Raw genomic sequence first — 57671 nt, 5'->3', positions numbered from 1 at the left:
CCGATTTCTTCGGGGAGGTGAGTCGGGAGGAGGTGAGGGCCCATGCCCCCCTCTGGCTTGAATCCTGTGGCCTGCCGTCGGCACATCTGACGGGCTGGCGCGAGGCGGGCCTGCCCCGGGACGAAGCCTTCTCGGGCTATGTGCGCCAGCGCTGCTGCCTGCACTACAAGCGCCGGGATGGGGAGCTTTGTGGCAACTGCCCGCGAAGGCAGGGTGGGGCGAGGGGTGACGAGTGCTGATGCCCGACTCTTCGTCTGCGCGGGCAACCCGTGATGAAAGCCGCCTGATCCTGGCGGCTTTTTTGTGTCCGGCTTACTGGGCCGCCATCCGGGTGCGGATGCGCTCGAACAGGCTCTGCAGGCAGGCCTGATCTTTGTCGGCGGCGCGCACGGCGCCATACATGTGGCGGCGAATGCCCTCCCCGAGAGGGCGCGCCTCAAGCAGGCCCTGGCGCACGAACTCCTCGCTGGCCCAGCGGGGCAGGGCGGCGAGCCCGAGCCCGGCGGCGGCCATCTGCAGCATGACAGAGGTGTTGTCCACCGGTTTGCAGCGGGCGGGCTCCACCCCGGCCGGTTGCAGGAAACGGCTGAACACGTCCATGCGCGCCCGCTCCACCGGATAGACCAGCAGCACCTCCGGCCGCAGATCGTCCGGTGTGATGCGCCGCTGCTGGCAGAGGGGGTGATCCGGCGCCATCACCAGGGTGAGATCGAAGGCGAACAGCGGCTCGAAGTGAAGATCCCCGCGGGCCTGCACATCCGAGGTGAGCAGCAGGTCGAGCTGGCCGCCAAGCAGGGCACTGATGGCATCGAAACCCGGCACCGACTCCACCTCCAGATCCACGCCGGGCCACTGGCGGCGAAAGTCCGGCAACAGCGGCAGCAGCCACTGGATGCAGCTGTGGCAATCGAGGGCCAGATGCAGCCTGCCCGCCTCGCCGCTGTGCAGGGCGACCAGCTGGCGCTCGGTCTGGGCCAGGGCGGGCAGCACCTGACGGGCCAGGGCCAGCAGATGCTGGCCTGCCGCCGTCAGCACCAGAGGGCGGCTTTTTCGAAGAAACAGCTCCAGATTGAGGCGGGTCTCCAGCTCCTTGAGCTGGTGGGAGAGGGCGGACTGGGTGAGGTTGAGGGTGAGTGCGGCCCCGGCCAGGGACCCTTGCTCGGCCAAGGCGCTGATGGTCTTCAGGTGTTTGAGATCGATGCCCAGATTGCTGCTCTGAGGGGGGCTGGATGGGGTGGGCGCGACCATGGCACTGCTCCTTTGTGCGTCAGTTGAGAAATTCTTGAGAGCCAGTTGAAGAGGATTCAATAGCCAAGGTCACCTTATCTTGTCATTTTGGATGTGTAAACATCTGGATGGCCAAACAATCCAGATCCTCATCAGATAAACGAGCATAAGGAATGGAACCTATGACCTTCGCACACACCCTGGGCTTTCCCCGTATCGGCGCCAAGCGCGAACTGAAATTTGCCCTCGAATCCTACTGGCGTGGCGAAACCACCCAGGCCGAGCTGGTCGCCGTGGGCAAGAGCCTGCGTGAGCGCCACTGGCAGGCCCAGCGTACCGCCGGGGTCAACCTGCTGCCGGTGGGGGATTTTGCCTGGTACGATCAGGTGCTGGGTACCAGCCTGCTGGTGGACGCCGTGCCTGCCCGTCACCGCCACGGCGACACCGACCTCGACACCCTGTTCCGGGTGGCCCGTGGCCGTGCGCCGACCGGCCCGGCGGCGGCCGCTGCCGAGATGACCAAGTGGTTCAACACCAACTACCACTACCTGGTGCCGGAATTTTACCGTGACCAGCGCTTCAAGCTGGGCTGGAGCCAGCTCTTTGACGAGGTGGAAGAGGCCAAGGCCCTGGGGCTGCCGGTCAAGGCGGTGTTGCTGGGCCCCGTCTCCTACCTCTGGCTTGGCAAGGAGAAAGAGAGCGGCTTCTCCCGCCTCGAACTGCTGGATCGCCTGCTGATCGTCTACCAGGAGATCCTGGCCAAACTGGCGGCCCAGGGGGTGGAGTGGGTACAAATCGACGAACCGGCCCTGGCGCTGGACCTGCCGGACGAGTGGCGCCTGGCCTACCTCAAGGCATATGAGCGCCTGAGCGGCCCCTGCAAGCTGCTGCTCACCACCTACTTCGGGTCCGTGGCCCATCAGCGGGACATCATCACCAGTCTGAAGGTGGACGGCCTGCACCTGGATCTGGTGGCGGCCCCCGAGCAGCTCGAGACCCTGGTCCCGCACCTGCCGGCCCAGTGGGTACTCTCGGCGGGAGTCATCAACGGCCGCAACGTCTGGCGTGCCAACCTGGCCAAGCTGGCGCCGACCCTCAAGGCCTTGAAAGAAAAGCTTGGCGAGCGCCTCTGGGTGGCCTCCTCCTGTTCCTTGCTGCACAGCCCGGTGGATTTGACCCTGGAGCACGAGCTGGATCCCCAGACTCGCAGCTGGTTCGCCTTCGCCCTGCAAAAGTGCTATGAGCTGGGGCTGCTGTCCGACTACCTGGACGGTGGCGCCCTGGACAAAATTGAGGCTTACAGCCAGCCCATCGTGGATCGGGAGTCCGACAGCCGGGTTCACAAGAAAGCGGTGCAGTCACGACTCGCCAGCCTGACCAACAGTGACTTCGATCGCCAGAGCGCCTACCCGGTGCGTGCCGACGCGCAGCGCTCGGATCTGAAACTGCCGCTCCTGCCCACCACCACCATCGGCTCCTTCCCGCAGACCTCTGAAATCCGGGTGCTGCGCCAGGATTGGCGTGCCGGGCGCATCGATGACCAGGCCTACGAGGCGGGCATCCAGGCCCAGATCAAGGACGCCATCGAGCGCCAGGAGGCCATCGGGCTCGACGTGCTGGTGCACGGTGAAGCGGAGCGCAACGACATGGTGGAGTATTTCGGGGAGCTGCTGGACGGCTTTGCCATCACCCGCTTTGGCTGGGTACAGAGCTATGGCTCCCGCTGCGTCAAGCCGCCGGTGATCACCCGTGACATCGACCGTCCGACCCCCATGACCCTTGAGTGGACGAAGTTTGCCCAGAGCCTGACCGACAAGCCGGTGAAGGGTATGCTGACCGGCCCCGTGACCATTCTCTGCTGGTCCTTCCCGCGGGAAGACGTGAGCCGCGAGCAGTCCGCCCTGCAGATTGGCCTGGCCATTCGCGACGAGGTGGCTGACCTGGAAGCCGCCGGCATCAAGATCATCCAGATCGACGAGCCGGCGATCCGCGAAGGGCTGCCCCTGCGCAAGCAGGATCACCAGGCTTACCTGGACTGGGCGGTGCGCGCCTTCCGCCTGAGCGCAAGCCCGGTGGTGGACAGCACCCAGATCCACACCCACATGTGTTACAGCGACTTCAACCTCATCATCGAGGCGGTGGCGGCACTGGACGCGGATGTGATCACCATCGAGACCAGCCGCAGCCAGATGCAGTTGCTCGAAGCGTTCGAGCGCTTCAACTACCCCAACGAGATCGGTCCGGGCGTCTACGACATCCACTCGCCGAACGTACCGAGCCAGGGCTGGATTGAAGACCTCATCCGCAAGGCTGCGCAACAAATCCCGGCAGACCGGCTCTGGGTGAACCCGGACTGCGGCCTCAAGACCCGCGGCTGGGAAGAGACCACCGCTGCCCTGAAGGTGATGGTCGATGCAACCCGGGTGCTGCGCGCCGAGCTGGCCTGAGGGCTTCCATTCACCCGGACGAGCGCCCGGTGAGTGTCACCAAGACGAGAGAGGGAAGGCGACAGCCTTCCCTCTTTTTTGCATGGCCGCTCCCTAGAGGGGGATCAGGGCGTGGCGGGGGGCGGGCTGGTAGCGGGGGGGGGAAACCGACATCGTCACCGGGTGAGGGGCGCTTGCGAGCGCCTCGGTCAGCCACTGTTGGTCGAGGGGGATGGCATTGCGATCCTCGATCACCAGATTGAGGTGCTGGGCGCCCAGGCACCCGTAGCGGACGGGGTCGGTCTGGGTAAAGAGGCCAAGACAGGGCACACCGCTGGCGGCAGCCAGGTGCAGGGGACCGGTGTCGGCGCTGACGAAGAGGGAGAGGCCGCCCGTGAAGCGGGCCAGCTCCCCCATGTTGCCAAGGGAAACGTGCACGTCCCCGAGCAGGTGCTCGGGGGCGGCGGGATCCGCGAGCTGGATCAGCAGGGCATCCGGGCTGTGACGGCGCAGATCCCCAAGCAACCGCTGCCACTGGGGCAGGGAGAGCCCCTTGCCCTTGCGAGCACCGGTGAAAAAGCCGATCAGGGGACGGCCAGGATGGGCTCGTCGCAGCGCACTCAAGGCCGGGCTTGGCCCCTGCAACAGGCTGCCAAGGGGGATGGGTTCGGCCGGATTGCCCGGTATGCCGAGCAGTTGCAGGGGCTGGTGGGCGTAGTGGCACTCACTGTCCGCAGCCCGCGGACGCTGGAAGATGAGATCCCCATGGCCATCGTCGAAGCCGCATTTCTCACGGGCCTGTACCCAGGCGGCGATGAAGTGATCCGTACTGGAGGCGAAGGGGACGTAGACCCTGTCGTAGTGCTGGCGGCGCAGACGCGAGAGTGCCGAGAGAGCGCCCGGCAGGTGTCTGCCCTGCAACCGGATCTGATGAATGCGCCGCAGGGGCAGATCGGCCAGGAAGGGGAGCAGGGTGGTGGGGCTGCACACCAGCTCCAGCTCGGCGTGGGGATGGGCGCGATGAAGCTGGTGCAGGAAGGGCAGCAGGAAGAGGTTGTTGCCGATGCGGTTGGTGCTGCGAATGACCAGGATCCGGCGGGGTGCCTGCGAAGAGGGCGGCAATGCGCTGCGACTGGCAAGCCAGCCGAGCAGGGTTCGCTCCAGTCCCGCCGTCCAGACCCGGCGTTGGCCGTCGAAGCGGCGCAGGGCATCGTTGAGGTGAGTCATACCGTTGGGCTCCAGTGTTGGGATGGTGTAGAGGGTGCCAGCGGACTCTTAAGACAATGTTAAGAAGGGAAAAAGCGTGCGGATGATGGCCATGGCGGAGCGGGGTGCTGGTGCGGGACGGGGGAAAGTGGCTAGAATTGCGCATTTGAAATAAATGTTATCGTCCGCGGGAGCACCATGCAGTTCAGGGATTTTTTGCCGGTATCGACCAATACCAGCGTCAAAGAGAGTTGTTACGGCGCCCTTGGCGCCCTCATCGGCTTGCTCGGCACCGCCTTGCTGTGCCGCTGGGGGCTGGGGCTCGAGGTGCACTGGCTCATCGCCCCCATGGGGGCCTCCGCCGTGCTGCTGTTTGCAGCGCCCGCCAGCCCCCTGGCCCAGCCCTGGTCCATCCTTGTGGGCAACGGGGTGTCGGCCCTGATGGGGGTATTGAGTGCGAGTTTGGTGCCGGACATGGCTATCGCCTCGGCCCTGGCGGTGATGCTGGCCATCGCCGCCATGTTCCTCACCCGCAGCCTGCACCCGCCCGGCGGCGCCGTGGCCCTGACCGCCGTCATCGGCGGCGAGGGGATCCGGGCGCTCGGGGTCGGCTATGTGCTGCTGCCGGTGCTGCTCAACTCCCTGTTGCTGCTGAGTCTGGGCTTGCTCTACAACCGCGCCCTGGGGCGTCGTTATCCCCATGGCGGCAAGGCGGCGCCCAATCGCCACCAGACGGCGGATCCCCAGCCGAGCGCCCGGCTCGCCACCCAGGACATCGACTTTGCCCTGGAAAAACACGGGGAACTGCTGGACATCAGCCGCCAGGATCTGCAGGAGCTGCTACAGGATGCCCAGCTTCACGCCCTGCGGGGGCGAGTGGGGACGGTGCGTTGCCAGGATGTGATGTCGCGGGATCTCGTCGTGACGACGCCACAGGCGCTCGCCATGGAAGCGTGGCATCTGCTCTCCCACCACCAGATCAAGGCGCTGCCGGTGGTGGATGAGGGGGAGAGGCTGGTCGGCATCATCACCCTGCACGACCTGATGATCGACCGGGCGGGTCGCCAGCCGAGGGCGAAGGAGACCCTTGAGCAGCAGCAGGTGGCGGATCTGATGACCCGGGAGGTACAGACGGCGCGGCGCTACCAGCCTCTCTACGACCTGGTGGAGGCCTTCTCCGACGGGGGGTTGCACCACATGCCGGTGGTGGAAGGGGAACAGCTGGTGGGCATCATCACCCAGTCCGACATGGTGGCGGCCCTGTTCACCCTGGCTTTGCAGCCGGGGCTGGCGGAGGAGGTGCCCCCTGTGAGCCATAAGAATGAGCCATAAGAAACGGGCCCCTTGCGGGGCCCGTGTCATTCAGGGTCTGGGATAGACGGTCTGCCCCATGAAGACCGTCTGCTCGACCCGAGCATCGGCGATCTGCTCCGGGGTGCCGGCCTTGACCAGGGCGAACAGGTCCCTGTCCAGCACGATGAAGTCCGCCGACTTGCCCGCCTCGATGGAGCCGGTGATGTCGCCCTGACGGACCGCCCTGGCGCCGTTGATGGTGTAGGCGGACAGCATCTCGGCAAGGGAGGTGCGCTGACTGGCCCGGAAGTCGTCGCCGCTGCCGGCCGCCTTCACTATGCCGGCGGCCATGTTCGCGAACGGGCGTGGGTCCCGGCTGTCCACCGGGGCGTCGCTGCCCGCCACCAGCACGGCGCCGGCCTGGCGCGAACGCTCGACCGGGTAGAGGGCGTCATGGAGATAGCCCATGGGGTCGTAGATGGCTTCGCTCAGGGACTGCCCTGCCTTGGTTGGCTGGATGAAGGGGCTGACCAGCATGTCGTAGGCAAGCTGGGGCGTGGTCCAGGCATAGGTGAAGGTGAGGTAGAGGCCAAGCTCGCCGAGGCGTTTCTGATCGTCCGGATGCACCACCTGCAGGTGAGCCAGGGTGTGGGGGATGCCGCTGTTCCCGTTGCTGGCGCGGGCCGCCTCCAGGGCATTGAGGGCCACCCGGGTGCTGCGATCGCCGATGCTGTGCATGTGGATGCCAAACCCGGCCCCATCCAGTGCCGTGACGTAGCGCGTCAGATCCGCCTCCTTGTAGTTGACTATGCCGTTGCTGCCCGCATCCTCGCTGTCCGCAGTGATGCTCACCTCGTCGCTGGCGGGATCCAGGGCCAGATGGGGACTGTGGTAGTTCTCCAGCATGCCGGCATTGGGCAGGAAGGGGGGGCTGGTGAAGGGATCCCCCTCCAGCACGCCGTCGAGGAAGATCTTGACCGCATCGGCCTTGATGAGGGAGTTGCCTGCGAAGGCGTCGCGTACCTGGTTCGCCTTGGCCAGGTGCCCGTCGATGTCCAGCTTGCCGCTGTAGTCATCCTGGTTGAAGCAGGTGGCTGCGGTGACGCGCATGTGCAGCAGATCCTGGTCCTGCATCTTGCGCAGCCGCTCCCGGATGAAGTCGTTGGCGCAGGCATCCTGCACCCCCGTGATGCCGCGGGACGCCATCAGTTCGGAGATGGCGGGGAGTATCTTGTCATACTGGGCCGCTGCCTGTTCCCCCTCCGCGCTCAGCACCCCGGTGTCGGGAACCGCAATGGCGCTGCGGGCCGCGTCCCGGATCACGCCGGTTACCAGATCCACATAGGGGATGAAGGCCTCGAACACGCCGCCCGGGGCCAGGGTGGTGGCATTGAAGCCGACCACATTGCCGTCTTCGTCCTGTGCAAGCGCCAGCGCCTGGGAGTTGTAGCCGCCGGCATGGCCGTCGACCCCGGCCAGCATCACGGGGTTGTTCGGCGCCGCCGCATCCAGGGCCGCCAGCAGGGTGGCATGGGTGGCGGTCGGGGTGTTGCCGTCATAGGGCGACCACTGGTTGACCACCAGCCAGTCCCCGGGGGCCGGGGCGTAGCGGGGCAGGCATTCGCCGATCTTGGCCGCGAGCTGATCCAGGTCGACGCTCTGGCCGTCCAGATCGCACATATCAAGCGCAACTGTGCCGAGCAGGTGGATGTGGTTGTCGTGCAGGCCCGGCAGCACCATCCTCCCTTGCAGATCCACCACCTGGGTCGCACCGTTCTTCAAGGCCTCGGCCCCCTCGCGGGAGCCCACGTAAGTGAACTTGCCCCCTTGCACCACCATGGCCTCGGCCTGGCTGCGTTGCCCATCCTGGGTGTGGATTTTGCCGTTGAGATAGAGGGTGTTGCCGGGCGGTGGCTCACTGCTGTCCTGCTGGCAGCCGAGCAGGCCACTTAGCAGCAGGGCGATGGCGCCCAGCCTGAGATTGGGGTGTTTGCTATCCATAGCGCGCTCTCCTTGGGTTAATTGCAGTTTTTACTGCAGATATGAGCACCTATGGTTATTGCAGCTATTCTGAAAAATGCCAGTGATTGCTGCACTTTTTTTGACTTGTGTTTACCTTGTCTCATCATGTAGTTATGACAACCAGTCGCCCCTTGGGGGGGACACCGCATCGGGGGAAGAGAATGTCACAACACGTGCTGCCGGCCGAGCTGTGCATGCGGCGCCAACCCAGGCAACTGCGCAGCCAGGAGGTGGCGAGCCGCATCGAGCAGGCCACCCTGGCCCTGTTGCAGGAGCAGGGGTTTGCGGCCCTCAACACCAACTCCATCGCCGCCCGCGCCGGGGTGGGCATCAAGTCGCTCTACCACCTCTACCCCAACAAGGAGGCCATCATCTGCCGGCTGGCCTTGGACTGGCTGGCGGCGGTGTGCGAGGCGCAGGAGGCAATCAGGCAGCAGGCCGTAGACTGGCCGCAGACCCTGCTGCTGCTGGACGAGGCGCTGGAGGCACTGGATGAACGCTTCGTCGGGTATGGGGCGCTGTGGCAGGCGATGGATCTCATCCCCGCCCTGCACGGGGTCGAGCAGGAGCACGAGGGACGCCAGATTGCGTTCTGGTCCGAGCGGCTGCGCCACTTTGGCTGCCGCTGGCCCGAGCCCGAGCTCACCACCCTGGTGCGCTACTTCTACCGGACCGCGGACGTGGCCAAGCAGTGCACCAAGGGGCAGGGGAAGGCGGGCTGCGCGCTGTGGCAACTCCATAGACGCTGGAGCGAGCAGCTGATGATGGCGGCCATTGAGGAGCCTGACCCCGCCCGGGTCTGGCAGTCGATGCCGGGGCTGGCACCGGCTGGCCCAGTTCCGGCGAAGAGGGACGAATAAAGAGAGGGAGTGCCGGGCACTCCCTCTCTTGCATCTGGCATTGCGCCCAGCGGGCTAGCCGTAGCGGGCCAGGGTGAGCCCTTCGTCGCTGATATCCGGGGTATTGCCCGAGATGAGATCGCTGAGCAACTGGCCCGATCCTGCCGCCATGGTCCAGCCCAGGGTACCGTGGCCGGTATTGAGCCAGAGCCCGGGGATGGGGCTTGGGCCCACCAGGGGCGTGCCGTCCGGCGTCATGGGGCGCAGCCCGGTCCAGAAGGTGGCCTGCTCCAGATCCCCCCCCTGGGGGAAGAGATCCCTCACCACCATGGCCAGGGTATCGTGGCGTCTGGGGTTGAGCGCCAGGTTGAAGCCCGAGAGTTCGGCCATGCCCCCCACCCGGATCCGTTCGTCGAAGCGGGTGATGGCGACCTTGTAGGTCTCGTCCAGCACGGTGCTGCGCGGGGCGCCCTCGGCATCCGTCATCGGCAGGGTGAGGGAGTACCCCTTGACCGGGTAGACGGGGAGCTCAATTCCGAGGGGGCGCAGGAAGCCGGTGCCATAACTGCCGAGGGCACAGACGATAGCGTCGGCCTGGAAGCGCTGCTCGCCGGCACGGACCGCCACGGCGCGTCCCTTCGCGATCTCGACCTCGTCGATGGCGCAGTTGAAGACGAAGCTCACCCCGAGCTTGCGGGCCTCGTCCGCCAGGGCCTGGGTGAAGCGGAAACAGTCACCGGTTTCATCTCCCGGCAGGCGCAGGCCCCCCACCACCTTGCCACGCACCCTTGCCAGGGCGGGCTCGACCTCCTCGCAGCCGTCGGCATTCAGAGACTGGTAGGGGACGCCGTACTCCTCGAGCACGGCGATGTCGCGCTGGCTGGCATCGAGCTGGGCCTGACTGCGAAACAGTTGCAGGGTGCCGAGCTGGCGCCCTTCGTAGTCGAGCGCGAGCTCGCCCCGCAACTGCTTCATGCAGTCGCGGCTGTATTCGGCCAGCCGTACCATGCGCCCCTTGTTGACCGCATAGGCCGCCGGGGTGCAGTTGGCGAACATCTTCAGCATCCAGCGCAGCTGGAAGGGGTCCGAGGTGGGCCGCACCGTGAAGGGGGCGTGCCTTTGCAGCAGCCATTTGGCGGCCTTGAGGGGAATGCCGGGGGCAGCCCAGGGGGAAGCATAACCCGGGGAGATCTGACCCGCGTTGGCATGGCTGGTTTCAAGGGCCACCCCGTCACGCCGCTCCAGCAGGGTCACCTTGTGACCGGCCTTGGCCAGATACCAGGCGCTGGTCACACCGACCACGCCACCACCGAGTACCACTATGTCCATCTTGTCTCTCCTTGACTGGGGCCTCCACCTTAATCAGCCGCCACAGGATATTCAACTGGTGTCGATGTCATTGGTGGTTATCGCTATTCACATTTTGTTAACTGGCTCTCAATGTTGTAATTTGCTCATTTTCTGGCATGAAATCCGGTCGATTCAGAGCCGTTCCAGGTGGAGCAGATGATGCTCTGCCGTCGTCAGGATGGCTTGCTGCTGTTCTGTGGTTTGGCCATCCCAGTTGGCATAGGGCAGGGCGAGGCGAGGGTTGTTGCCAAGTTTGTCCCGGTTGCGCCAGAGAAAGTGCCAATAGAGGCTGTTGAAGGGGCAGCTGTCCGGCCCGCTGCGGGCCTTCACCTGATAGTGACACCCCTTGCAGTAGTGGCCCATCCGCTCGAGATAGGCGCAGCTGCTGGCGTAGGGCTTGCTGCCCATCAGACCGCCATCGGCAAACTGGCTCATGCCGCGGGTGTTGGGCAGCTCCACCCACTCGATGGCATCCACATAGATGCCGAGATACCAGGCATCCACCTCGTCAGGGTGGATCCCCGCCAGCAGGGCGAAGTTGCCGGTCACCATCAGCCGCTGGATATGGTGGGCATAGGCGTGCTCCAGAGACTGTCGAATGGCGTGACGCACGCAGGCCATGCTGGTTTCTCCATTCCAGAAAAAACCGGGCAGGGGTCGCTCGGCCCCGAGAAAGTTGGTGCGCTGATACTCGGGCATCTTTTCCCAGTAGAGGGCGCGGACAAACTCGCGCCAGCCGAGGATCTGGCGGATGAACCCCTCCACCTGCGCCAGGGAAATGGTGGCCTGATTGGCCTGCCAGTGAGCTTGCGCAGCGCGGATCACCTCGAGGGGATGGAGCATCTTGCTGTTCATGGAAAACGACAAGCGGCTGTGGAACAGGCTCCAGCCCCGTTCGCTCAGGGCGTCCTGATAGCGGCCGAAGTGGGGCAGGCAGTGTGCAAGGAAGTGTTCAAGCAGTGCGCGGCTCTGGCGCCGGGTGACGGGCCAGGGCAGGGCGTCGGCATCGGCACTGCCAATGGTGGCGACGCCGTGGCGGGTCAGCATGGCATCGATGTCGCTCACCTCGTTGGCAAAGGTGAGGGGCGCCGGGATGGGTTGGCTCGCCGGCAATTTGGCGCGATTCTCGGCATCGAAGTTCCAGCGCCCCCCAAGGGGTTGGCCGCGCTCATCGAGCAACACACGGTACTGCTTTCGCAGGGCGCGGTAGAAGAACTCCATCCGGCTGTGGGGGTAGCGTCGCCAGCCATCGCGGGGGGTGAGAAAATGTTCGCTGTCCACCTCAGCGGTCGGGATGGCAAGGCCTGAGGCCCACTGGGTCAGCTGGCTTGCAAGGCGCCACTCGTCCGGGCTCTGCCAGGCGAAGCGCTCGGCCTGATGCGCTTCGAGCTGGGCCGCCAGCAAGCTCGGCAAATCGGGCCAGGGGGCGCTCTCATCGAGAGTCAGGTAGCAGACCCGGTGGCCCGCCTTGGTGAGGGCGGCGGCGAAGGCGCGCATGGCGGCAAAGAAGGCGAGCACCTTCTGGCGATGGTGGCGGCAGTAGTCCGTCTCCTGGCGCAGCTCCGCCATCAGGTAGCAGACAGCGGGATCCGGCGTGCGAAACCAGCTATGACCTGCGTTCAGTTGATCTCCGAGAATGAGGCGCAGCTCCATCAGGGGTGCTCCTTTCGACGACGGCAGCGTTCGCTGCAATAGCGCACTTCCTGCCAGCAGCGGGCCCACTTGCGCCGCCAGGCAAAAAGACGCTGGCAGACGGGACAGATCTTCTCGGGTAGATGGGGTTTGAGGTGCATGTGGTGGCCCTGTTGATGCCCTTGGTTTCTCTCTGCCTCCTTAACGAAGCACCATACGGTCGGGATCACCGGGGGAGCAGAAAGAGGCAGCAGGCGGTGATTGCCACTCATGAAAAAGGCCCCCGCACCTGCCGGTTCGGGGGCCCTTGTTCTCGTTGCGGTTACTGGCTGCTGAAGAGCCTGGGCTGGGGAGTGGACTGCGCCGTCAGGGTCATGCGGCCCGAGGTTTCCAGCCAGCTCTTGATCTTTCTGGCATCGGCGACCCGTTCATCCGTGGTGTTGGCGTGAAGCAGCACCATGACCACGGGCTCGTTGTTGACCCGGGTTCCCATCACCAGGCAGCGCCCCGCCTCGCGGATATAACCGGTCTTGGAGACCAGAATGGGCCAGCTTCCTTCCCGTACCAGGCGGTTGGAGTTGAGGTAGTGCAGCTGGCGCTTGCCGTTGCGTACCAGACGCTGCTCGGAGGCGGTGTACTGGCGGATCAGCGGGTAGGTGGATGCGGCGGCAGCCAGTTTGGCGAGATCGTGTGCGGTGGAGACGTTGCGGGGGTTGAGCCCGGTGCTGTCGGCGAAATGGGTGCTCCACATGCCGAGCATGCGGGCCTTGGCATTCATTGCCTCGATAAAGGCTTTGCGGCCACCCGGGTAGTGCCGTCCCAAGGCGGAGGCGGCGCGGTTTTCAGAGGACATCAGTGCGATGTGCAGCATGTCGGCGCGACTCAGGCGAGAGCCCACCGCGAGGCGCGACCCCGTGCCCTTGAGTCTGTCCACGTCATCCATGGTGACGGTGAGGGTCTCGTTGAGGCGCTGATTGCCATCCAGTACCACCAGCGCTGTCATCAGCTTGGTGATGGAGGCGATGGACATCACCCGGTTGGCGTTGCGCTCTGCCAGTGTCTCGCCGGTTTTCGGGTTGACGACCACGTAGGCATCGGATCTCAGCGGCAGGTTGCTGCGGGGTTCGAGCATGCTGTTGGTGGAAGAAGAGGTCGCAGAAAACGGGTTGGCATGGGCGCTTTCCATGCTGGCGGGAAGGAGGAAGGCGCCGAGCAGCAAGGGAAGAAAAGGACGAAGGTTCATGTTTTGACTCTACTACGACTCACAGGGACATTTGGCTAAGTTATATGACGGTAATTGACGCTTCACAACGTCTGGTGGCCGGATATTTCCATTTTATGGGCCAGCGCACCTTGAAATCCCCCGCATCGGGGCTATTGGGCCCGCAAAAGGGAGTCATAGAGGCCTGCCAGGCCATGCCAGACACGCCACCACGGGGGCGCACTATATGCTGGCGAGGGGCGGGATGACGACTCCTTTCGCACCTTTCGGCGCCTTGGGATGATGAAGGGGTCGTTAATGGCGACCATGGCGATAAAAACGGTGCCCGGCAGGGAAGATGGTCCGCTGCATTATCGCCGTTTTGCCCCGCTTCATCCTCCCATCATCCGCGCGGTCTGAATGGCCTGGATCAACGCGGTCCGGTTGATACGGGGTCGCTCTTCATCGAGCAGTTGCTGCCACAGCGCAATGGCCTGGCTGTAGCGACCATGCAGGAAGTGATCGGAGGCGAGCAGCATCAGGGCGCTCACCTCACCCTTGTCCTGCTTGAGCGCGCTACCCAACAGGCGCTGCGCCTCCGGGGTGAGCTGCTGGCCCGCCTGGTAGTAGAGCACGGTGGCCTGGGCGGCCTGGGTCGCCGCGCTGGCGCCCCCTTCTTGCAGGGCGAGGCGCTGGTAGGCGAGCAGGGCGTTGTCGTACTCGTCCCGATAGAGATAGAGCTGGCCGAGCGCCGCCCAGCCGTCGAGATCGGTGGGGTTGGCTTGCAGGCGCTGGTGCAGGGCGCCCAGCTCCTTGTCCTGCAGATCCCGCGTGCTCAATCCCGCCAGCGGATCGGGGCGCGACTGATACGCCTGCCACGCCTGATAGCGGCCGGTGCCGGCATAAATACCGGCCATCAGCGCCAGCAGCAGGCCCCCAAGCAGCATCCAGGAGCGCAGCCAGGGCAGCGGACGGGCGGTGCGGTCCTTGGCCAGCCGCTTGCGCAGGGCCTGCTCGGCAGGTGGGGTGGCGTTGGCGAGGCGGGCCAGCTCCAGCTCCCGGTAGAGGCGGCTGTGGGGGGCAAGCCCCGCCTGCTGCTCGGCCATGATCAGCCGGTTCAGCTCGGCCCTGGGGTCGTGAGCGTGCGCCCCCTCGGCTCTGTCGCCGACAAGCGGCACCTGCGCCGGTTGCCGGCGATGCAGGCTCCTGCGCAGGCGATGGAGCGCCAGCAACAGCAAGAGGGCGGGGCCGCCCCACAGCAGCGCCGTGCTGGCTTTGAAGGGGGGATCGTAGCGCACGAAATCGCCGAAGCGCTCCGTCATGCGGGCGATCACCTGCTCATCAGACTGCCCCTCGTCCACCCAGCGGTAGACCTCGAGCCGCAGATCCCGGGCGATGGGGGAGTTGGACTCCACCAGGTTCTGGTTCTGGCACTGGGGGCAGCGCAGGGCGCGGGCCAGCTCCTGAGCGCGGGTCTGCCGCTCTGGGTGGCGAAACTCATAGGTGTCGACCCCGCTGGCAAGGGCCCCGAGGCTCAAGGCCAGCAAGAGCGGCGCGATCAGGGCGTAGCAGAGACGGCTCATGGCTTGCTCTCCCGCACTTGTCTCTCTACTTCTCTCTCCACTTCTCTTTCCACTTCGGGCTGGCTGGCGGTGTTGCCGCGGGCCTTTGCAAGCAGGGGGGCAAACTGGCGTTGCCAGACTTCCCGGGTGAGCAGGCCGGTATGACGGGTCAGCAGGGTGCCGTCGCCGGCAAAGAGATAGGTCTCCGGCGTGCCGTAGACGCCGAGCTCCAGTGCCAACTTGCCGTCAGGGTCGGCCAGCACGGTGCGATAGGGGTTGCCCGCCTCGATGAGCCAGGCGCGGGCGGCATCTACCTTGTCCCGGTAGTTGAGGCCATAGAGGGGCACAGCGCTGGCCAGCTCACCCAGCAGCGGATGCTCGGCGCGGCAGTTGGGGCACCAGCTGGCCCAGACGTTGAGCACGAAGGGTTCCCCCTTGAGTGCCTCGGTGTGGATGGGGGCGCCACCAAACAGATCGTCACTCTGCCAGGCTGGCAGAGTGCGCCCTGCGACGGCCTCATCCTGGCTGTAGGGGTTGTTGCCAAGGCCGAGCCAGAGCAGGGCACCGAGCCCCAGGGTGAGCACGAGCGGCACGAACAGGCGCAGACGGGCGTTCATAAGGACTCCTGTTCAAGCCGAGGGCAGGGGGCGGTAGCTGGCGCAGGATGGTTAGCCAGCAGCGGCCGGCGGGCGAGCAGGCGCAGGGCGCCACCCGCCATCATCAACAGGCCACCGAGCCAGATCCAGCGCACCAGCGGCTTATGGTGCAGCCGCATGGCATAGGCGCCGGGCCCCATCTTTTCGCCAAGCACCACGTAGAGATCGCCGAGCATTCCCCACGCAATGCCGGGCTCGTTCATGTTCATGGTGCGCACGCTGTAGTGGCGCCGCTCTGGGATGAGCCTGGCGACCTCTTTACCGTCCTTGTGCACGCTGAGGGTGATGCGCTCGGCGGTGTAGTTGGGGCCGAGCAGCGGCTCGCTTCCCTCGTAGCGAAACTCGTAGGCGCCGAGTCGGTAGGGTTTGTCTGCGCTGAGCACGGTTCCCCCCTCCTGACTGTGGTGACTCACCTGCGCAATGCCGAGGGCGCACACCGCCACCCCGAGGTGGGCCAGCAGGCTGCCGAACCGATTGAGGGTGAGCTCGCGCAGGGCGACCGGTTGCAAGAGCGGGAGCAGCAGGCTGGCCATGAGCCAGAGGCTCAGCACGTTGGCCGCAAGCCCCAGCCAGCTTGCCCGCAGCGGCTCGGGATAGGCGAGGCTCAGCAAGGCGCCCCCCAGCAGGCCAAACAGGCATGGGAGCAGCACCTTGATGCGGCGCTGGGCAGCCAGATGCTGCCAGCGCAGGCGCGGCAGCTGGGTCATCAGCGTCATCAGGCAGAGGGCTAGCGGCACGAAGATGGTATTGAAATAGGGGGCGCCCACCGAGAGCGAACCCAGATGAAGCGACTGGAACACCATGGGGTAGAAGGTGCCGAGCAGCACGCTGGCGCAGGCCACGCAAAGCAGCAGGATGGTGGCGCCGAGCAGCCCCTCTTTTGACAGCAAGCCAAAGCGGGCATAGGGAGCGCGAATGTCCGCCCGCAGAGCAAACAGGGTGAGGGCGCAGGTCAATAGCAAACCGAGCAGCAACAAGAGGGTGAGGCCGCGGCTGGGGTCCACCGCAAAGGCGTGTACCGAGGTGAGCACCCCGGAGCGCACCACGAAGGTGCCGAGCAGGCTCAGGGCGAAGGTGAAGATGGAGAGCAGCAGCACGGCGTGGCCGTAAGCGCCGCGCTTCTCGCACACCACCAGGGCGTGCAGCAGGGCGGTACCTAGCAGCCAGGGTAAGAGGGAGGCATTTTCCACCGGATCCCAGAACCACCAGCCCCCCCAGCCGAGCTCGTAATAGGCCCACCAGGAGCCGAGCACTATACCGGCGGTGAGAAACACCCAGGAGCCGAGCGCCCAGGGGCGGCTCCAGTGGGCCACGGCGCCATCGAGCCGACCCGAGTGCAGCGCCGCCATGGCGAAGGCGAAGTTGACCGCAAAGCCGACGTAACCGAGATAGAGCAGGGGGGGGTGAATGATGAGGCCGATGTCTTGCAGCATGGGGTTGAGATCGCGCCCCTCCAGCGGCCCCGGGAACTGGCGGTCAAACGGGCTGGAGAAGATCAGGGTATAGAGGCCGAACAGCCCGACGATCAGCCCCATGATGGCCAATACCCGGGTGCGGATCAGCGGATCGACCCGCCTGGAGCAAAGAGCTACCAAAGCGCCCCACAGCCCCAGCGCAAAGACGAAGAACAGCATGGAGCCCTCGTGGCCGCCCCACACGGCCGCCAGCTTGAAGCCAAGGGGCAGGGCGCTGTTGGCGTGCTGGGCCACATAGACCAGGGTGAAGTCATCCTGGCCAAAACAGCTGGCGAGCAGCAGCAGGGCGGCCCCGAGCAGGAGCGCGACCAGGAGGGCCAGCGGTGTTGCGCAGCCCAGCAGCGGGCGTGAGGCGAGCCGCAATCCCAGCCAGGGCAGCAGCCCTTGCAGCAGGGCGAGCCCGGTCGCCAGCAACAGTGAGAGATAGCCGAGCTCCGCCAGCACACAACCTCCGTTTCAATCTTTGATGTCATTCATGTCATGCCACACACGCCGCGTCGTCTCCCTTTGGGGGAAAACATTGCCAAGCAACGGGTGTGGCATCACCAGAAATTCATTGGGCCAGCAACAAACCAGCGCCAGTCACCCGAGGGTGGCTGGCGCTGGTGATCATACCGTTATACGACAGTCATTTGACCGGCGTAGAGCACGAAGTAGCGCAGCAGCAGGATCCCCACCAGGGTCAGGCTGCAGACCAGTACCAGATAGCCGTTTTTGGCCCGCAGCGGCGCGGGGGCCAGCAGGGCCAGCAACTGGGGCAGCAGCATGCCGATGCCCACCACCCCGAGCCAGAACACCTGAGCCCAGAAGCCGCTGCCGATGGCTGCCCACATGGCTGCCTCCTTCTGGCCGCCACCGAAGTAGAGGCCGGTAAAGAAGCAGACCAGCAGCAACACCTCCACCGCCAGCACTGGCCGCTCGAAGCGGTGCACAAAGCTCACCCCCTGGCTGTGATGGTTCTCCTTGAACAGGGTAACCGCCAGCAAGATGGTGGAGGCGATGCCGGAGCTGACGCCGGAGATGAGGAACAGCACCGGCAGCACCGGGTTGTTCAAGAGCGGATAGGTCTTGAGCGCGGACAGCAGAAAGCCGGTGTAGGCCCCGAGCAGCACGGCAAGCAGCAGCAAGAGCGGCGCCAGCAGCCGCTCGATGCGGGCAAGCCAAGCGATGAGATCATCCACAAAGGCGAACTTCTCTTGCAGCAGGTGACGGCGCAAGGTCTCGATCTCGGCCCGAAACACCACCGCCAGCCAGGCGAACAGCACCGCCATGTAGACCTGGAACAGCATGACCCCCATCGACATCACGGAGTCGAACTGGTAGTGGAACATCAGCTTCCAGAAGGTCCAGGGGCGGGCCAGGTGGAAGATGAGGATCAGTAACCCCAGCACCACGCTCACCGGCGCCAGAATGGCGGTCGCCTTGATGATGCCGCTCTCGCTGCCGGCCCCCTTGCGGCGCAGCAGCACCGAGAGGGTGGTGGCCCCGGCGGAGATGCCGAGCAGAAAGAGATAGATGGCGATGGGCCAGTCCCAGACCAGTGAAGGGAAGTGAAATGCGTCATGCAACATGATCCATTCCTCCTTCTGTTACTGCGGTAGATGGCGATCGGACAAATCCCCACACGAGGGAAGGGAAGTGAAACGCCTCTTGCATGGTCATGACTTTATCTCCCCTTTGGGCACGCGGTACATCTTGGGCGAGGTGCCGAGTGCCTGCTTGTAGCGATAGGTGGTCTCCTTTACCAGCCGTTTGGCGATGGGGCTGTCCGGGTCATCCAGATTGCCGAACACCAGCGCCTTGGTGGGGCAGGATTCCACGCACGCCGGCTCCTTGCCCGCCGCCAGGTTGGTCTTGCGGCAAAAGTCGCACTTGTCGGCCACCTTGGTCACAGGGTTGATAAAGCGCACCTGATAGGGGCAAGCGGCCAGACAGTACATGCAGCCGACGCAGAGATCCGGGTTGACGTCGACGATGCCATCCTCCTTGCGAATATGGGAGGCACCGGTGGGGCAGACGTGGACGCAGGGGGCGTTGTCGCAGTGCTGGCAGGACTTGCGAAAGAAGTGGTACTCGGCATCGGGGAAGGTGCCGATGGGGCCGGAGCGGATGATCTCGAGGCGCGAGACTCCCTCTGGCACCTGATTCACCTCCCGGCAGGCATCCATGCAGGCGGTACAGCCGATGCAGGCCGTCTCGTCGTGGAGCATGCCAAAGCGTACCCCGTCGATGGTCTGGCTGTGGGCGAGGGGGGTGGCAAGGGAGCGAGTCGGCCCTGTCATCATGATGAGGGCCCCCGCGCTCATCCCCGCCATGAAGTGACGGCGAGAGCAGCTCATGGTGCCTCCTTGCTCACGCTGGCCTGCTGGCCGACCGCCTTGGCTTGATGCTGCTTGCTGTGGCAGTCGACGCAGAGCTTGATGCGGGACTTCTCCGGAATCGCCACCATGGGCTCCCTGGCCGGGTGCAGCTGGTGGCAGCTGGTGCAGGTGAGCTTGGTGGCGTGCACGTCGTGGGCCCAGAGCGCCTCGCGCAGCGGCTTGGGTTCGTGGCAGCTCATGCAGACGCTGTTCTGCTCCGCGATGGGATAACCCTCTTTGCCTTGTGGCTGGTTGAAGCTGTCGCTAAAGCGCATCACGTCCTTGACCCCTTCCCGGTGTTGCTGGGAGGGCTGACCGTGACAGTTGGTGCAGGTCACCGGCGCCAGGTTGTTGGGGTTGGTCGCCTGGCCATGCTTGCCGTGCATGCCTTCGACCTGCTCCTTGTGGCAGTCGGTACAGGCCTTGTCGGCGCTGCGCAGGAACTCAACCTCGTGCATGGCCGGCGTGGCGGCGGGCGTCGTTGCCGACTCGGCGGCCTGGCCCTGCAGGCTGGTGAGCAGCATGGCTGCCATCAGCATCAGTCGTAAGAAATCCATCGTTAAATCACCCATAGGAAGCCTCCATCCGTGGCGGGCACTAGAGTGCCCGCCCGCTCCATTACTGCGCCAGTCGTCCGGCCGCTTTGGCCTCGGCTTCCCAGGCGGGCACTGTGGTCTTGAGGAACTGGGCCTTGTCCGCGTTCATCTGCTTCATGTCCATGCCAAGGGCGGCCTGGGCCTTCTCCTTGCTGGAGATGTCGGGAATGGCTATTTCGTGGCTGATCCCCTTGGCGGCCAGCAGGCGTGCCAGCTTGGTGCGGGCGTCGGCGGCCTTGTCCAGGGCGGTTCCCAGCATGCGCAGCGCCACTTCCGGGGCGTGCATCTGCACCCCGTGGGAGGCGATGGAGAAGTCCCAGCGCCATTGGGCGTGACGGATGTCCTGCAGAATGTCCTTCATCTCGGCCTCGGTGGCGCCGGCATCCCAGGCGGCCTTGGCTTCAAAGTGGGCGTGCACCAGCTGCTTCTCGACCTTGAGCTTGATCTCGGTGACGGCATCCTTGCGCTGCTTGACCACCCCTTGCAGCATCTCCTTGCTCTGGGTGTGGCAGTTACGGCAGGTCTGATCGAAGCGATCGAAGGGGTTGCCTACCTTGTGATCGGTGTAGACCTTGCCCTGTTCGTTCTGCACCTTGGGCATGTGGCAGTCGACGCAGGCGACGTTGTTCTGGCCGTGAATGCCGGCGCGCCAGGTCTCGTACTCGGGGTGCTGGGCTTTGAGCATGGGGGTCTTGGAGAGGGCATGGGTCCAGTCGGCAAAGCCTATTTCATCGTAATACTGCTCCATCTGCTCAACTGTGGTGCCCTTGTCCCAGGGGAATTTCACCGCCTTGGTGGGGCCGCTGAAGTAGTACTCCACGTGGCACTGGCCGCACACCTGGGACTGCTGATCGAAGCGCCCCTGCTCCTTGAACGGCTTGCCGATGGCGGTCATGGCCCGGTCGGCATAGGGACGGGAGAGGTGCAGGGCAGGTTTCCCTTCCTTGAACTCTTTCGAGGCGGTGTCGTGGCAGTCGGCGCAGCCGATGGTGTTGACGATTTCCGGTCCGCCTTTTGCCCACATCCCCTTGAAGTAGCCATCCTCACCCTTCTCGTCGATGACGCGGGCCACGTCCGGGCCTTTGCAGCTCCAGCAGGCCATGGGCAGCGGACCGTCTTCGGCGGTCTTGGGGGCGCCGGTACGCAGGGTTTCCCGCACGTCGGTCAGCGCATAGAAGTGGCCGCGCGGCTTGTTGTAATCCTTGGAGAAGGGGTAGCCGGCCCAGAGCACCACCATCTGCGGATCTTCCGCCAGGGCGTCGGTGCGCTCGCGGCTCTCGCTGGTGCCTTTCCAACTGGTGAACTGATCGGCGTGATCCTTGGCGAACAGCTCGCTGCGCGCCTCGATCTTGCCCTTGGGGGCACTGTCGTCTGCCTGTGCCAGACTGCCTGTACCCAGCAGGGCGGTCAGCAGCAGGGCCGCCAGCCCTGGTCGAAATAGCTTGTCATATGAACCCACGGTCATCACTCCCAGATAAAAAGTCCATGTCGGGCCTGACCGTTCCATCTTGGTGTGGACATCTGTGCTCATCATCGACGGGCATGGCAGGCCGATCCATTGTTATGGCTGCATATAAATCGGTGTTTATGCAATTGCTCGGGGGAATAATACCAAATGGGTAAAATGGATAATCATTTATCCCCGTGAGAGTTGCGCTAGATCAATTGAGGGGGATGAAGGATGCCAGAAGTGCGATCCAGGTGGAATTATTGAACCTCATCCGAGGGTTATTTCCACCCGTTCTCTTTTGATGAAAATAGGTAAAAACGATGTTCATCATGCTGGCGAGGGGAGCAGGGCAAGAGGCTGCGGGCAGATACAGCGTATGACGGGAGAGAGTGAACCGATTTTATTGAATTTAAATTCAATTTTTGGCTTGAAAAAGGAGGGGCGATGCTTCGGTTTTCCATCCCCATGGCCCCTGTCAAGGGGCTCTGTGACAGAAGCTGTCGTAGAAATGGGTGCCAAGAGAGCCATCTATTTTTATAAAAGAGAAATTAAGGGCTTTATTCCAGCATATTTGCGGCCTGGTAGCGTGTTATTGAATTTAATAGGACGGTTGGCGGCATTTACTTTCGATATTTTCGAAAATGACGAAGGGTTATAGGGGGTGATTGACGGTAAAATAGCCGCCTGTCACGGAGACTTTCCCTTTACGCTTCATGTGCTGGGAAGTCTGTGTTTACCCGTTGGAGGATATATGGCCGAGCTGCGAATCGATAAACCGACTCTTATTGCCAAGGTGGAGGGCGCTGTGTTTGTGATGGATGCGGACGGCTCTTTGCGCCGTGCGACCCCTGGCATGCAACTGGAGCCCGGGATGCGCCTGCTCACCGAATCCGACGGACAGGTGGAGCTGGCGGAGGCGGGCAGCGAACGTCCCGAGCCCGCCCAGCCCGAGGCGGCACTGCCCGCCGGTGCCGATGCCGAGCTGGCGAGCCTCCAGGAGGCGATCCGCCAGGGGGCCGACCCAACCGAGCTGTTTGCAGAGACGGCCGCCGGTAATCCGGGCGCGGGCACCGCTGGCGGTGTGGTCGGCTCCAGCGCCGGCGGTTTCGTGGTGGTGGATCTCAACAGTGAGTACACCCTGGCCGAGGCGGGGTTTGACACCGGCCATGAGGCGCGTCAGCCGGGCGACGAGCCGCTCTATGCCGAAGATCAGGATCTGCTGGCGGCCATCACCATCACAGAGCCCCAGACCGACGACAACATCATCAATGCCGACGAGGCGACCGGCGTCATCATCCGCGGCTTTGTCGAGGATGTGGAAGTCGGCCAGACCGTCACCGTCACCCTGATAGATCAGGATGGCAACCGCCTGACCACCACCACAGTGGTGCTGCCCGGCTTCGTCTGGGAGGCAAACTTCGGCGACGTCACCGGCAAACTGGTGGACGGCCCCCTGACCATCCAGGCCGATACCCAGGACGCGGCCGGCAACCGGGCCAGCGACACCGGCCAGACCCTGCTCGACACCATCACCACCATTACCCTGGATTTGGCGGACGAGAGCGACACCGGCACCAGCCAGACCGATGATCTGACCCGCGACACCACACCGCTACTGCAAGGGAAGGGGGAGCCTGGCGCTACCGTTACCCTGACCCTGGAAGGCAAGGTGATGGCCGTGCTCACAGTGGATGGCAACGGCAACTGGCAATATCAGATCCCCGATACCCTGGCCGATGGCGCCCATGATTTTCGCGTCGATGCGGTGGACATCGCGGGCAACCGGGCCAGCGACACCCTGACGGTGACGGTGGATACCCGTGCCGCCATCGACATCGACGATCTCGATACCGGCAGCATTCTCGGCCATGACAAGGTCACCCTGAGCGGCAGTACCACGGACGTGGAGGCGGGGCAGCGGGTGACCATCACCCTGATTGGCCAGAATGGCCAGACCCTCTTCAACGGCAGTGCCCTGGTGGGCAGTGACGGCCGCTGGCAACTGGGAGGCCTGGATCTCTCCAGCATCCAGGGCCCTTACGAGGTACGCGCCGAGGTGACGGATCTGGCGGGCAACCGGGTTATTGACGGTGCTCCCCTCATCGGTCAGAGCGATACCCTGACCCTCTCCGAGGCGGATCTCGCCAAGGGGCCGGTGAGTGCCACCGGATCCCTGCACACCGGAGCCGGGCTTGATGGCAACCTGCAGGTGAGTTTTGCCGCCGATCAAGGTGCCCTCAATCAGCTTGGCTTGACCAGCCACGGGACGGCGCTCGCCTACCAGGTCAGCGGCCAGACCCTCACCGCCAGCGCGGGGGGCGTGACCGTCTTCACCCTGACCCTGGCCAACGACGGCAGCTATCGCATCGTCTGGAACCAGAGCCTGGATCACGGCCAGGATAGCCTGAGCCTGCCCTTTGCCCTGGAGTACCGCGACAGCGACGGGGATCTGGTGAGCGCCAATCTCACCGTCAACCTGGTGGACAGCACACCGCCGGACTTCACCATCGCCCCCATCAGCCTCACGGAGGATGATTTCACCAATCCGGCGGCGGTGGTGGGACAGAGCCAGTTCGTGGTGGGCCATCAGTCCGATCCCTTGGTGGCAACAAGTGCCGTCTTCGCGGATCAGAGTGCAACCCTGGCCCGTCTCAACGGCAGCGGTATCAGCAGCGACGGCCACGCCTTGACCTTCGAATTCACCGGTGATCGCCTGCTGACGGGTTATTACCTGGATGGCAATGGCAAGCGGGTCGAGGTGCTGAAGGCCGAGCTGACCGCTAGCCAACATGGCAGTGATATCGACGGCAATGTCACCGTCTCCCTCAATGGGCCTCTGGACCATGAGGGCAGCGACCAGCTCTCCCTCGGGCTCATCGTTTCCGCCAAGGAGATAGACGGCGACGAGACCCGCGCCAATCTGGTTGTCTCCATCAGCGACGGTGTGGATCCCCGCCTTGGCATCGACAGTGGGGTTACCTTGCAGGAAGGGACCTCTGGCCAGACCCTGGATGGCCAGCTGCCGGTGAGCGTGGGCAGCGATCGCCTGGTGTCGCTCAACTTCGAGGCGAACCAGCCCGGCCTGAATGGCCTCACCAGCGGCGGCCAGCCGACCCACTATCAGGTCAACGGCAACGTCATCACCCTGCTGGATGCGGGCGGCAAGACCATTCTGACCGTGACCCTGGGGCTGGATGGCAAGTACCAGGTGGTGCTCGACGGCGTGCTGGATCAGCCGGTCAGCACCAACAGCGTCAACCTGGGGCTGCAAGTACAGGGCACCGACTTTGACGGGGACAAGAGCAACCTTGGCACCCTCAATATCCATATCACCGACGGCGTGCTGCCCCAGGTCGACCCCGTCTCCCTCACCCTGGTGGAGGACAGCGACTGGAGCGCAGCCCAGACCCTCACCGGGGATCTGGCCATCACCGCCGGGGCCGATCCCCTGGTCAACATCGCATTCGATGCCAGCCAGCCCGGCCTGCAAGGGCTCACCAGCGGCGGCCAGCCCGTGGTCATCACCATCAGCGGCAACAGCATCAGCGGCGCCGTCAACGGCCAGAACGTCTTCACGTTGACGCTGGATCAGAACGGTCACTATGTCTTTACCTTGAACCAGCCGCTGGATCAGGGGAGCGCAGACAGTCTGCTCAAGGCGGGCTTTACCCTGACCGACAGTGACGGAGATAAAGTCTCCTCCACCCTGAGCGTGGCCATCGGCGACGGTGCCAATCCGGTCATCAGCGCCGTGACCGGCGCCGAGATGACGGAGGCTAACCAGGGGGACGGCGCCGTGGTGAGCTCCATGAGCTTCACCGTGAACCACGGTTCCGATGCCTTGGCGCCCGATAGCCTCAAGTTCGATATCGCAGCCATTCAAGGCAGCCTGGATGGCAAGTACAGCAGCCACGGCAGCCCGGTGACCTTCACCCTGGATGCCAACGGCGAGCTGGTGGGGACCAGCGCGGACGGCCGTGAAGTGCTGCGGGCCGAGCTGGATTTGGTGGAGAGCAACGGCAACTGGAGCGTCACCGCCAGGGTGACCCTGGGGGCCGAGCTGGATCACCAGGGGAGCGAGTCCCTCGACCTGCCGCTCACCGTCACCCTGACCGACAAGGACGGAGACAGGGTCTCCACCGATTTGCCGCTCACCATCAAGGACGGCCATGCGCCAAGTTTCGTGGCGGGCAGCGGGGTAGATCTGAACGAGAGCCGCCTCGATGGCAGTAACACCCTGACGGAAACGGGACACTTTACCCTGGAGTCGGGGTCGGATCGGGTGAGTCAGGTCTCGTTCGCCGATCCGGCTTCCCAGCCCCCCCTGATGGCACTGGGTCAGCAGGTGAAATACGAACTGGTGGACGGGGATCCCGCCATTCCGGGCAACCAGATCCTCAAGGGTTATGTGGACGTGAACGGCGCGCGCGTCGAGGTGCTTCAGGTCGAACTGGTGGGCAAGCTGGACAATGCCGCCAGCAACGGCTTTGACTACAAGGTGACCCTGTTCGAGGGGGTTCACCAGAGCGGCGGGGACGGAAAGACGAGTCTGCCCCTCAAACTCGACATCATTGACAGTGACAAGGGGGGCGGCAACAACGACAGCACCACGGGCACTCTGGACATCACCATCAGCGAGGGTGCCAGGCCGATCGTCAACGGGGTGACCATCGACAGCGTGACCCTGAGCGAGGGGCGCTTCGATGGCGCCGCCAATGGTGCGACCGCCGACGATCAGTTCATCACGGGCAAGGTGACGGTACAGGCCTACTCCGATCCCATCGTCGATGTGCGCCTGGTCCTGAGCGGTCAGGTCATGGACATCAACGGCAATCCCGTCACTCACAATGGCGAGACCCTCACCTGGCAGGTCGTACCGGGCAGCAACGGCCACAGCTTCCAGGCAGTGACTGCGAGCGGCACCCTGGTGCTGAGCGTGACCCTGCCCAATGTGCCCGATAGCGTCGCGGCACACACCAAGGTGGATTTCGATTATCAGGTTGTGACTCACACCAACCTGGATCACGGCGCGAACGACAGGCTCGATATTCGTGTCGGCATGCAGGTGACGGACAGCGATGGCACCGTCAGCAAGGGCGATACCGTCATCCATGTGACCGATGCCGCCGATCCTCACCTTGGCATCGACAGCGGGGTCACCTTGCAGGAAGGGGCCTCGGGCCAGACCCTGGATGGCCAGTTGCCGGTGAGCGTGGGCAGCGATCGCCTGGTGTCGCTCAACTTCGAGGCGAACCAGCCCGGCCTGAATGGCCTCACCAGCGGCGGCCAGCCGACCCACTATCAGGTCAACGGGAATGTCATCACCCTGCTGGATGCGGGCGGCAAGACCATTCTGACCGTGACTCTGGGGCTGGATGGCAAGTACCAGGTGGCGCTCGACGGCGTGCTGGATCAACCGGTCAGCACCAACAGCGTCAACCTGGGGCTGCAGGTGCAAGGCACCGACTTTGACGGGGACAAGAGCAACCTTGGCACCCTCAATATTCATATCACCGACGGCGTGCTGCCCCAGGTCGACCCCGTCTCCCTCACTCTGGTGGAGGACAGCGACTGGAGCGCGGCCCAGACCCTCACCGGGGATCTGGCCATCACCGCCGGGGCCGACCCTCTGGTCAACATCGCATTCGATGCCAGCCAGCCCGGCCTGCAGGGGCTCACCAGCGGTGGCCAGCCCGTGGTCATCACCATCAGCGGCAACAGCATCAGCGGCGCCGTCAACGGCCAGAACGTCTTCACGTTGACGCTGGATCAGAACGGTCACTATGTCTTTACCCTGAACCAGCCGCTGGATCAGGGGAGTGCAGACAGCCTGCTCAAGGCGGGCTTTACCCTGACCGACAGTGACGGCGACACCGTCTCCTCCACCCTGAGCGTTGCCATCGGCGACGGGGCCAATCCAGTCATCAGCGCCGTGACCGGTACCGAGATGACGGAGGCGAACCAGGGGGCGAAGGATGTAGTGAGCCACATGAGCTTCACCGTGAGCCACGGGGCTGATGCGCTCGACACGAGCAGCCTCAAATTCGATATCGCCGCCATTCAGCAGAGCCTGGATGGCAAGTACAGCAGCCACGGCAGCCCGGTGACCTTCACCCTGGATGCCAACGGCGAGCTGGTGGGGACCAGCGCGGACGGCCGCGAAGTGCTGCGGGCCGAGCTGAGCCTCGTTGAGAACAACGGCAACTGGAGCGTCACCGCCAAGGTGACCCTGGGGGCCGAGCTGGATCACCAGGGGAGCGAGTCCCTCGACCTGCCGCTCACCGTCACCCTGACCGACAAGGATGGGGACAGGGTCTCCACCGACTTGCCGCTCACCATCAAGGACGGCCATGCGCCAGGTTTCGTGGCGGGCAGCGGAGTGAGCCTGGATGAGCGTGGGCTCGACGGCCACAACACCCTGACCGGCACCGGCCACTTCCAGGTCAATGCGGGCTCGGATCGGGTGAGCGAGGTGTCGTTTGCCGACATCAGCGAGCAACCAGCGCTGACCGCGTTGGGGCAGAGCGTCAAATACGAGCTGGTAGACGGCGATGCCAGCATCCCGGGCAACCAGGTGCTGAAGGGCTATGTGGAAGTCAATGGCCAGCGCGTCGAGGTGCTTCAGGTCGAACTGGTGGGCAAGCTGGACAACGCCGCCAGCAACGGCTTTGACTACAAGGTGACCCTGTTCGAGGGGGTTCACCAGAGCGGTGGCAACGCCACCGACCTGCCGTTCAAGCTCAATATTGTCGACAGCGACAAGGGCAGCGGCAACAACGACAGCACCACGGGTACCCTCACCATCCGCATTTCGGAAGGGGACAAACCGACCCTCACCCTGACCGGCGTGACCCTGAGCGAAGGGCGCTTCGATGGCGCCGCCAACAACCAGACCGGCGATGATCAGCATGCCACCGGCACCCTGACCATCACGGCGGACTCCGATCCCGTGGTGGACGTGCGGCTGACCCTCTCGGGCCAAGTCGTGGATGGGAGTGGCAAGGCCATCACCCACAACGGCGAGACCCTCACCTGGCAAGAGGTAGCGGGCAGCAACGGCCACAGCTTCCAGGCAGTGACTGCGAGCGGCACCCTGGTGCTGACGGTGACCCTGCCCAATGTGCCGGGGCGCATCGAAGCCCACACCCAGGCAACCCTCGATTACCAGGTGACGGTACACACCAACCTGGATCACGGGGCGGACGACAAGCTCAACCTGAGCCTGCCGATCAAGGTGACCGACAGCGACGGCAGCGTGATCACCGGCAGCACCACGGCGGTGATCACCGATGCGGCGGATCCCGTGATCACCGCCATCGAGGGGGTGACCGTCAAGGAGCCGGACCTCAACGGGGGCAGTGGCCAGCATGGGGGCACCAGCCCGTCAGGCACGGGAGAGGTTGCCATCGGCCAGGTGGCGATCGCCGCCGGGAGTGACCGGGTGGTTTCCCTGCAACTGGATGTAGCCCGCTTCAACGCCCTCAATACCCTGACGTCGGGGGGCAAGGCGGTCACCATTGGGGCAGACAGCCAGCCGGGTGTCTACCTTGGCAAGGACAGCGCAGGCAAGCTCATCTTCAAGCTGACCCTGGATGTGTCCGGCCGCTACACCTTCGAGCTGACCGGCAACCTGGATCACAGCGTCCAGGGCAAGGATCTGCTGGATATCCAGCTGCCATTGCAGGCACGGGACAGTGACGGGGATCTGAGCGCCGAAGTGATCGGTCATGTGAGCGTGCAGGATGACGTACCCGTGGCCGTGGACGCGAGCAAGACCCTGAATGAAGGGGCGAAAGTGACCGGCGATCTGCTGGCCACTGCCAGCGAGGGGGCGGATGATGCGGTGGTGAGAGCGGTGACCATCAATGGCACCGAGCACTCCATCGCCGCCACGGGCAACACAACCATCTCGGTGACAGACGGCACGGGGCAGATCATCGGCACCCTGGTGATCAATGCCGAGGGTGACTACAGCTTCACCGCCAAATCGGGCATCGATCACAGCAACAACACCCTGGTACAGCAGATAGGCTTCCACCTGGTGGATGGCGACGGGGATACCGACGATGGTCTTCTGACCCTGACCATCCGGGACGAGGCGGGCAAGCTCACCGTGAGCGCCGTCACCGGCCAGGAGGATGCGGGGGCGAGCGATCCGGGCCAGGGGATCCCCATCACCATGAACCTGGATGTGGGGGATTTCGATCGGGGCGAGCATGTGGAGCAGTTGCTTATCCAGGCGCCAGCCAACGCCCAGGGCACCTTCTATTTCAACGGCGTCGCACTGACCACCATCACCCAGGGGGGCAAGACCTGGTATGAGGTGCCGCCCGCGGCCATGGTGGCGGTGGCCAACACCGATGACAAGTTCCAGCTCACCGGTGTCACTTTTGTGCCAAACCACGACTACTCGAGCTACAACAACGGAGGTGCTGCGCTGCGCTTCCCGGTGCAGTTGCAGGTAGGCGTCACCGAGGGGAGCAAGCCCCCGGTGCTGACCGGCAATCTGGACATCACGGTGCAGGGCATTGCCGACAAACCCCTGTGGGATGCGGGCAGCACGCACCAGCACTACACCACGGACGAGGACAGCAGCGGCATCGCCCTCAACGTCAAGGCGGGTCTCACCGATACGGACGGCTCCGAGACCCTGAGCTACCAGATCAAATGGGCGTCCGGCCAGGGCACGCTGACCCTGAACGGCAAGGTGCTCACCCCGGGGGCGAACGGCCTCTATACGGTGGCTGGTGGCGACATCAACAAGGTGACGGTGGTGCCCGGCAAGGACTACAGCGGTGACATCAAACTCATTGTGACCCCGGTGAGCACGGAGAAGACCCCGGTGGTGACCGGCAAGGAGACGGCCCTCGGCGATCCCCTGGAGGTGATTGTCAACGTAAACCCGCTGGCGGACGACGCCAAGCTGACGGTGCGCGAGATCCAGGGCAAGGAAGATACCCTGATCGATCTGGGCAGCAAGATTGGGCTCGCCCATCTGGGAGACACCACGGATGGCTCCGAGCAGCTGTTCGTGCGCATCAGCGGCCTGCCCGCCGATGCCACCTTGCTGCTGGGTGGGGTGGCGGTCACTCTGGATGCCAACGGCTACTACGAGGTGCCCTATGACCGCATCAATGACCTCAAGCTGCTGCCGCCCAAAAACAGCAACGTCGATTTCGATCTCACCATCAAGGGGGTGGTGAAGGACACCGCCATCCTGACCGATGCCAGCGGCCAGACCCACACTGTGGTGAACGAGAAGGAGACCGGCAGCCAGAGCCTGCACGTGGATCTGGTGGGGGTAGTGGATGAACCCCATTTCGATCTCAATACCACCGACTGGACCCAGGATGGCAACGGCTACAGCATCACCATCCAGGAGGATGGCCGGGCACCGCTGGACTTCAAGCTCACCTCGGGGGAGTGGACGGATACCCCGCTCGATCACTCGGAAACCCTCAACCTGGTGCTGGAAGGGCTGCCGGAAGGGGCCAAGGTATTCGACGGCAGTGGCAAGGAGCTGACCCTGACCTTCGCCGGGCTCGATGGCAAGGGCAATCCCCTCTATCAGGTGGATGTGACCAGCCTTGGCAACCTGCAGATCCAGCCGCCCCCCAACAGCACCGCCGATCTGCACCTGGTTGGCCACGTGGTGGTGACCGAGAATGACGGCGATCACAAGAGCTTCGACGTGCCCCTCACCATCAAGGTGGAGCCGGCCATCGACGCCACCGACTATGCCAAGACCAGCCATGGCCTGGAGGATCAGTTCACCGTCCTCGACTGGCAACCTGATCTGACCGACGGCGCCGAGAAGGTGACCCACCTCAGCCTCTCCGGAATCGAACCCGGGTATGAAGTCTGGATCCGCGTGGGCGGGGTCGAGACCCAGCTGACCGTGAGCGGCGGCGCCGTGGAGTTGAGCGACGCCGAGCTGCAGAGCCTGCTCGGCGGTGGCCAGCTACTGGTGAGAGGGCCCGAGGACAGCGACAGGGACACCACCCTCCAGAGCCATGTCACGGTGACACAAGTGGATGTGGACTCTAGCGCCACTGCCCAGAAGGTGATCGATGGCACCCTGCATGTGGATATCCAGGCGGTGGTGGAGCCCGATGGCAACCTGGTGCAGACCGGTCAGCTGGAGAGCCCGGACGGGCACGACATCCCGCTGGACGGCGTCTTCGTGTTCGAGGATCTGGACCCCAGCAGCGATGAGGTCATCGACTACCTGGTGATCAGCGATCTGCCCCCCGGCTTCGTGGTGGTGGGGGGGATCAACGACGGCCAGGGCAACTGGACCGTGCCCCATGACGCCCTCGGCAGCTACGCCTTGCGCTCGCCGGATGGCTTCACCGGCACCGTCACCTTCAAGGTGAGCGCCAGGGTGGTCGACCTTGGTGACAACAACGAGGGGGATGTGAGCGCCCCGGCCTATCGGGAGATCACCGCCAGCGCCGACTTCCATGGCGCGACCCACTCGGGTCAGGTGGCCGCCGATGTCGATTTTGACAACAGTACCCCCATCACCGGGGTGGAGGATCACGGCGTCAACTTCGGCAGTCAGCTCAAGCAGATGGTGACCCTGGGCACGGCGGACATCGGGGATGACGAGCTCAGCATCGTCATCACAGGTCTCCCTCCGGGCGTCAACGTACAGGGGCTCACCTATGACTTCGTCAACGGCGAGTACCTCATCAAGTTGCCGGGTGGCCTCGATGATCTCGACCGCCTGACCCTGACCCTGCCGCAAGACTATGCCGGTGACGGCCTGCACTTCAATGTGCGCCTGGTCAACACCGACACCGTGAGCGGTGACACCAAGATGGTGGAGAAGGACGTCACCCTCTCCATCACCCCGGAGGTGGACATCAACGGCGGGGCGGACGGCCTGCCCGAGCTGCAACTGAACGTGAAGGACATAAACGGCGACGGCCAGCCTGACAATCTGGAAGACACCGAGATCCACCTCGATCTCTCGGTCAAGCTCGCTGACATCAGCCCCTCGGTGGCCGATGGCGGTCTCGAGACCGTGGAGCGGGTGGTCGTGACCGTGGATCCTCAATATGGTCACTTCCTCGACAAGAACGGCCAGCCGGTCGCCACCCTCACGGTGAACGACCCGGCGGACCTCAAGGATCTGGTGTTCGTGCCCAAGGAGCACTTCAGCGGCAAGGTGCCGCTGGCGGTGACGGTGGATATTCTCGATACCGCCACCACGGGCACGGATCGGGGGAGCTGGAGCGGCAACGTGAACTTCGAGGTGCTGCCGGTGAACGATCCGGCCAACCTCACGGTCCAGAACGTCACGGGCCAGGAAGATGGCAGCGTGAGCCTGGGGGGGCTGGGGGCCAGTCTCATCGACAACGATGGCTCCGAGCAGATCGTCGGGTTGCAGATCAAGGGGGTGCCGGATGGCTTCACCCTGTCCGCCCCGGCGGTCAACAACGGCGGCGGGGTGTGGCAGGTGCCTGTGGGCACCGACTTCTCCAAGCTGACCCTGATCCCGCCTGCGGACTTCAGCGGCACCGTGGATCTGACCCTGAGCGCCTTCACCCTGGACAAGGGGCTGACCCTGCCCCTTGAAACCAGTGCGGGCTTCACCGTCACCGTCAATCCGGTGGGGGATGCGGTCATCACCGACATGCAGGAGCAGGCGAGCGGCACCGAAGGGGATGTGATCACCCTGAACCTGGGGGTGGAAACCCGGGATACCCATGCCACCGGCGGCAATGCCGGCAATGTGCACGAGAACGGGCCCGAGCAGGTGCGCGTCACCCTGGAAGGGGTGCCGGACGGGGCAGAAATCCGCCTGCCGAGCGGGGTGAGCGGCACCGTGGTGGATCTCGGCGGTGGCCGCTGGCAGGTCACCACGGATGGCGGCAAGCTCGACGCGGTGGAGCTCGTGACCAACGACGCCAACGGCGCCATGGCGATCAAGGTGACGGCCCAGAGCCTGGACAACGGCGCCCTCGGCCCGGAAGTGAACGGCACCATCCATCTCGATGTGAGCCCGGTCAACGACGCCCCCGTCAACGTGCTGCCCGATGATCCCCTGGTGGCCCAGGAGGACGAGCCGTTCGTCATCCAGGGTCTGCAGGTCAAGGACGTGGATGCGGGCAACGGCATCATGGAAGTGCGCCTCTCGGTGGAGCACGGCACCCTGACCCTGCCGGCCGGGAGCGGCGTGACCCTGACCGGCAACGGCACCGGCGATGTGGTGCTGACCGGCACCCTGGCGGATCTCAATGCCCTGCTCTCGGGCGGCGTCACCTATCAGGGCGACCCGGACTTCCATGGCAATGACGCCTTGACCATGGTGACGGACGATCGGGGCAATACCGGCAGCGGTGGCGCCCTGAGTGACACCGATGTGCTGCCCATCCTGGTACAACCGGTCAACGATGCCCCCGTCAACCAGCTGCCGACGACGCCCCAGGTGGCGCAGGAAGATCAGCCCTTCACCATTCACGGGCTGCAGGTGAGCGATGTGGATGCGGGCAACAGCCCCCTCTCGGTCACCCTCTCCGTGCTGCACGGCACCCTGGAACTGGCGGCGGGCAGTGGCGTGACGGTGAGCGGCAGCGGCAGCAACACCCTGGTGCTGAGCGGTTCCCAGGATGCCATCAATGCCTTGCTCGCAGGGGGCGTGACCTATCAGGGCGAGCAGGACTTCAATGGCCAGGATGCCCTGACCATGGTGACCAATGATCTTGGCAACACCGGCAGCGGTGGCCCCCTGAGCGATACCGACGTGCTGCCCATCGAGGTCGAGCCAGTCAATGATGCCCCTGTCACCCAGGTGCCGGGCTCATTGCAGGTGAAAGAGGATGGCTCCCTGTCGCTCACCGGGATCAGCGTGAAGGACGTGGATGCGGGCAGTGCGCCCATCTCCATGGTGCTGCGGGTGGAGCACGGTGTGCTGACCCTGCTGGGGGCGGCAGGCGCCGTCTCGGTGCAGGGGGCGGGTACCAGCGTGGTGACCCTGGTCGGGTCGCTCGATGATCTCAACGGCCTATTGGCAGGCAACCTGCACTACGAGCCAGCCAGGGACTTCTGGGGTCAGGACAACCTGAGCATCACCACCTCGGATCAGGGCAATACTGGCGCCGGTGGCGTCCTGACCGACAGCGCCCAGATTGCCATCCAGGTGACGGCCGAGCCGGACGATCCCCAACTGGGGGTCGGCACCCACGATATCCTTGCGTTGCAAGGGGCCTGGGTGCCGCTCAACCTCAGCGCCAGCGTGGTCAATCCGGCCCCGGGTGAGCTGTCGGTGCGGATCCAGAACCTCGGCAGCGCCCAGGTGGTGGACGAGCACGGCCAGAGCGTCGGCCACGCGGATGGCAACGACTGGTTGCTGCCGATGGACCAGTCCGTGCCCATCTACCTCAAGGATCTGCCGGCGGGGGATCATGCCCTCACCCTGAGTGCCGAATCCAGCCTGGGTGGCAGCACCCTGAGCTCGGCCACGGAGACCATCACCATCCACAGCGAGAGCGGCCACGATCTGCTGGGCTCGGATCAGGGGGACTGGCTGTTCGGCTCCTCCGGCAATGATCGCCTCCTGGGTGGCATGGGGGATGATGTGCTGCGGGGCGGTCAGGGCAACGACATCCTGACCGGCGGCGCCGGCAGCGATCTCTTCGTGTGGGGCAGTGGTGACGAGGGGACGACGGCCTCTCCGGCGATAGACACCATCACCGACTTCCGTCCCCAGGAGGGGGACAGGATCGATCTGGCGGACCTGCTCAAGGGGGTGACCGACAACAGCGTGGATGGCCTGCTGGGTCATCTCCAGGCATCGGTGACCAGCACCGGCAATGGCCTGAGTGACGTGAGCCTGTCGGTCTCCCCGGCGGGGGATGGCAATGTCACCCAGCAGATCACCCTGAAGGACGTGGATCTGAGTGGCTGGAACCTGAGCGGCTCCTCCTCTCACGACATCCTGCAATCCATGCTGGATCAGCACAGCCTGATCATCCAGCACCCCTGATGGGGTGAGAAGATGCAAAGAGCCGGCGAATGCCGGCTCTTTTTTTGGCTGAATATGCTGGCTTGATATTTCCTGGTGGTGGTAATGGGAGGTGGTTTTTAACAGAGTGGGTGTTGTTGCTGCTTTTCACTGTGTGGGTGGTTCAAACAACCAAAGGAATTCGCCGCCCGGGCCTCCCATCGGGCTGCCCGGGCGGCGTCAGGGCCTTGCCGCGCCGATCCCGGTCAATGCCGGCCAGAGGGGGCGCAGGCATTGACCGGGGCGTGTCGCCTCCAAGCCGGTGCCCGTGATGATGGGCGGACCGGGGGGATGGCGGTCAGGCCAGCGCCCGTGCCAGCAGGTGCACCGGGTGTTCGCAGCGAAACGCCGTGCTCATCTCGATCTGCCACTTGCAGGTCTCGCAGTCGGTGATGACCAGATCGGGTTTGAGCCGGTTTATCTGATCGAACAGCCCCTGACCGATGGCCTGGCTGGTGTCGTAGTTCTCCGACTTGAAACCGTAGGTGCCGGCGATGCCGCAGCACTGGGAGTCCAGCACCGTTACCTTGACGCCGGGGATGGCCCGCAGCAGTTCGAGGGTATAGATGACCCCCCCCATCTTCTCCAGGTGACAGGGGGTGTGGTAGGCGATGTGCAGATTGAGGGGCTTCATGGCCGGTTTGTTGCCCCGATCGAACTCGTTCCACAGGAAGCGGGTCACCAGGGAGATGCGATCCCGCACCTTGTGGTTGTCCTGCTCCAGCAGGTGGGGATATTCCTCCCGCAGGGTGAAGCCGCAGGTGGAGGAGGTGGCCAAGAGCGGCATCTCGTTGCCGAGCAGGGTGTTCTCCAGCTGCTGGATGTTGAAAGCCGCCTGCTGCCTGGCCTTGTCCATGAAGCCGTTGGCAATCAGCGGCACGCCGCAGCACTTCTCCCGCGCAAGCAGCTGGACACCGATGTTCATGGCGTTGAGCACCTGCACCAGCTCCTTGCCAAGCTGCGGGTGGTTGTAGTTCACATAACAGCCGTGGAAGTAGGCGATCTGGCGCGCAAAGCGGGCCTGAGTCGTTTTCTGCTTCTTGTACCAGCCGCGGAAGGTGCCTTGTGAATATTTGGGCAAGTCCCGGTGGGAGGAGACCCCCAGCGCCTTGTCCAGCACCTGCTTCATCGGTTTGAGGCCGGTGGTGAAGTTGACTACCGGGGCCATCAGGGTGGACATGCTGCCCATCAGATCCGTGTGGGAGAGCACGAACTCGCGGATCCCCGGTTTGAAGCCGCTGTACTGGTGCTTGGCCTTGGCAATAATGTCGCCGATGCGCACCCCGCTCGGGCAAGCCACTTCGCAGCGCTTGCAGTTGGTGCAGTATTTGAGGGCGCTGTCAAAGAGCTCGGGGCTCTTGATGCGCAGCCGTTCCCCATCCGGGCCCGCCTGCTTGGGGCCGGGGTAGGCCGGGTTGGCCTTGGCCACCGGGCAGTAGGCGGTACAGACGGTGCATTTGATGCACTGATCGAAAGTCTGGTTGGCATGATCCAGTAGCATGTCAGTTCTCCTCCCGTTGGGGTTGAAGGCACGGGATATGGGACAAAATCATCATTGGGCTGAACTCAAAATGTGACCGGCAGCCTGCCAGCCGGTGGCGATCGCGACACCTGAGCCAGAGCCCTCCTTGAATTGGGCATCGTCGTGGGCCAGCACGCTGTGTCGTTGGAGTGGAAATATGTGATTCATCTCAGCCCTCCGCCAGAATATGGCCAGCGGCTTGCCAGCCGGTGGCAACGGCCACGCCGGAGCCGGAACCTTCTTTAATGGGGTCATAGTGCGCCAGCACGCTGCCGGCGCCGTAGAGGTTGGCGAGGGGCCTGCCGCCGCGCAGCACCCGCAGCCGCTCGTCGGTCTTGACCCCGAAGCCCATGAAGGGGTGGTGGTCGAACAGGCGGCGGCCGGCCCAGGCGTCGCGCTCGGCAAGGCTCAGTACGTCGGCATCGAAGATGGGTTCACGAATGCCCCCGAGGCGCGACTCCAGTCCGCGGCTGAAGAAGCTGCCGGAGGCGAGCACGAAGTGGTCCGCCTCGAACAGCTGATCCTCCCCGTGCTGGCTGTGCACCCCGATCACCTTGTCGCCGTCATAGCGGGCGCCCAGCACCCGCTCGCTGGTGAGGAAGGTGCCGCCAAGGGCCATGAAGCGGCGCTTGAGGGCCTCCTGCATCCGCATGCCGATGAGGGACGGCGGCATGGTGGCCACCTCCTTGATGGTGCAGCCGGTGCGCCGTTCCAGCTCGCTCAGGCGCGGGCCGACCAGCCCCAGCGACAGGCAGGCGGGCAGCACGATATGGCGACAGCCGGGCACGCCGCATCCCTGCACCATGCGGCTGATCTCGCGGGCCAGATCCGCCAGCAGGTCCTGCTGGCCAGGCCCCTGCTTGTCGAACAGGCGGGCGATGTCGGCGGAGCGAAACTCGTGGGGATTGCGGCTGAACTCGGCCAGCTGGGGCAGGCGAATTTCCCCGGTCAGGATGCGGCTATGGGCAAAGCGGGCGTGGGTCGCGAGATTCGCCGCCGCGAGCGCCGGGTGAAAATCGCGAAACCCTTCCAGGGTGGCGAGCAGGATGGCGTCGGGAGCGGGGGCATCAGTCACGCAGGCACAAGTGTCGGGAGAGAGCCAGGTGGATTTCAGGGTGCCGATGGGGGTCAGGCGCTGGTGGTTGTGCTCCTGGCGCATCAAGGGTAGCCCCTCTTCTGCGCAGTGGCGTTGCAGGTCGGCCAGACTCCCCTCGATATTCTGCATCCCCACCTTGCTGTAAGGGTGATCCGGATGGGCCGCCATGAAGGCGGGCAGGGCGGCGCGGGGATCCCCGTCGCTCTCCAGCAGATCCACCGAGCCGGAGGAGAAGTGCAGGGCGCTCTGGCCGGAGGCCATCAGCAGGGTCTTCTGGCCCGCCTCGGCCAGGCGCAGGGCCGCCGAGAGGCCCGCCATGCCGCCGCCGATCACGATACTGTCAAATTTCATGGCTGCGCTCCTTGGTGGAATTTGTGGTGCTGGCGTCCTGCGGGAAGGGGGGCTCGCTCACCAGGTGGGGGGCCGTCCACTCGCCAAGGCCGAACAGCCCCTCGTAGATCCAGTAGGTAAATTCGGCTTCGCGCAGGGCATCGCCCCAGAGCACGGGCCGAGTGCCCTTGTAGCGCTCCTCCAGGAACTGGCGCAGCATGACGCAGGCCTGACGACCGTCCGCCTTGCCATACTCCTGCATCAGGCCGGCGGCGCGATAGGCGCACAGCTCCCCCTGACAGGGGCCCATACCCAGGCGGGTGCGGCGGCGCAAGTCCACCAGGTTGTCCACGTCGAGCTCCCGCAGGGCATATTCAATCTCGCCCGCGGTCACCATCTCGCACTCGCAGATGAGGGCGTTGGCCTTGGGATTGTCGCGGAAAAAGGCGATGACCCGCTCGCCGTGGCGGTACTGGGCCGAGCCTTCGGCGGGCACCGAGAGGCCGGGGGCGGAGACCTTCTCCGGATCCCGCGAGCCGGGCAGGCTCAGCTCGGCGGTGCGGCAGGGCTTGCTGTTGCCAAGCTTCTTGGCCAGCAGATCGGTGGCCCATTCGGCCATCAGCCGGTAGGTCATCAGCTTGCCGCCTGTGATGGTGTTGAACCCCTGGAGGCCGTCACGATCGCTGTGATCCAGCAGCACGATGCCGCGGCTGATGTTGCGGCCGGACTCGTCGCCATCCACCGCCACCAGGGGGCGCACGCCAGCGTAGGCCCGCAGAAGACGGGTGCGGGCCATGATGGGGGCCAGTTTTATCCCCTCGCGCAGCAGCACCTCCACCTCCTCGGGCTCGACGGTGAGCTGGTCAATCTTGTGGTAATCGATGCGACTCGACGTGGTGCCGATGAGGGAGATGGTATCGCCCGGCACCAGAATGTCCGCGTCCGCCGGTTTGCGGCAGCGGTTGAGCACCAGCTGGTTGATGCGGTAATCCATGATGAGCAGGGAACCCTTGGCGGGGAACATGCGGATGCCGAGATCGGCGTACTCGCAGATCTGTTGGCCCCAGATGCCGGCGGCGTTGATCACCTCCTGGCACTCCACCTCGAACGCTTCGCCAGTGCGGGTGTTGATGGCCTTGACCCCGTGCACTCTGTCTTGGGTGCGCAGCAACCCCAGCACCTTGCTGTGAGTGAAGATGCGGGCGCCGTGCTCTTTCGCGTCCAGCACGTTGGCGGCAGCCAGGCGGAAGGGGTCGACCGTGCCGTCCGGCACCTGGATGGCACCGATCAGCGCCGGGTTGACGTTGGGTTCAAGGCGCAGCGCCTCGGCGGGATCCAGCTGGCGGGCGTCGATGCCCGCCAGGGTGCAGGCGTCCATGAAGGTATTTTGAAAATGGATGTCATCTTCCGGCAGGGTGATGAAGAGGCCGCCGGTGTCCTCGACGCAGTGGCTGGCGATCCGCTTGAGGATGCGGTTCTCCTGAATGCATTCGCGGGCGGACTCCTGATCCGTCACCGCGTAGCGGGCGCCGGAGTGGAGCAGGCCATGGTTGCGGCCCGTGGTGCCGGCGGCGATGTCGTCCCGCTCAAGTAGGATGCAGTCGATGCCGCGCAGCGCGCAATCGCGCATGATGCCGGCGCCGGTGGCGCCCCCCCCTATGATGACGACTTGTGTGGTGATTCTTTTCATTCGTGCCCGTCTCATCTCTTCCAGATGAGGCCAGTGTGGCGCCTTCACGACGTAAAATGTTTGATATGGGCCAAATTAATGTTCGTAAACGCTCATTAAGTGTGAGGTGATGAGCGAAATGTGATGAACCTCACGTCACCGTCGAGGCGGGCAGGGGAAAGCATGACGGGAGGGGAGAAGGCCAGCCCGGGGGCTGGCCAGAGGGCGGCGTGGGGGAAACCTCAGCCGCAGCACTTTTTGAACTTCTTGCCGCTGCCACAGGGGCAGGGGTCGTTTCGCCCGACCCGCAGCGGCGCCGGATCCTGCTCGCCGTCGGTGTAGACCCAGCGCCCCTGATGGCGCACGAAGCGGGAGCGCTCATGGAGGCAGTGACGTTCGTCCCCCTCCAGGAACCAGGCTTTGAATTCCACCATGCCGAGGGTGTCATCGGGGCCGCCCTGGCTGGCGAGGATCTCGAGGCCATCCCAGCGGGTGTCGGTCGATGAGAGGTCGGCCGCGGTCAACCCGTTCAGATAGTCCGGGTGCCAGCTGTGTACCAGATATTCTCCCAATCCCAGCACGAAGGCGCTGTAGCGGGATCGCATCAGCTGCTCCGGGGTGGCGGCGGGCTGGCCTGCGTGGAGTACACCGCAGCACTTGGCAAGAAAAAGAGAGGAACCGCAAGGACATAGGTTCATGAGTCAGCTCATCTGGTCGATAATTAAAGGTGGCGGGATTGTAGCGAACGCACTTCCCTTTCGGCCAGCTTCCCATGCCGTTTAGGCAGACATCATGCAGCAATGAACACAGCACAAAGGGTGACACAATGACACTTAAGCAGAAGATCCTGTTACTGGGGGCCATCCCCGTGCTGCTGATGGCCCTGGTGGTCAATCTCAGCAACTACCTGGTGGCCAGGAGCGATCTGGAATCGGATCTGGTGGTGGCGCGGGAGAGGGCAATCAAGGAGCGCAAGGCGCTGCTCAGCAGTTATCTGATGCTGGCCAAGACGGCCATCGACAAGGCCTATGCGGAGCCGGACAGCCCGGAGGCCCGTGCGCGGGTGACCGAGATCCTGCGGCCCTTGCGTTATGGCAGCGACGGTTACTTCTTCGTCTACGACTTCCAGGGCAATACCCTGCTGCTGCCCACCCGCCCGGAGGTGGAGGGCAAGAACCGCTGGCAGGACAAGGATACCAAGGGTACCTTCCTCATTCAGGAGATCGTCAAGGCGGCCCGCGAGGGGGATGGCTACTCCGAGTACTGGACCAACAAGCCCTCTATCGGGCGGGATGCCCCCAAGCTCTCCTTCAACCTGGTGCTCGACAAATATCAGTGGGTCGTGGGCACGGGCTTCTACATCGACGACATCGACAATGAGCTGGCCACCCTGCGCAGCGAGCGGGAGGAGACCATGTATGGCTCCCTGAAAACCGGGGTGCTGTTCATCCTGGTGATCCTGGGGGTGACCCTGGCGGCCACCGTGGTGATCGGCAACCGGGTCACCCGCCCGCTGGCGGATGCGGTCGCAGCCCTCAACGACATCGCCGACGGGGACGGGGATCTGACCCAGCGCCTCAAGGTGCAGAGCAAGGACGAGGTGGGGCAGCTGGCCGCCGCCTTCAACCGCTTCGTCGAACGGATCCAGTCGGTGGTGAGCCAGGTGGGGGAAACCAGTCACCAGTTGCTGGGGGCCGTGGATCGGCTGCATAGCCTGAGCGAGCATGCGGACAGGCAGATGCAGGGCCACGGCAAGGAGACGGATCAGGTGGTGACTGCGGTGACCGAGATGAGCTCCACCGCCCAGGAGGTGGCGGCGAGCGCCTCCAACGCAGCCAGCGCCACCAGCGATGCGGCCCGCGAGTCCGATGCGGCCCGCGGCGTGGTGAACAGTGCCATCGGCAGCATCAACCGGCTGGTGGACGAAGTGCATGTGGCGGCCGGGGTCATCGAGCAGCTCGCCCACGAGACCGGCAAGATAGGCTCCGTGGTGGAGGTCATTCGCGGCATCGCCGATCAGACCAACCTGCTGGCTCTCAACGCCGCCATCGAGGCGGCCCGGGCGGGCGAGCAGGGGCGCGGCTTTGCGGTGGTGGCGGACGAGGTGCGATCCCTCGCGGGCCGTACCCAGCAGAGCACCAAGGAGATCAACGAGATGCTCCAGCGCCTGCAGGGCGGGGTGAAGCAGGCGGTGGAAGTGATGCAGGCCAGCGAGGCACGCAGCCAGGAGACGGTGCAGGAAGCGAGCCACATCGCCAGCTCCCTGGACAGCATGGTGGCGGCTGTCGGCACCATCAACGACATGAACATCCAGATCGCCACGGCCGCCGAGGAGCAGCACGCGGTCTCCGAGGAGATCAACAAGAACCTGGTGGCCATCCAGCAGATCGTCAGCGAGCTGACCGAGGCGTCCGGGGAGTCCAGCACCACCACCCGCGCCCTGGCAGGCACGGGTGACAAATTGCGCCAACTCGTCTCCCGCTTCCGTTACTAATCACATTTTTGCCGTCTGGACAGGATTTCCAGACGGCAAATTTGGGGATCGGCGCAGAATGTGTGAAAATCGCGCCATTCGTTCCTTTCGTTAGCCCCAACCCTATGAATGAGATCGTGAAAGGCAGTATCGATTTGATCCGTCAGCTCAACTACGGCCTGGTCTATGCCAGCCTGGAGGAGCACAAGGAGCTGTCCCGTACCGATCTGTCCCGTCTGACCGGCCTGTCGCCGGCCAGCATCACCAAGATCACCCGCGAGCTGCTGGACGGCGGCCTGGTGGTCACCTGCGGCGAGAGCTCGGTGGGGCGTGGCCGTCGCCAGACCCTGCTGCGCATCAACGAGCGCCGCTTCCAGTTTCTCTCCATGCGCCTGGGGCGCGGCTATGTGGACATGGCCCTGTTTGACCTAGCTGGTCACTCCCTGGCGCGCCATCGCCATGTCTTCAACGAGGCGGAGCGTGCCGAGCTGCTGGCCAGCCTGGTGCGGGCCATCGAGGGCTTTTTGCCCAAGAAGGCGCTGCGTCTGGCCTGCATCGCCCTCTGCCTGCCCGGCCAGGTGGAGCGCCACTCCGGCATGGTCAAGCATTTTCCCTATTACGATCTGCGCAACTGGCCCCTCGGTCCCACCCTGCAGGAGGCCTTCTCGGTACCCGTGCTGGTGAGCGGCGACGTGCGCACCTGGATCCAGGCCGAGCGGGAGTGGGGCGCTGCCAGGAACTGCTCGGATGCGGTGCTGGTGTTCGTGCACAACGACATCGGGGTCGGCATGGTGGTCAATGGCCAGCTCATCGAGAGCGAGTCGGCTCTGCTCGGGGATCTCAGCCACCTGCAGCTCGAACCTTATGGCCAGCGCTGCTACTGCGGTGGCTTCGGTTGCGCCTGCACGCTCGTGACTAATCAGGCGCTGGAGGCGCAATATCGGGAGCTGCGCGAACGGATGCAGGAGTTCGATCTGCCCGAAAGCGTCACCATCCGCGAGCTGTGCGAGCTGGCGCTGGCGGGCAACAGCCTGTGTCAGGACATCCTGCACCAGGCGGCGGGCCGCCTCTCCCGGGTGCTGGCGAACCTCATCTGCCTGCTCAACCCGGGCAAGCTGCTGCTCGGGGGGGAGATCACCCGGGCCGATCGACTGCTCTTCCCCATGCTGCACCAGTCCCTGGCAAGCCAGTTGCCCGCCGAGTACCTGGTACGCCTGCAGATTGAATCCACCCACTTTTACGAAGATCCCACCAAACCCACCTCGGTGCAGGTGCACAAGGCCTTGCGCGATGGCAGTCTGCTGCTCGACTTGTTGCGAGGCGACAAGGAGGCATGAGGCTCGGGTTGCAAGGACGCTTCCTGCTCATTCTCTGTCTGGTCAGTCTGTTGCAACTGGTGTTGCTGAGCGGGGCCAGTTACTACTATGTCGCCGAGCAGCGCTACCGGGAGGTGGGGGATCAGGCCCTGGACGTGGCGCGGCTGGTGGCCCGTGAGCCCGGCGTCATCGCCGGGGTGAAGCGAGCCGATAGCACCCGCCTCAATGCCCTGGTGGAGCGGATGCGGGCCGAGGTCGGTGCCAGCTACATCGTCATCGGCGATAAGGAGGCGCGCCGCCTGGTGCACCCCAATGCGGACAGGATAGGCAAACCCATGATGGGGGACGATCCCGGACGCGCCCTACGGGGGGAGTTCTACATCTCCCGCGCTCAAGGGTCCCTCGGGGTCTCGGTGCGCGGCAAGGGGCCCATCCGGGATGAGATGGGCAGGGTCATCGGCGTGGTCTCTGTCGGTTATCTGGTGCGGGACATAGAGGCGGACCTGCAGGGCTATTTGCGCTTCGGCCTCGCAATGACACTGCTCATCGTGCTGCTCAACAGCGTCGCCGCGGCCTGGCTGGCCAAACGCTACAAGCGGGCCCTGCTGGGATTTGAGCCCGAGCAGATCGGCCGCCTCTATGCGGAGCTCGACTGCACCCTGCGCACGGTGCGCGAGGGGATACTCACCATAGACGAGCAAGGCAGGCTCACCTCCCTCAACCCCAACGGCATCCGGCTGCTGCGCCTCGATGAGCGGGCCGCGCAGGCCGCCATAGGCCAGCCCGTCACCCGCTTGCTGCCCGGCAGCCGCATGCTCTCCCTCATTCAGGATCCCCGGCCCCAGTATGACGAGGAGATAGTGCTCAACGGTCAGTCCCTCATCGTCAACCGGCTGCCTCTGGTGCAGGAGGGTCGGCTGATCGGCGCCGTGTCGAGCTTTCGGCGCAAGGACGAGTTGGCCGAGCTCAGTGCCCAGCTCTCCCAGGTGCAGGCCTACAGCGATCTGCTGCGGGTGCAGACCCACGAACACAACAACCAGCTCGGCACCATCGCCGGTCTCATCGAGCTGGGGGCCACCCGGGAGGCGCTCGCCTTCATCGGCCGGGAGGCGGCCACCGAGCAGACCCTCCTGAGCTTTTTGATGGGGGCCATCGCCAAGCCCAAGGTGGCGGGCCTGCTGCTTGGCAAGTACCACAGAGCCCATGAGCTGGGACTGGTGCTGGAGGTGGATCCGGATTCCCGCCTGCACGACATCCCCGCCCGGGTCAGCGGCTCCCAGCTGGTGACCCTGCTTGGCAACCTCATCGACAACGCCTTCGAGGCGACCCGCGGCCATGGCGCCCCCTACCAGCCGATCCGGGTCTCTTTGAGCGATCTCGGCCAGGATCTCATTCTGGAGGTGGAGGACGGGGCCGGCGGCGTCGATCCCGCTTTGGCGGACACCTTGTTCGAGCGCGGGGTCAGCAGCAAGGCCGAACCCGGCCACGGCATAGGTCTGGCCCTGGTGCGCAAGACACTGGATGCCCTGCAGGGGACCATCACCATCGAAGCCACGGCGCAGGGAAGTTGTGTCGTCTGTTACATACCCAAGGAGGTATGAGTGATCAAGATCCTGATCGTCGAGGATGATCCGGCCATTGCCGAGATCCACCGTCGCTTCGTGCAGCGCCTCGCCGGTTTCGAGGTGCTGGGGGTGGCGCTCACCCTGTTCGATGCCAGAGAGCAGATAGAGATCCTCAAACCCGATCTGGTGTTACTGGATGTCTGGCTGCCGGACGGGGAGGGCTTCTCCCTGCTGCGGGAGTTGCGCCAGCGCGGGGCTCACCTCGACGTCATCCTGCTCACCGCCGCCCGCGAGGCGGCGGCCCTGCAGGAGGCGATGCGCCTCGGGGTGGTGGATTTCATCTTGAAGCCCGTGGTGTTCGAGCGACTGCGCGACACGCTCGACAAATATTGCCAGAGCCGCGCCGCGCTTGCGGCGCTGGCGGACATCGATCAGCAGGCGGTGGATGCGCTCCTTGGCTCCCCGTTGCAACAGGTGGCGGCGGGCGGCCTGCCCAAGGGGATAGACGCCCTCACCCTGCAAAGGGTGCTGGCGGCCCTCCATCAGGAGGGGGCCAGCGCCGAGGAGATAGGCAGCCGGGTCGGGGTGAGCCGCACCACGGCGCGCCGCTATCTGGAGTTTCTGGTGGGTCAGCAGCTGGCGAGCCCGGAGCTGGAGTACGGCACAGTGGGGCGGCCGGAGCGGCGCTACCGTCAGCGCTGAGTGGCCGGTTCCAACTCAAGAAAAAGAGCGCCTTTTGGCGCTCTTTTTGTGATGGCTGGGATCAGGTCGGGTCGGATTGCAGGGTCGCTACCGGCGTGCGACGGGCCTGCCACCACTGCCAGAGCGGCAGCAGCAGCATCACCAGGGTGACCAGGGTGAAGCCCAGGGTGATGGGGCGCTCCCACAGGAAACTCAGGGAGCCGTCGTTGATCACCAGGGCCCGGCGCAGATTGTCCTCCAGCATGCCTCCCAGGATGAAGCCGAGCAGCATGGGGGCCATGGGGAAGTCAAGCAGGCGCAGCCCGATGGCCACCAGGGCCACCAGCACCATCACATAGATGTCCATGGTGTTGAAGGAGACCAGATAGACCCCGATCAGCGAGAACAGCAGCACCATGGGGATGAGCACGGGGCGCGGCACTTGCAGGATCTTGGCCAGGTAGGGAATGAGCGGCAGGTTGAGGATCAGCAGCACCACGTTGCCCAGATACATGGAGATGATCACCGACCAGAAGACGTCAGGGTGCTCCATGAAGAGGCGCGGGCCGGGCTGGATGCCGTAGGCGATGAGGGCCCCCAGCATCAGGGCCGTGGTGCCGGAGCCCGGGATCCCCAGGGTCAGCAGCGGCACGAAGGCCCCGCTGGAGGCGGCGTTGTTAGCCGCTTCCGGCGCGGCTATGCCGGTCAGACTGCCCTTGCCAAACTCGTCCCGTTTGCCCTTGCGGGCGAAGTTGCGCTCGGCCCCATAGGCCATGAAGGAGGCGATGGTGGCACCGGCCCCCGGCAGCACGCCGATGAGAAAGCCCAGCACAGAGGAGCGGGCTATGGGGGGCGCTATCTCCTTTACCTCGTCCCGGCTCAGCTTGAGGGAGCCGAGCTGCTGCATCTTGCTCGCCTCCTCCTGGCTGGTGTCCTTTCCCGGGCGCAGCACCGTCATCAGGATCTCTGCCAGGGCGAAGGTGGCCATGGCCAGCAGCAGGAAGGAGAAACCATCGCGCAAGTCCGGGAGACCGAAGGTGAATCTGTCCACCCCGACGCTGCGGTCGATGCCGACGGTGGAGATCATGATGCCAAACAGCGCCATGATCAGCGCCTTGAGCACCTGGCCCTTGCCGGCGAAAGCCGCCACCGCGGAGAGCCCGAGCACCATGAGGGCGAAGTAGTCCGCCGACTGGAAGGCGAGGGAGACCTTGGCGAGCAGGGGCGCCGCCACCATCAGGAAGATGGCCGACAGGGTGCCGCCGACGAAGGAGGCGTAGGCGGCGATGGCCAGCGCCTTGCCCGCCTGCCCCTTGCAGGCCAGCGGATAGCCGTCGATGGCGGTGATCATGCTGGCGGAGCAGCCCGGGGTGTTGATCAGGATGGAGGCGGTGGAGCCGCCGAACATGGAGCCGTAATAGACCCCGGCCATCAGGATGATGCCGGAAGCCGGATCCAGCCCGTAGGTGATGGGGATCATCAGGGCGATGGCGGTGACCGGGCCCAGCCCCGGCAGCATGCCGATGAAGGTGCCGACGAAGCAGCCGACCACCACCATGAAGAGGTTGATGGGCATCATGGCGGTGCCGAGCCCTTGCAGGATTCCGTCTAACATGGGTTCTCCTTATCCCAGCAACTGGGTGAACAGCCGACCCGGCTCGAGATAGACATTGAGCCCCTTGGTCAGCAGGGCCCAGAACATGAGGGTGAAAGGTATGCTCACCTTGCAGGCGAAGGCGAGGCTCTGCTCGCCCATCAGCCGGATGCCGCCGATGAGGAACAAGATGGTGGCGACGAGGAAGCCGAGCCAGCCAAGGGCTAGGCCATAGACCAGCATCAGCCCCAGCAGGGCGAACACCAGCCGCCAGTTGCCGGACTCCTTGCCCAGTCGCTCTCCTCCCGGGGAACAGATCAGGATCAGGGAGAGCAGGACCCCGACACCTGCCAGGGCATAGGGCAGGGTGCTGGCGGTAAAGGGTTCATATTCGTCCCCCGGGTAGCCGGGGATCTGGGTGGCGTGATAGCCGTAGGCGAGGGAGAGCAGCAAAAACAGCAGCCCCCCGAACCTTTCCTTGGTCAGTGGCATGATGACTCCGATGGGCGGGCCTGGCCCGCCACAGGCTGAGGGTTATTTGATGAAGCCGAGCTCGCGCATCAGGCCGCCGATCTGCTGCTCCTGGCTGTTGAGGAAGGCAGTGAACTCGGGACCGGCCTGATACTGGTTGATCCAGCTGTTGCGCGCGCGCACCGCTTCCCACTCCGGCTTGTCGTACATCTGCTTGAGCAGAGCGGCGAACTCGGCGGACTGCTCGGGGCTGACGTCGGGGGAGGCGAAGTAGCCGCGCCAGTTCGCAAAAACGGTGGGGTTGCCCTGCTCGGAGAAGGTGGGCACCTGGCTGGCGTCCGGCATCCGCTCGGGGGCGGTGACGCCGAGGATCCGCATCTGGCCGGACTTGACCGCCTCCATCGCCTCGCCAAAGCCGGTGGAGAGCACCTGGGTTTCCCCCGCCAGCACCGCCGCCATGGCGCTGCCGCCGGCGTCATAGGCCACGTAGCGCAGCTTGCCGGCATCGGCCCCCGCATTCTTGAAGGTCATGGCGGCCACCAGGTGATCCAGACTGCCGCGGGCGGAGCCGCCGGCAATCTTCACCTTGGCGGGATTGGCTTCATAGGCGGCCAGCAACTGGGCCCAGTTCTGATAGGGGGAGTCCAGGGGGACCGCCAGCGCCTGATAGTCGGCGATGATGGCGGCGACCGGGGTGAGATCCCGGAAGGATTGCGGCAGCTCCTTGGAGAGGGACTTGACGATGATGGGGGTGGAGTTGACCAGCAGCGTCTTGTCGGACTGTGCCGAGGTCTCGATGAGGTGGGCGATGGCCTTGGCGCCGCCGCCGGCCGAGATGTTCTGGTAGGAAGCGGTGTTGATGAGGCCGGACTTGGTCAGAGCCTCGCCGGTGCCACGGGCCGTGTTGTCCCAGCCGCCGCCGGCGCCGCCCGGGATCAGGAAGTGGACTTCGTTGATCTGGGCGTGGGCGCCGACGCTCAGTGCGAGCAGGCTACCGATCAGGGTGCGTTTGAGGGTTCCTTGCAACATGGTGCTCTCCTTGTGATTGTTGCAAGAAGGTTAATTAATCATGTCTGGCTGGAAAACAATCTGACCGTAATGGCTATTAAGGCTGTTGTGACCATTGTGTTCATTCTGGTCATGGGCCAAAGAGGGGGGCGCGCATAGAAACGAAGCGCCCGTGAGCGCCTCGTCCGGCAAGGATCACTGGGTCGGTTTCGCCGCCGATGTGCTGACATCCTCCTTCGCCTCCTGTTTCAGGGCATCGCTCGCCTGCTGGCGCAGGACAACCTGTTCCATCACCAGCTTGTAGGCGATGTAGTACTTGTAGATGTTGCCCACATAGGTGACCGTCTCGGGGCCGATTTTCTCTGCTGCCACGTACTCGACGTTGTGAAACCAGACGTTGGGATCCAGCCCCCGTTTTCTGGCCTCGGCGCGGAGCCGCGCCACCCGGGCGGGGCCGGCATTGTAGGAGGCGAACGAGAAGAGGGCCTTGTCGAGGGCGGTCATGGGCTCGTCCGCATAGTAGTGATCGATCATCCAGCGCATGTATTTGACGCCGCCGTGAATATTGGGCTCGAGCTTGCGGATGTCGCCGACTTTCAGCCCCTTGCCGGTGGCGGGCATGATCTGCATGATGCCGATGGCGCCCACATGGCTGCGGGCCTGGTGGTTGAGGGCGGACTCCTGGTAGCCCTGGGCCGCCATCAGCAGCCAGTCCATGTCATAGCGTTCGCCATATTCACGGAACAGCTCGACCACCTGCAGGAATTTCTTGCGCTCCGCCTCGGCGGCGGCGCTTTTGACGAACTTGTTCTGCTTGAGATAACGGGCCAGGATCTCGTCCCCCGTCGCCTTGCCACGCAGCGCCTTGATCTGCTCGTTGAGCATGGCGAGCAACTGGGGGCTCTCCTTGCGCACCGCCCAGGCGATGACGCCCCCTTCCCGGAACACGGGGGCGTCGTGAATGGTGATCCCGGGGAAAATCTTTTGCCAGAAGCGGGCCTTGTGTTCGTCCATGACGATGAAGGGGAGCAGGCCCGCATTGACCATCTCCACCAGATCTTCATCTTCGAGCACCTCCGAGGCGGGCTGGAGGTCGATGAGGGGCTCTCCCGCCGACTTGCGGGCCTGGTTGTAGGTGAGCAGGCTCTCGTAGTAGCTGGAGGAGGGGCGTACGAAGACGCGCTGGCCCCCGAGATCGGCGGCGCTTTCCACCTTGGGGGAGAGGGGGCCGGAGACGAGCAGCTCCCGCACGTTTTCAAGCAGGGGATCGGTGAAGGCGATACCCTGCTTCTTGCGCTTGTCCGTGATGGTGAGATTGGCGGCGGCGATGTCGCCTTTGCCCTCGATGAGGGAGGTCAGCAGGGCTTCCCGGGCCACGGGAATGAAGACGAAGTGCACCTTGAGGTGGCGTTTGATCGCCTTTTGCTTGCGCAACTGTTCGTTGAGGCGCTGCTCCACCTGCATGAAGGCATCGTAGGTGACGCCCCGCTGCACGCCCTTGGTGATGAAAAATCCCGTCTTGTTGTAGGTGGTGAGCACTCGGATGGTGCGCTGCTCCAGCATGACGTCGAGATCCCCCAGCCTGGGTCTGGCAAGCTCGTCGTTTGCAAAGCTCAGGGCGCTTTTCTCCGTCTTTTCCTCGGGGGCCACCTGCTTGCCGGATTCGGCTCCCCAGGCTGGCGTCAGGGAGCAGAACCACCAGATCACAATCATCCATGCGCGTTTCATCACTTACACCTCGCTCGTTTTATTGAGTGTAAGTGGCGCCTTGTGGGTGATTTAGCTTATTGGGTTTGATAGAGATGGCCCCATAGCACGATTTCCACTATTCCATCCAGGAGTGCCCGCCCATGAAAAAAGGAGCCTCGAGGCTCCTCTTTTTCTGCGTGTTGCGGGCCCGTTTGGCTAGAACCAGAAGCCGATGATGAAGGAGCCCGCCAGGGTCAGCATCACGTTGGCCACCGCATAGGTGCCGGCGTAGCCGAGCGCCGGGATGGAGCTGTTGGCCGCCTCGTTCACCACGTCCATGGCCGGGGCGCAGGTACGGGCGCCCGTGATGGCACCGAGCAGCAGGGCCGGGTTCATTTTCAGCACCCAGACACCGAACAGGTAGCCTACCAGCACTGGCAAGGTGGTCACCAGCATGCCGGAGAAGAGCACCACCATCCCCACTTCGCTTAGGTGATCAAGGATGCCGCCCCCGGCCTTGAGGCCGGTACTCACCATGAAGACGGCGAGTCCGAGATCCTTGGCAAGGCGCAGGGCACCGGGTGGCACATAGCCCACCGTGGGGTGGTTGGCACGCAGGTAGCCCATCAGGATCCCCGCCAGCAGCAGGCCGACGGCATTGCCGAGGCCGAACTCTATCTGGCCGAACACCAGGGAGACGGAGCCGATGAGCAGGCCCAGCACGAAGAAGGTGGCGAAAGCCACCAGATCCGTGGTCTGGCTATGGATGCTGATGAAGCCTATCTTGTTGGCCAGCAGCTTGACCCGCTGCTTCTCGCCGCTGATCTGCAGCACGTCGCCCTTTTGCAGCATGATGTTGCGATCAAAGGGCATCTCTATCTGGGAGCGCACCACCCGGTTGAGGAAGCATCCCTTCTCGGTGAGGTTGAGCTCCACCAGATGGCGACCCACCACGGCATCATTCTTCACCACGATCTCTTCGGTGACGATCTGCAGGTCAAGGAGGTTGCGATCGAACACCTCCTTGCCGTTGCGGTAGTTGACGTCGAGCTTCTCGTGGCTCTCGGGGTAGCCCACCAGGGCGATCTCGTCCCCTTCCTGAATGACGGCGTCACCATCGGGGCTGGCCAGAATGCCGTTGCGGCGAATGCGCTCCACATAGCAGCCGGTGTGGGGATAGATGCCGGTTTCGCGCAGGGTACGACCGCCGATCCAGGCGGCGAGCTCCGGGCCGACCCGATAGGCGCGGATGATGGGCAGATAGGTCTTGCGGCTCTCGCTGTCGGAGAGCCCCCGCTCGCGGGCGATCTTCTGGGCCTCGGTGTTGAGATCCAGCCTGGCCAGGGAAGGAAGGTAGCGCACCACCAGCATCAGGCCCACCAGGCCCACCAGGTAGGTCAGGGCGTAGCCTATCCCCATGTTGTCGAGCACCGACTGCATGTCGGTCTGGTGGGGCAGGTTGAGCAATCCGCTTCGCAGGGCGTCCTGTGCCCCCACCAGGGCCGGCGTGGAGGTGAGGGAACCTGCCAGAATGCCGGCGGCCATGCCGGGCCCCAGATTGAAGAACTTGGCGAGCCCCACGGTGAGCAGCAGGGCCGACAGCAGGATCACCAGGGTCAGGGTGATGTAGTGGATGCCGTCGCGCAGGAAGACGCTGAAGAAGTGGGGGCCGGCCTCGATGCCCACGCAGAAGATGAACAGCATAAAGCCGACGTTTTCAGTGGAGGTGGAAAACTGGAATCCCATCTGGCCAAACAGCAGGGCGGTGAAGAGCACGCCTATGGTGTTGCCTATCTGGAAGTTGCCGATGCGTACCTTGCCCAGCAGCAGCCCGAAGGCCAGTACCACGAACAGCAGCAGGGAGTCGCTTTGATGTAGCAGTGTCACGAAATCTATGGTCATGCCCGGAAAAACCGAGGAAAAAAGTGGGGCCGATATTGTGCCGGATCCTGTATCAAGAAAGAAGCGCCAAAGCGGATTAACAGCCAGTTAAGTGCTGGTCTCTTCGGTGAAGATAGGGATGCGAGGGGGGGCTGGGGAAAACACCTCTATTTTACGCTGCAAGGCCCGCTGTCAATGAGTGAAATATGCTGTCGAGCAGAGAGGGGATGACGCTCCTGTGGACAATTTATTACCTGCTGCATGGGGAGCAAACGGGCATGTTTTTCAGCATTTTCCACTGAGGAAATTGAAGGGTGACAAAAGAGACTCATGACTCATCCGGCGAGGGCTGACCCGCAGGACGCGGCATAGCGAAAAAAAATCCCCCACAGGCAGCACCGCGAGTCGATTCATCCCATTTAGGGGGGAAGGGAAAAACAGCAGAAAATGGGGAAGAGCGGGGGCAGCCATCGCAAACCGGGGACAATGGCTGCCAGCCCAGATGAACCGTGGCTTTGGTCAAGTTACCCACAGAAACTGTGGATAACCCTGTTTATGAAACTTGGCGATCAGGCTGAAAGCCGCGCCAATACTGGGCTGCAAGGACTGTTCAAAAAATACCTGCAATAAATTGTTTCTATAAAAATCAAATAGTTATGCGCAGCAGAACAAAACGCTGCTGGTCAGTATCGGGAGATCAAAAGGGAGTCAGGCCGCAGGGAAGGGCTTGTGCATTAAAATTGGAAGAGGAAAGCACTAAAGTGGATAACTTGCACCGAGATGGTGAGGAATTGGCTCCCCCGACTGGACTTGAACCAGTGACATACGGATTAACAGTCCGCCGTTCTACCGACTGAACTACGGGGGAACATCAGGCAAGGAGGTGCATCATACAGAGGTCGTATTTCGGGGTCAATAGCCATCAGGGAGGGTGAGCGGATACCCAGCTCCTTCAACTCGGGGTACACTGCACCCTTGCCGTTTTTTGCCGGGAGTCGTCATGAGCAAGTTATTCCAGTTGGCCAGCCAGTTTCAACCCGCCGGGGATCAGCCGAGGGCCATCGCCCAGCTGCTCGATGGCATCGAGTCGGGACTGGCCCACCAGACCCTGCTCGGGGTGACCGGTTCGGGCAAGACCTTTACCATGGCCAACGTCATCGCGACTCTTAATCGTCCCACCATGATCCTGGCCCCCAACAAGACCCTGGCGGCCCAGCTCTATGGGGAGATGAAGGAGTTCTTCCCCGACAACGCGGTGGAGTATTTCGTCTCTTATTACGACTACTACCAGCCCGAAGCCTATGTGCCGACCACGGACACCTTCATCGAGAAGGATGCCTCCATCAACGATCACATCGAGCAGATGCGGCTGTCAGCCACCAAGGCGCTGCTGGAGCGGCGCGACGTGGTGATCGTCGCCTCAGTGTCGGCCATCTATGGTCTGGGGGATCCCCAGGCCTACCTCAGCATGATGCTGCACCTCAAAGTGGGGGACGTGATCAATCAGCGGGATATCCTGCGCCGCCTCGCCGAGCTGCAATACACCCGCAACGACATGGCCTTCCAGCGCGGCACCTTCCGGGTGCGGGGGGAGGTGATCGACATCTACCCCGCCGAATCGGACAAGCTGGCCCTGCGGGTGGAGCTGTTTGACGAGGAGGTGGAGCGGCTCTCCCTGTTCGATCCCCTGACCGGTGCCATCGAGCAGACGGTGGTGCGCTACACCATCTACCCCAAGACCCACTACGCCACCCCGCGGGAGACCATCCTGGGTGCCATCGAGCACATCAAGGAGGAGCTCAAGGGGCGGCGCGAGCAGCTGATGAGCCTCAACAAGCTGGTGGAGGAGCAGCGCATCAGCCAGCGCACCCAGTTCGACATGGAGATGATGCAGGAGCTGGGTTACTGCTCCGGTATAGAGAACTACAGCCGCTACCTCTCCGGTCGCGCGCCGGGTGAGCCGCCGCCCACCCTGTTTGACTACCTGCCGGGGGACGGCCTGCTCATCATCGACGAATCCCACGTCACGGTGCCGCAGATCGGCGCCATGTTCAAAGGGGACAGATCCCGCAAGGAGACCTTGGTAGAGTACGGCTTCCGTCTTCCCTCGGCGCTGGACAACCGGCCCCTCAAGTTCGACGAGTTCGAGGCGCTGATGCCCCAGACGGTGTTCGTCTCGGCGACCCCGGGCCCCTACGAGCTGGAGAAGTCCGGCGGTGACGTGGTGCAGCAGGTGGTGCGTCCCACCGGCCTGCTCGATCCCGAGGTGGAAGTGCGACCGGTCAGCACCCAGGTGGACGATCTGCTCTCCGAGATCCGCAAGCGGGTCGCCGTGGAGGAGCGGGTGCTGGTCACGACACTGACCAAGCGGATGGCGGAGGACTTGACCGAATACCTGGCGGATCACGAGGTACGGGTGCGCTATCTGCACTCGGACATCGATACCGTGGAGCGGGTGGAGATCATCCGCGACCTGCGCCTTGGCAAGTTTGACGTCCTGGTGGGCATCAACCTGCTGCGCGAAGGCCTCGACATGCCGGAAGTCTCCCTGGTGGCCATTCTGGATGCGGATAAAGAGGGCTTCCTGCGCTCCACCCGCTCCCTCATTCAGACCATCGGCCGGGCGGCACGCAACCTCAACGGCAAGGTGATCCTCTACGGGGATACCATCACCAACTCCATGAAGGTCGCGATTGAAGAGACCGAGCGGCGCCGCGCCCTGCAACACGCCCACAACCTGGAACACGGCATCGTGCCGACGGGGCTCAACAAGTCGGTGGGAGATGTGATGGACATGGGAGGCAGTCGCAGTGCAGGCAAGAGCGGGCGGGGCAGCCGCAAGGCCGCCGAGCCGCAAGGGGAGTACCATGCCCGCTCTGCCAGCGAGATCAGCAAGGAGATCAAGCGAATGGAAGAGCAGATGTTCCAGCATGCACGGGATCTGGAGTTCGAGCAGGCGGCTGCGCTGCGGGATCAGATCCAGCGGCTGCGCGGCGAGCTGATCGCGTCATGAGCACCAGACGCTGGCTCATCTGGCGGCGTTTGCGCCGCCTCTATCAGGGCTTTCGCCACCCAGGCACGCCTTGGTGGGCGAAGGGGCTGGTGATCCTTATCCTGCTCTATGGCATCAGCCCGGTGGACGTTGTCCCCGATGTGGTGCCCCTCCTTGGCTGGCTCGACGACGCGACCCTGTTGCTGCTCCTCTTGTGGGGCTGGGAGAAATGCCTGCCCGGTGAGGTGCTGGCCGCTCTGGACAAGGCCGAGTGAGCAGAACCCTACGTTCAGGGAAAGGGAAAAAGAAGGGGGATTGAATGACTCCCTTCATGGAGTTCGAAAAAGGGGACCATGGGGAGATTGTGAGCCAGGTCTCATTGGCGTAGACTCCACGCCGTTCACTTCATGGGTACCAAAAAATGGATCTGATCCTCTTTGCCATCGACTTTATTCTGCACGTTGACGTGCATCTGAAAGAGCTGTTCGAGAATTATGGCGTCTGGGTATACGCCATCCTGTTTCTCATCATCTTCTGCGAGACCGGGCTGGTGGTGACCCCCTTCCTGCCGGGGGACTCCCTGTTGTTTGCGGCAGGAGCCCTCACCGTGGGCAGCGTGCTGGACGTGCACACCCTGGCCGCCGTGCTGATCATCGCCGCCGTGATGGGCAACGTGGTGAACTACACCATAGGCCACTTCTTCGGTGAACAGCTGTTTCGCAACCCCGATTCCAAAATCTTTCGTCGGGACTATCTGGTCAAGACCCATGCCTTCTATGCCAAGCATGGCGGCAAAACCATCATCATCACCCGCTTCCTGCCCATAGTGCGCACCTTCGCCCCCTTCGTGGCGGGCATGGGGGCCATGACCTATCCCCGCTTCCTGGTGTTCAACCTGGTGGGGGGGCTCTTGTGGGTGCTCTCCTTCGTCTATGCCGGCCACTTCTTTGGCAATCTGCCGGTAGTGCGCCACAACTTTACCCTGCTCATCTTCGGCATCATCGCGGTCTCCTTGTTGCCCATGGTGATCGGCATGGTGAAGGCCAGGAGAAGTGCCAGCAAGGCCACCTCCGAAGGCGCGTGACATCGCCGTGCACGACATGAAAGAAGGGAGCCGATGGCTCCCTTCTTGTTGGTAGGCTGAGTGGCAGGTCGCTGCTGCGCCCTTTGACCCGCTTGTGGCCTGTTACGATGATGCACACCCGCAGGCAGCCACTTCATTGGCAGAACAGGGAGAAGGGGACCCGGCCCCCTGGGCATGGGGTCGTGAGGCGATAAAGAGGAGATAAAAAGGGAGCCATGGGCTCCCTTTTATGGTCGAGTGAACGACTAGTTGCAGCAGCGCCCTTTTATCAGGTTGCCAGCAGCCACGATGACGAACACCAGCAGGTAGGCGGCAAAGATGACCACGAGCCACTGCGGCATGGAGAAACCGAGGAACTGCCAGCTGATCTCGCTGCAGTCGCCGTCCGGGTAGAACATCCAGGGAACCCACTTATCCAGTGGTGCCCAGGCAGGGAAGTCAACAAACCCTTCGCATACGTTGAAGGGGGAGGGGTTCATCTGGTAATCCACGTGCTTGAGCGCCAGTTTCAGGCCCCAGAAGGCGCTGTAACCCCACAGGAGCATGGCACTCCAGCGCAGGTACCAGCGCTCTGGCGCGACCATGCCGAGGAGGCCGGCCATGAGCACGCCGAGGAGGGCGATACGTTCATAGATGCACATCACGCAAGGGTGCAAACCCAGCACGTGCTGGAAGAAGAGGGCGCAGAGTTCCAGCGCGAAAGCGGAGGCTGCCAGCAATCCCCAGGCCAGACGATGACTGGCAATGCGGCGAAGATACTCGATCATCTGATTGATCTCTCAGAGAAAAATAGTGGCTGAATTAGAGCAGAGCCCCATCTGAAAAGAAAGGGGCCGAACAGCCCCTTTCATGATCAGTGTGTGGCCGGGGTGGGCAGTGGCACTGCCCCATGATCCAGCAACCACCCTGCCTGATAGAACCATTCGGTTGCAGGACCGAGGAGCAGTTCCACGGAGAAAAAGCCGACAAGCCCCAGCACCAGGGTATAGGGCAG

The 57671-nt window shown here is 63.9% G+C and carries 38 protein-coding genes and 1 tRNA gene (2 of these 39 only partly in view); 13 read left to right on the top strand and 26 right to left on the bottom strand.

Annotated features, from left to right (window positions below):
• Positions 1-239 carry the 3' end of a siderophore ferric iron reductase gene (locus tag ACVDHI_RS06925; protein WP_447211901.1) on the top strand. 574 nt of this gene lie to the left of the window's left edge, so 239 of the gene's 813 nt are visible here — the last part of the coding sequence; the start codon falls outside the window, past its left edge; the stop codon is at positions 237-239.
• A 73-nt stretch (positions 240-312) separates the two neighbouring features.
• Here the strand turns inward: ACVDHI_RS06925 and ACVDHI_RS06920 are convergent, their stop codons facing one another.
• Positions 313-1248, bottom strand: a complete 936-nt coding sequence (locus tag ACVDHI_RS06920; protein ID WP_043156436.1) for a LysR substrate-binding domain-containing protein — start codon at positions 1246-1248, stop codon at positions 313-315.
• A 161-nt stretch (positions 1249-1409) separates the two neighbouring features.
• Here ACVDHI_RS06920 and metE point away from each other — a divergent pair, with 161 nt between their 5' ends.
• The gene (gene metE, locus ACVDHI_RS06915) at positions 1410-3674 is read left to right on the top strand and encodes a 5-methyltetrahydropteroyltriglutamate--homocysteine S-methyltransferase (RefSeq protein ID WP_324018378.1); all 2265 of its coding nucleotides are present in this window, start codon (positions 1410-1412) and stop codon (positions 3672-3674) included.
• A 93-nt stretch (positions 3675-3767) separates the two neighbouring features.
• Here metE and ACVDHI_RS06910 read toward each other — a convergent pair whose 3' ends face one another.
• Entirely contained in the window at positions 3768-4880 is a 1113-nt protein-coding gene (locus tag ACVDHI_RS06910; RefSeq protein WP_447211900.1) for a glycosyltransferase family 9 protein, read from the bottom strand.
• 177 nt (positions 4881-5057) lie between these two features.
• On the opposite strand from ACVDHI_RS06910, the gene ACVDHI_RS06905 reads away from it, so the two are divergent.
• A complete protein-coding gene (locus ACVDHI_RS06905; protein WP_447211899.1) occupies positions 5058-6191 on the top strand; it encodes an HPP family protein in 1134 nt (377 codons plus the stop codon).
• 30 nt (positions 6192-6221) lie between these two features.
• Here the strand turns inward: ACVDHI_RS06905 and ACVDHI_RS06900 are convergent, their stop codons facing one another.
• Positions 6222-8153, bottom strand: coding sequence for an amidohydrolase (locus tag ACVDHI_RS06900; protein ID WP_447211898.1), 1932 nt, complete (start codon positions 8151-8153; stop codon positions 6222-6224).
• Positions 8154-8335: 182 nt separating this feature from the next.
• Between ACVDHI_RS06900 and ACVDHI_RS06895 the strand changes: the two genes are divergently transcribed.
• Positions 8336-9034 (top strand): TetR/AcrR family transcriptional regulator, encoded by a 699-nt coding sequence (locus tag ACVDHI_RS06895; protein WP_447211897.1) that lies wholly within the window; start codon positions 8336-8338, stop codon positions 9032-9034.
• Between the two features lie 54 nt (positions 9035-9088).
• On the opposite strand, the gene ACVDHI_RS06890 is transcribed toward ACVDHI_RS06895, so the two are convergent.
• The 11 genes from ACVDHI_RS06890 to nrfA form a co-directional block, all read right to left on the bottom strand.
• Positions 9089-10342: a D-amino acid dehydrogenase gene (locus ACVDHI_RS06890; RefSeq protein ID WP_447211896.1), complete on the bottom strand. Its 1254-nt coding sequence runs from the start codon at positions 10340-10342 to the stop codon at positions 9089-9091.
• Positions 10343-10495: 153 nt separating this feature from the next.
• On the bottom strand, positions 10496-12016 hold the full coding sequence (locus ACVDHI_RS06885; protein ID WP_447211895.1) for a cryptochrome/photolyase family protein: 1521 nt from the start codon (positions 12014-12016) through the stop codon (positions 10496-10498).
• Positions 12016-12156: a DUF2256 domain-containing protein gene (locus ACVDHI_RS06880; RefSeq protein WP_080770115.1), complete on the bottom strand. Its 141-nt coding sequence runs from the start codon at positions 12154-12156 to the stop codon at positions 12016-12018. Before ACVDHI_RS06880 ends, ACVDHI_RS06885 begins: the two co-directional genes overlap by 1 nt.
• A 161-nt stretch (positions 12157-12317) precedes the next feature.
• A complete protein-coding gene (locus ACVDHI_RS06875) occupies positions 12318-13238 on the bottom strand; it encodes a serine hydrolase (RefSeq protein ID WP_447211894.1) in 921 nt (306 codons plus the stop codon).
• 350 nt (positions 13239-13588) lie between these two features.
• Positions 13589-14779 (bottom strand): heme lyase NrfEFG subunit NrfF, encoded by a 1191-nt coding sequence (gene nrfF / locus ACVDHI_RS06870; protein WP_447211893.1) that lies wholly within the window; start codon positions 14777-14779, stop codon positions 13589-13591.
• Positions 14776-15375, bottom strand: a complete 600-nt coding sequence (locus ACVDHI_RS06865; protein WP_324061874.1) for a DsbE family thiol:disulfide interchange protein — start codon at positions 15373-15375, stop codon at positions 14776-14778. Before ACVDHI_RS06865 ends, nrfF begins: the two co-directional genes overlap by 4 nt.
• On the bottom strand, positions 15372-17333 hold the full coding sequence (gene nrfE / locus ACVDHI_RS06860) for a heme lyase NrfEFG subunit NrfE (protein WP_447211892.1): 1962 nt from the start codon (positions 17331-17333) through the stop codon (positions 15372-15374). The genes ACVDHI_RS06865 and nrfE overlap by 4 nt, the downstream gene beginning before the upstream one ends.
• A gap of 173 nt (positions 17334-17506) precedes the next feature.
• The gene (gene nrfD / locus ACVDHI_RS06855) at positions 17507-18460 is read right to left on the bottom strand and encodes a cytochrome c nitrite reductase subunit NrfD (RefSeq protein ID WP_042016589.1); all 954 of its coding nucleotides are present in this window, start codon (positions 18458-18460) and stop codon (positions 17507-17509) included.
• Between the two features lie 87 nt (positions 18461-18547).
• Positions 18548-19228: a 4Fe-4S dicluster domain-containing protein gene (locus tag ACVDHI_RS06850; RefSeq protein ID WP_039041283.1), complete on the bottom strand. Its 681-nt coding sequence runs from the start codon at positions 19226-19228 to the stop codon at positions 18548-18550.
• Complete coding sequence (gene nrfB / locus ACVDHI_RS06845) at positions 19225-19821, bottom strand: cytochrome c nitrite reductase pentaheme subunit (protein WP_447211891.1); 597 nt, start codon at positions 19819-19821, stop codon at positions 19225-19227. Before nrfB ends, ACVDHI_RS06850 begins: the two co-directional genes overlap by 4 nt.
• Before the next feature lie 46 nt (positions 19822-19867).
• Positions 19868-21310 (bottom strand): ammonia-forming nitrite reductase cytochrome c552 subunit, encoded by a 1443-nt coding sequence (gene nrfA, locus ACVDHI_RS06840; protein ID WP_447211890.1) that lies wholly within the window; start codon positions 21308-21310, stop codon positions 19868-19870.
• A gap of 286 nt (positions 21311-21596) precedes the next feature.
• Between nrfA and ACVDHI_RS06835 the strand changes: the two genes are divergently transcribed.
• Positions 21597-21953, top strand: a complete 357-nt coding sequence (locus ACVDHI_RS06835; protein ID WP_146042864.1) for a hypothetical protein — start codon at positions 21597-21599, stop codon at positions 21951-21953.
• Positions 21954-22046: 93 nt separating this feature from the next.
• Positions 22047-35288 (top strand): retention module-containing protein, encoded by a 13242-nt coding sequence (locus ACVDHI_RS06830; protein ID WP_447211889.1) that lies wholly within the window; start codon positions 22047-22049, stop codon positions 35286-35288.
• A 316-nt stretch (positions 35289-35604) separates the two neighbouring features.
• Here ACVDHI_RS06830 and glpC read toward each other — a convergent pair whose 3' ends face one another.
• The 4 genes from glpC to ACVDHI_RS06810 all read right to left on the bottom strand — a co-directional run bounded on the left by glpC (position 35605) and on the right by ACVDHI_RS06810 (position 40621).
• A complete protein-coding gene (glpC, locus tag ACVDHI_RS06825) occupies positions 35605-36807 on the bottom strand; it encodes an anaerobic glycerol-3-phosphate dehydrogenase subunit GlpC (protein WP_447211888.1) in 1203 nt (400 codons plus the stop codon).
• A 190-nt stretch (positions 36808-36997) separates the two neighbouring features.
• Complete coding sequence (gene glpB, locus ACVDHI_RS06820) at positions 36998-38275, bottom strand: glycerol-3-phosphate dehydrogenase subunit GlpB (RefSeq protein WP_447211887.1); 1278 nt, start codon at positions 38273-38275, stop codon at positions 36998-37000.
• Positions 38265-39944: an anaerobic glycerol-3-phosphate dehydrogenase subunit A gene (gene glpA / locus ACVDHI_RS06815; protein WP_447211886.1), complete on the bottom strand. Its 1680-nt coding sequence runs from the start codon at positions 39942-39944 to the stop codon at positions 38265-38267. Before glpA ends, glpB begins: the two co-directional genes overlap by 11 nt.
• Positions 39945-40165: 221 nt before the next feature.
• Entirely contained in the window at positions 40166-40621 is a 456-nt protein-coding gene (locus ACVDHI_RS06810) for a YchJ family protein (RefSeq protein WP_080768035.1), read from the bottom strand.
• Between the two features lie 128 nt (positions 40622-40749).
• Here ACVDHI_RS06810 and ACVDHI_RS06805 point away from each other — a divergent pair, with 128 nt between their 5' ends.
• The 4 genes from ACVDHI_RS06805 (at position 40750) to ACVDHI_RS06790 (ending at position 45979) form a co-directional block, all read left to right on the top strand.
• On the top strand, positions 40750-42417 hold the full coding sequence (locus tag ACVDHI_RS06805) for a methyl-accepting chemotaxis protein (RefSeq protein ID WP_447211885.1): 1668 nt from the start codon (positions 40750-40752) through the stop codon (positions 42415-42417).
• A gap of 104 nt (positions 42418-42521) precedes the next feature.
• Positions 42522-43733, top strand: coding sequence for an ROK family transcriptional regulator (locus ACVDHI_RS06800; RefSeq protein WP_029314606.1), 1212 nt, complete (start codon positions 42522-42524; stop codon positions 43731-43733).
• Positions 43730-45313, top strand: coding sequence for a sensor histidine kinase (locus ACVDHI_RS06795; protein ID WP_324063421.1), 1584 nt, complete (start codon positions 43730-43732; stop codon positions 45311-45313). Before ACVDHI_RS06800 ends, ACVDHI_RS06795 begins: the two co-directional genes overlap by 4 nt.
• The gene (locus tag ACVDHI_RS06790) at positions 45314-45979 is read left to right on the top strand and encodes a response regulator (RefSeq protein WP_042016544.1); all 666 of its coding nucleotides are present in this window, start codon (positions 45314-45316) and stop codon (positions 45977-45979) included.
• A 61-nt stretch (positions 45980-46040) separates the two neighbouring features.
• Here the strand turns inward: ACVDHI_RS06790 and ACVDHI_RS06785 are convergent, their stop codons facing one another.
• The 6 genes from ACVDHI_RS06785 to ACVDHI_RS06760 all read right to left on the bottom strand — a co-directional run bounded on the left by ACVDHI_RS06785 (position 46041) and on the right by ACVDHI_RS06760 (position 53469).
• Positions 46041-47573: a tripartite tricarboxylate transporter permease gene (locus tag ACVDHI_RS06785; RefSeq protein WP_039041029.1), complete on the bottom strand. Its 1533-nt coding sequence runs from the start codon at positions 47571-47573 to the stop codon at positions 46041-46043.
• Between the two features lie 9 nt (positions 47574-47582).
• Positions 47583-48044, bottom strand: a complete 462-nt coding sequence (locus ACVDHI_RS06780) for a tripartite tricarboxylate transporter TctB family protein (protein WP_039041030.1) — start codon at positions 48042-48044, stop codon at positions 47583-47585.
• Positions 48045-48086: 42 nt separating this feature from the next.
• On the bottom strand, positions 48087-49052 hold the full coding sequence (locus tag ACVDHI_RS06775; RefSeq protein WP_104452983.1) for a tripartite tricarboxylate transporter substrate binding protein: 966 nt from the start codon (positions 49050-49052) through the stop codon (positions 48087-48089).
• A 174-nt stretch (positions 49053-49226) separates the two neighbouring features.
• Complete coding sequence (locus ACVDHI_RS06770) at positions 49227-50759, bottom strand: transglycosylase SLT domain-containing protein (protein ID WP_447211884.1); 1533 nt, start codon at positions 50757-50759, stop codon at positions 49227-49229.
• 177 nt (positions 50760-50936) lie between these two features.
• On the bottom strand, positions 50937-52622 hold the full coding sequence (locus tag ACVDHI_RS06765) for an aspartate:alanine antiporter (RefSeq protein WP_029314601.1): 1686 nt from the start codon (positions 52620-52622) through the stop codon (positions 50937-50939).
• A 771-nt stretch (positions 52623-53393) separates the two neighbouring features.
• A tRNA-Asn gene (locus ACVDHI_RS06760) sits at positions 53394-53469 on the bottom strand.
• A 132-nt stretch (positions 53470-53601) separates the two neighbouring features.
• Here ACVDHI_RS06760 and uvrB point away from each other — a divergent pair.
• From uvrB to ACVDHI_RS06745, 3 genes are all read left to right on the top strand, one after another.
• Positions 53602-55614 (top strand): excinuclease ABC subunit UvrB, encoded by a 2013-nt coding sequence (gene uvrB, locus ACVDHI_RS06755; RefSeq protein ID WP_447211883.1) that lies wholly within the window; start codon positions 53602-53604, stop codon positions 55612-55614.
• On the top strand, positions 55611-55868 hold the full coding sequence (locus ACVDHI_RS06750) for a DUF1232 domain-containing protein (RefSeq protein ID WP_041215068.1): 258 nt from the start codon (positions 55611-55613) through the stop codon (positions 55866-55868). Before uvrB ends, ACVDHI_RS06750 begins: the two co-directional genes overlap by 4 nt.
• A 146-nt stretch (positions 55869-56014) precedes the next feature.
• Positions 56015-56677, top strand: a complete 663-nt coding sequence (locus tag ACVDHI_RS06745) for a DedA family protein (RefSeq protein WP_182936239.1) — start codon at positions 56015-56017, stop codon at positions 56675-56677.
• 245 nt (positions 56678-56922) lie between these two features.
• Here ACVDHI_RS06745 and dsbB read toward each other — a convergent pair whose 3' ends face one another.
• Both dsbB and nhaB read right to left on the bottom strand, forming a co-directional pair.
• Positions 56923-57444, bottom strand: coding sequence for a disulfide bond formation protein DsbB (dsbB, locus tag ACVDHI_RS06740; RefSeq protein ID WP_167826369.1), 522 nt, complete (start codon positions 57442-57444; stop codon positions 56923-56925).
• Between the two features lie 86 nt (positions 57445-57530).
• A protein-coding gene (gene nhaB, locus ACVDHI_RS06735; RefSeq protein WP_167826370.1) for a Na(+)/H(+) antiporter NhaB crosses the window boundary here: on the bottom strand, positions 57531-57671 show its end. The gene runs 1434 nt beyond the window's last position; the window shows 141 of its 1575 coding nt (coding positions 1435-1575); the start codon falls outside the window, past its right edge; it ends in the stop codon at positions 57531-57533.

The organism is Aeromonas sp. 25-248 (assembly GCF_053005425.1).
Note: the sequence above shows the minus strand (reverse complement) of the source record. Positions and strands in the feature narration are given on the sequence as shown.

Bases quoted from the DNA above. Each gene is read 5' to 3' on its own strand.
- ACVDHI_RS06875 (WP_447211894.1), bottom strand. From the start codon at position 13,238: ATGAACCTTCGTCCTTTTCTTCCCTTGCTGCTCGGCGCCTTCCTCCTT.
- ACVDHI_RS06810 (WP_080768035.1), bottom strand. From the start codon at position 40,621: ATGAACCTATGTCCTTGCGGTTCCTCTCTTTTTCTTGCCAAGTGCTGC.
- ACVDHI_RS06745 (WP_182936239.1), top strand. From the start codon at position 56,015: ATGGATCTGATCCTCTTTGCCATCGACTTTATTCTGCACGTTGACGTG.
- ACVDHI_RS06900 (WP_447211898.1), bottom strand. From the start codon at position 8,153: ATGGATAGCAAACACCCCAATCTCAGGCTGGGCGCCATCGCCCTGCTG.
- glpB (WP_447211887.1), bottom strand. From the start codon at position 38,275: ATGAAATTTGACAGTATCGTGATCGGCGGCGGCATGGCGGGCCTCTCG.
- ACVDHI_RS06775 (WP_104452983.1), bottom strand. From the start codon at position 49,052: ATGTTGCAAGGAACCCTCAAACGCACCCTGATCGGTAGCCTGCTCGCA.
- ACVDHI_RS06895 (WP_447211897.1), top strand. From the start codon at position 8,336: ATGTCACAACACGTGCTGCCGGCCGAGCTGTGCATGCGGCGCCAACCC.
- ACVDHI_RS06850 (WP_039041283.1), bottom strand. From the start codon at position 19,228: ATGAGCTGCTCTCGCCGTCACTTCATGGCGGGGATGAGCGCGGGGGCC.
- glpC (WP_447211888.1), bottom strand. From the start codon at position 36,807: ATGCTACTGGATCATGCCAACCAGACTTTCGATCAGTGCATCAAATGC.
- metE (WP_324018378.1), top strand. From the start codon at position 1,410: ATGACCTTCGCACACACCCTGGGCTTTCCCCGTATCGGCGCCAAGCGC.
- ACVDHI_RS06905 (WP_447211899.1), top strand. From the start codon at position 5,058: ATGCAGTTCAGGGATTTTTTGCCGGTATCGACCAATACCAGCGTCAAA.
- ACVDHI_RS06795 (WP_324063421.1), top strand. From the start codon at position 43,730: ATGAGGCTCGGGTTGCAAGGACGCTTCCTGCTCATTCTCTGTCTGGTC.
- ACVDHI_RS06805 (WP_447211885.1), top strand. From the start codon at position 40,750: ATGACACTTAAGCAGAAGATCCTGTTACTGGGGGCCATCCCCGTGCTG.
- ACVDHI_RS06765 (WP_029314601.1), bottom strand. From the start codon at position 52,622: ATGACCATAGATTTCGTGACACTGCTACATCAAAGCGACTCCCTGCTG.
- dsbB (WP_167826369.1), bottom strand. From the start codon at position 57,444: ATGATCGAGTATCTTCGCCGCATTGCCAGTCATCGTCTGGCCTGGGGA.
- nrfD (WP_042016589.1), bottom strand. From the start codon at position 18,460: ATGTTGCATGACGCATTTCACTTCCCTTCACTGGTCTGGGACTGGCCC.
- ACVDHI_RS06780 (WP_039041030.1), bottom strand. From the start codon at position 48,044: ATGCCACTGACCAAGGAAAGGTTCGGGGGGCTGCTGTTTTTGCTGCTC.
- uvrB (WP_447211883.1), top strand. From the start codon at position 53,602: ATGAGCAAGTTATTCCAGTTGGCCAGCCAGTTTCAACCCGCCGGGGAT.
- nrfA (WP_447211890.1), bottom strand. From the start codon at position 21,310: ATGACCGTGGGTTCATATGACAAGCTATTTCGACCAGGGCTGGCGGCC.
- ACVDHI_RS06865 (WP_324061874.1), bottom strand. From the start codon at position 15,375: ATGAACGCCCGTCTGCGCCTGTTCGTGCCGCTCGTGCTCACCCTGGGG.
- ACVDHI_RS06770 (WP_447211884.1), bottom strand. From the start codon at position 50,759: ATGAAACGCGCATGGATGATTGTGATCTGGTGGTTCTGCTCCCTGACG.
- glpA (WP_447211886.1), bottom strand. From the start codon at position 39,944: ATGAAAAGAATCACCACACAAGTCGTCATCATAGGGGGGGGCGCCACC.
- nrfF (WP_447211893.1), bottom strand. From the start codon at position 14,779: ATGAGCCGTCTCTGCTACGCCCTGATCGCGCCGCTCTTGCTGGCCTTG.
- ACVDHI_RS06835 (WP_146042864.1), top strand. From the start codon at position 21,597: ATGAAAATAGGTAAAAACGATGTTCATCATGCTGGCGAGGGGAGCAGG.
- ACVDHI_RS06910 (WP_447211900.1), bottom strand. From the start codon at position 4,880: ATGACTCACCTCAACGATGCCCTGCGCCGCTTCGACGGCCAACGCCGG.
- ACVDHI_RS06800 (WP_029314606.1), top strand. From the start codon at position 42,522: ATGAATGAGATCGTGAAAGGCAGTATCGATTTGATCCGTCAGCTCAAC.
- ACVDHI_RS06785 (WP_039041029.1), bottom strand. From the start codon at position 47,573: ATGTTAGACGGAATCCTGCAAGGGCTCGGCACCGCCATGATGCCCATC.
- ACVDHI_RS06885 (WP_447211895.1), bottom strand. From the start codon at position 12,016: ATGGAGCTGCGCCTCATTCTCGGAGATCAACTGAACGCAGGTCATAGC.
- ACVDHI_RS06880 (WP_080770115.1), bottom strand. From the start codon at position 12,156: ATGCACCTCAAACCCCATCTACCCGAGAAGATCTGTCCCGTCTGCCAG.
- ACVDHI_RS06890 (WP_447211896.1), bottom strand. From the start codon at position 10,342: ATGGACATAGTGGTACTCGGTGGTGGCGTGGTCGGTGTGACCAGCGCC.
- ACVDHI_RS06830 (WP_447211889.1), top strand. From the start codon at position 22,047: ATGGCCGAGCTGCGAATCGATAAACCGACTCTTATTGCCAAGGTGGAG.
- nrfB (WP_447211891.1), bottom strand. From the start codon at position 19,821: ATGGGTGATTTAACGATGGATTTCTTACGACTGATGCTGATGGCAGCC.
- ACVDHI_RS06920 (WP_043156436.1), bottom strand. From the start codon at position 1,248: ATGGTCGCGCCCACCCCATCCAGCCCCCCTCAGAGCAGCAATCTGGGC.
- ACVDHI_RS06750 (WP_041215068.1), top strand. From the start codon at position 55,611: ATGAGCACCAGACGCTGGCTCATCTGGCGGCGTTTGCGCCGCCTCTAT.